The organism is Streptomyces sp. NPDC044106, assembly GCF_056433985.1.
Genome location: NZ_JBWKFZ010000005.1, coordinates 57,672 through 115,342, shown reverse-complemented (window position 1 = coordinate 115,342; position 57,671 = coordinate 57,672). Strand labels below are relative to the sequence as shown.

Annotated in this window: 36 protein-coding genes (1 of these 36 only partly in view); 10 read left to right on the top strand and 26 right to left on the bottom strand. The window is 70.7% G+C overall.

The window, feature by feature from the left end; genetic code table 11:
• The first annotated feature begins 88 nt into the window (after positions 1 to 88).
• Positions 89 to 2,272, top strand: a complete 2,184-nt coding sequence (gene helR / locus AC07DI_RS10185; RefSeq protein WP_478903561.1) for an RNA polymerase recycling motor ATPase HelR — start codon at positions 89 to 91, stop codon at positions 2,270 to 2,272.
• Positions 2,273 to 2,333: 61 nt separating this feature from the next.
• Here helR and AC07DI_RS10180 read toward each other — a convergent pair whose 3' ends face one another.
• Positions 2,334 to 2,546 (bottom strand): MbtH family protein, encoded by a 213-nt coding sequence (locus AC07DI_RS10180; protein WP_384257309.1) that lies wholly within the window; start codon positions 2,544 to 2,546, stop codon positions 2,334 to 2,336.
• Positions 2,547 to 2,706: 160 nt separating this feature from the next.
• Here AC07DI_RS10180 and AC07DI_RS10175 point away from each other — a divergent pair, with 160 nt between their 5' ends.
• Positions 2,707 to 3,960 carry an alpha/beta hydrolase-fold protein gene (locus tag AC07DI_RS10175; RefSeq protein ID WP_478903559.1) on the top strand — a complete coding sequence of 418 codons (1,254 nt, stop codon included), beginning with the start codon at positions 2,707 to 2,709 and terminating at the stop codon, positions 3,958 to 3,960.
• A gap of 15 nt (positions 3,961 to 3,975) precedes the next feature.
• Here the strand turns inward: AC07DI_RS10175 and AC07DI_RS10170 are convergent, their stop codons facing one another.
• From AC07DI_RS10170 to AC07DI_RS10135, 8 genes are all read right to left on the bottom strand, one after another.
• A complete protein-coding gene (locus tag AC07DI_RS10170; RefSeq protein WP_478903970.1) occupies positions 3,976 to 5,601 on the bottom strand; it encodes an ABC transporter ATP-binding protein in 1,626 nt (541 codons plus the stop codon).
• A 160-nt stretch (positions 5,602 to 5,761) separates the two neighbouring features.
• A complete protein-coding gene (locus AC07DI_RS10165; RefSeq protein WP_478903557.1) occupies positions 5,762 to 16,714 on the bottom strand; it encodes a non-ribosomal peptide synthetase in 10,953 nt (3,650 codons plus the stop codon).
• Between the two features lie 56 nt (positions 16,715 to 16,770).
• Positions 16,771 to 18,573 (bottom strand): ABC transporter ATP-binding protein, encoded by a 1,803-nt coding sequence (locus tag AC07DI_RS10160; RefSeq protein ID WP_478903555.1) that lies wholly within the window; start codon positions 18,571 to 18,573, stop codon positions 16,771 to 16,773.
• 76 nt (positions 18,574 to 18,649) lie between these two features.
• Positions 18,650 to 19,699, bottom strand: a complete 1,050-nt coding sequence (locus AC07DI_RS10155) for an iron-siderophore ABC transporter substrate-binding protein (RefSeq protein WP_478903553.1) — start codon at positions 19,697 to 19,699, stop codon at positions 18,650 to 18,652.
• Between the two features lie 159 nt (positions 19,700 to 19,858).
• Positions 19,859 to 20,698, bottom strand: coding sequence for an ABC transporter ATP-binding protein (locus AC07DI_RS10150; RefSeq protein ID WP_478903551.1), 840 nt, complete (start codon positions 20,696 to 20,698; stop codon positions 19,859 to 19,861).
• Between the two features lie 76 nt (positions 20,699 to 20,774).
• Entirely contained in the window at positions 20,775 to 21,845 is a 1,071-nt protein-coding gene (locus AC07DI_RS10145; protein WP_384257323.1) for a FecCD family ABC transporter permease, read from the bottom strand.
• Positions 21,842 to 22,900 (bottom strand): FecCD family ABC transporter permease, encoded by a 1,059-nt coding sequence (locus AC07DI_RS10140; RefSeq protein ID WP_478903549.1) that lies wholly within the window; start codon positions 22,898 to 22,900, stop codon positions 21,842 to 21,844. Before AC07DI_RS10140 ends, AC07DI_RS10145 begins: the two co-directional genes overlap by 4 nt.
• A 72-nt stretch (positions 22,901 to 22,972) precedes the next feature.
• Positions 22,973 to 24,328 carry a lysine N(6)-hydroxylase/L-ornithine N(5)-oxygenase family protein gene (locus AC07DI_RS10135; protein WP_384257328.1) on the bottom strand — a complete coding sequence of 452 codons (1,356 nt, stop codon included), beginning with the start codon at positions 24,326 to 24,328 and terminating at the stop codon, positions 22,973 to 22,975.
• A gap of 292 nt (positions 24,329 to 24,620) precedes the next feature.
• Between AC07DI_RS10135 and AC07DI_RS10130 the strand changes: the two genes are divergently transcribed.
• Positions 24,621 to 25,568: a methionyl-tRNA formyltransferase gene (locus tag AC07DI_RS10130; RefSeq protein WP_384257330.1), complete on the top strand. Its 948-nt coding sequence runs from the start codon at positions 24,621 to 24,623 to the stop codon at positions 25,566 to 25,568.
• A 57-nt stretch (positions 25,569 to 25,625) separates the two neighbouring features.
• Here AC07DI_RS10130 and AC07DI_RS10125 read toward each other — a convergent pair whose 3' ends face one another.
• Positions 25,626 to 27,785, bottom strand: coding sequence for a RecQ family ATP-dependent DNA helicase (locus tag AC07DI_RS10125; RefSeq protein ID WP_384257333.1), 2,160 nt, complete (start codon positions 27,783 to 27,785; stop codon positions 25,626 to 25,628).
• 281 nt (positions 27,786 to 28,066) lie between these two features.
• On the opposite strand from AC07DI_RS10125, the gene AC07DI_RS10120 reads away from it, so the two are divergent.
• The gene (locus AC07DI_RS10120; protein WP_384257335.1) at positions 28,067 to 28,705 is read left to right on the top strand and encodes a hypothetical protein; all 639 of its coding nucleotides are present in this window, start codon (positions 28,067 to 28,069) and stop codon (positions 28,703 to 28,705) included.
• Positions 28,706 to 29,075: 370 nt separating this feature from the next.
• Here AC07DI_RS10120 and AC07DI_RS10115 read toward each other — a convergent pair whose 3' ends face one another.
• From AC07DI_RS10115 to AC07DI_RS10105, 3 genes are all read right to left on the bottom strand, one after another.
• A complete protein-coding gene (locus tag AC07DI_RS10115; RefSeq protein WP_478903547.1) occupies positions 29,076 to 29,828 on the bottom strand; it encodes a hypothetical protein in 753 nt (250 codons plus the stop codon).
• A gap of 79 nt (positions 29,829 to 29,907) precedes the next feature.
• Positions 29,908 to 30,609, bottom strand: a complete 702-nt coding sequence (locus AC07DI_RS10110) for a ribonuclease HII (RefSeq protein WP_384257339.1) — start codon at positions 30,607 to 30,609, stop codon at positions 29,908 to 29,910.
• Positions 30,610 to 30,802: 193 nt separating this feature from the next.
• Positions 30,803 to 31,417, bottom strand: coding sequence for a TetR/AcrR family transcriptional regulator (locus AC07DI_RS10105; RefSeq protein ID WP_478903545.1), 615 nt, complete (start codon positions 31,415 to 31,417; stop codon positions 30,803 to 30,805).
• A gap of 143 nt (positions 31,418 to 31,560) precedes the next feature.
• On the opposite strand from AC07DI_RS10105, the gene AC07DI_RS10100 reads away from it, so the two are divergent.
• Positions 31,561 to 33,120: an MFS transporter gene (locus AC07DI_RS10100; protein ID WP_478903543.1), complete on the top strand. Its 1,560-nt coding sequence runs from the start codon at positions 31,561 to 31,563 to the stop codon at positions 33,118 to 33,120.
• Positions 33,121 to 33,675: 555 nt separating this feature from the next.
• Here AC07DI_RS10100 and AC07DI_RS10095 read toward each other — a convergent pair.
• From AC07DI_RS10095 to AC07DI_RS10085, 3 genes are all read right to left on the bottom strand, one after another.
• Positions 33,676 to 34,665: an ADP-ribosylglycohydrolase family protein gene (locus AC07DI_RS10095; RefSeq protein WP_478903541.1), complete on the bottom strand. Its 990-nt coding sequence runs from the start codon at positions 34,663 to 34,665 to the stop codon at positions 33,676 to 33,678.
• 125 nt (positions 34,666 to 34,790) lie between these two features.
• Entirely contained in the window at positions 34,791 to 35,450 is a 660-nt protein-coding gene (locus tag AC07DI_RS10090) for a histidine phosphatase family protein (RefSeq protein ID WP_478903539.1), read from the bottom strand.
• Between the two features lie 34 nt (positions 35,451 to 35,484).
• Positions 35,485 to 37,044: an ABC-F family ATP-binding cassette domain-containing protein gene (locus AC07DI_RS10085; RefSeq protein ID WP_478903969.1), complete on the bottom strand. Its 1,560-nt coding sequence runs from the start codon at positions 37,042 to 37,044 to the stop codon at positions 35,485 to 35,487.
• 186 nt (positions 37,045 to 37,230) lie between these two features.
• On the opposite strand from AC07DI_RS10085, the gene AC07DI_RS10080 reads away from it, so the two are divergent.
• Complete coding sequence (locus AC07DI_RS10080) at positions 37,231 to 37,992, top strand: TetR/AcrR family transcriptional regulator (RefSeq protein WP_478903537.1); 762 nt, start codon at positions 37,231 to 37,233, stop codon at positions 37,990 to 37,992.
• A gap of 105 nt (positions 37,993 to 38,097) precedes the next feature.
• On the opposite strand, the gene AC07DI_RS10075 is transcribed toward AC07DI_RS10080, so the two are convergent.
• Positions 38,098 to 38,703, bottom strand: a complete 606-nt coding sequence (locus AC07DI_RS10075; RefSeq protein ID WP_384257355.1) for a YdbC family protein — start codon at positions 38,701 to 38,703, stop codon at positions 38,098 to 38,100.
• A gap of 33 nt (positions 38,704 to 38,736) precedes the next feature.
• On the bottom strand, positions 38,737 to 39,558 hold the full coding sequence (locus AC07DI_RS10070; RefSeq protein WP_478903536.1) for an arylamine N-acetyltransferase family protein: 822 nt from the start codon (positions 39,556 to 39,558) through the stop codon (positions 38,737 to 38,739).
• Positions 39,559 to 39,678: 120 nt separating this feature from the next.
• Between AC07DI_RS10070 and AC07DI_RS10065 the strand changes: the two genes are divergently transcribed.
• The gene (locus tag AC07DI_RS10065) at positions 39,679 to 40,254 is read left to right on the top strand and encodes a TerD family protein (RefSeq protein ID WP_478903535.1); all 576 of its coding nucleotides are present in this window, start codon (positions 39,679 to 39,681) and stop codon (positions 40,252 to 40,254) included.
• A 150-nt stretch (positions 40,255 to 40,404) separates the two neighbouring features.
• Here AC07DI_RS10065 and AC07DI_RS10060 read toward each other — a convergent pair whose 3' ends face one another.
• Complete coding sequence (locus tag AC07DI_RS10060) at positions 40,405 to 43,302, bottom strand: vitamin B12-dependent ribonucleotide reductase (protein WP_384257363.1); 2,898 nt, start codon at positions 43,300 to 43,302, stop codon at positions 40,405 to 40,407.
• Between the two features lie 134 nt (positions 43,303 to 43,436).
• Entirely contained in the window at positions 43,437 to 43,982 is a 546-nt protein-coding gene (nrdR, locus tag AC07DI_RS10055; RefSeq protein ID WP_219689514.1) for a transcriptional regulator NrdR, read from the bottom strand.
• Positions 43,983 to 44,465: 483 nt separating this feature from the next.
• Here nrdR and lexA point away from each other — a divergent pair, with 483 nt between their 5' ends.
• Entirely contained in the window at positions 44,466 to 45,251 is a 786-nt protein-coding gene (lexA, locus tag AC07DI_RS10050) for a transcriptional repressor LexA (protein WP_355804345.1), read from the top strand.
• A gap of 234 nt (positions 45,252 to 45,485) precedes the next feature.
• Here lexA and AC07DI_RS10045 read toward each other — a convergent pair whose 3' ends face one another.
• From AC07DI_RS10045 to AC07DI_RS10025, 5 genes are all read right to left on the bottom strand, one after another.
• Positions 45,486 to 47,456 (bottom strand): ATP-dependent DNA helicase, encoded by a 1,971-nt coding sequence (locus AC07DI_RS10045; protein WP_478903532.1) that lies wholly within the window; start codon positions 47,454 to 47,456, stop codon positions 45,486 to 45,488.
• Positions 47,457 to 47,496: 40 nt separating this feature from the next.
• Positions 47,497 to 49,365, bottom strand: a complete 1,869-nt coding sequence (locus AC07DI_RS10040) for an IucA/IucC family protein (RefSeq protein ID WP_478903531.1) — start codon at positions 49,363 to 49,365, stop codon at positions 47,497 to 47,499.
• Positions 49,366 to 49,423: 58 nt separating this feature from the next.
• Complete coding sequence (locus AC07DI_RS10035) at positions 49,424 to 50,137, bottom strand: GNAT family N-acetyltransferase (RefSeq protein ID WP_478903529.1); 714 nt, start codon at positions 50,135 to 50,137, stop codon at positions 49,424 to 49,426.
• Between the two features lie 36 nt (positions 50,138 to 50,173).
• Complete coding sequence (locus AC07DI_RS10030; RefSeq protein WP_478903527.1) at positions 50,174 to 52,261, bottom strand: IucA/IucC family protein; 2,088 nt, start codon at positions 52,259 to 52,261, stop codon at positions 50,174 to 50,176.
• Positions 52,262 to 52,361: 100 nt separating this feature from the next.
• The gene (locus AC07DI_RS10025) at positions 52,362 to 53,861 is read right to left on the bottom strand and encodes a diaminobutyrate--2-oxoglutarate transaminase family protein (protein WP_478903526.1); all 1,500 of its coding nucleotides are present in this window, start codon (positions 53,859 to 53,861) and stop codon (positions 52,362 to 52,364) included.
• Between the two features lie 561 nt (positions 53,862 to 54,422).
• Between AC07DI_RS10025 and AC07DI_RS10020 the strand changes: the two genes are divergently transcribed.
• Both AC07DI_RS10020 and AC07DI_RS10015 read left to right on the top strand, forming a co-directional pair.
• The gene (locus AC07DI_RS10020; RefSeq protein WP_478903524.1) at positions 54,423 to 55,655 is read left to right on the top strand and encodes a trypsin-like serine peptidase; all 1,233 of its coding nucleotides are present in this window, start codon (positions 54,423 to 54,425) and stop codon (positions 55,653 to 55,655) included.
• 193 nt (positions 55,656 to 55,848) lie between these two features.
• Positions 55,849 to 57,060, top strand: coding sequence for a trypsin-like serine peptidase (locus tag AC07DI_RS10015; RefSeq protein ID WP_478903522.1), 1,212 nt, complete (start codon positions 55,849 to 55,851; stop codon positions 57,058 to 57,060).
• Positions 57,061 to 57,155: 95 nt separating this feature from the next.
• Here the strand turns inward: AC07DI_RS10015 and hflX are convergent, their stop codons facing one another.
• Positions 57,156 to 57,671, bottom strand: partial view of a GTPase HflX gene (gene hflX, locus AC07DI_RS10010; RefSeq protein WP_384260845.1) — the 3' end only. The gene runs 975 nt beyond the window's last position; 516 of the gene's 1,491 nt are visible here — the last part of the coding sequence; its start codon lies off the right edge, out of view; it ends in the stop codon at positions 57,156 to 57,158.

Sequence of the window (57,671 nt, the reverse complement as noted above, 5' to 3'; positions counted from 1 at the left end):
CCACTCTCAACTTATAGCGCACCGGGGGGCTTGCGGCAAGGCCCCGGTCCTGGCGCACAATCGCTGGCCTCGGATCGGAGATGATGACGTGAACCCCTTGGCCACCAGCGCTTTCCACCTTGCCGACAACCTCTCGCACAAGGCCGACCCGGCGCTGATCGCCGCGGACGACCGGCACTTCGCGGCCATCGCGGAGAGCCTCGACCAGACCATCGCCGAACTCTCCGGCCGTCTCGACGACTTGCGCAAGGCGCCGGGTGGCATCGGCCGGGAGGCGATGGACCGGGACTCGGAGATCCACCGGCTGAGCGGCCGCCTGCGCGCACTGCGCCGCTTCGGCCTCGACCTGTGTCTGGGGCGCGTGGTCGCCGCGGACGACACCGAGCCCTTGTACATCGGACGGCTCGGCCTCACCGACAGCGAGGGCCGCCGGCTCCTCGTCGACTGGCGCTCACCCGCCGCCGAACCGTTCTTCGCGGCGACCCACGCCAACCCGATGGGACTTGTGAGCCGCCGCAGATACCGCTGGGGCGGCGGTCGGATCAGCGACTACTGGGACGAGGTGTTCACCGCCGAGGGCCTCGAACACCACGCCGCGCTGGACGACCAGTCCGCCTTCATCGCCAGCCTCGGCGGCAACCGGTCGGCCCGGATGCGCGACGTGCTCGGCACCATCCAGGCCGACCAGGACGCCATCATCCGCGCGGGCTCGCGCGGCGCGCTCGTCGTCGACGGCGGCCCGGGCACGGGCAAGACCGTCGTCGCCCTGCACCGTTCCGCCTACCTCCTCTACTCCGACCCGCGCCTCGGCCACCGTCGCGGCGGCGTGCTCTTCGTCGGGCCGCACGAGCCCTACCTCGGTTACGTCGCCGACGTCCTGCCCAGCCTCGGCGAGGAGGGTGTGCAGACCTGCACGCTGCGGGACCTCGTCACCGAGGGCGCAGAGGCGGCCACCGAGGCCGACCCGGACGTGGCCCGGCTGAAGTCGTCGGCGCGGATGGTGGGGGCGATCGAGAAGGCCGTCAGGTTCTACGAGGAGCCGCCCACCGACGCCCTGTCGGTCACGACGGCCTGGTCCGAGGTCCGGGTGAGCGCCGACGACTGGGCCGAGGCCTTCCGGGCGCCGGGTCCTGGCACCCCGCACAACGAGGCGCGCGAGCAGATCTGGGAGGAGCTGGCGACGATCCTGATGGACAAGCAGGGCATGGACGAGGAGGAGGACGGCGTCTCGGCGGACGCCTACCTGCGGTCGCTGCGCCAGGACCGGGAACTGGTCACCACCCTCAACCGGGCCTGGCCGCTCATCGAGGCCGCCGACCTGGTCTCGGACCTGTGGACGGTCCCCGCGTATCTGCGGATGTGCGCACCCTGGCTGGACCGCGACGACGTGGCGAAGTTGCAGCGCAAGGAGGCACCGCAGGCCTGGACCGTGTCCGACCTGCCGCTCCTCGACGCGGCGCGGCAGCGGCTCGGCGACCCGGAGGCGGCGCGGCTGGAGCGCCGCCGGGCCGCCGCGGTCACCGCCGAGCGCGAGCGCATGGCTCTCGTGATCGACGACATCATCTCGGCCGCCGACTTCAACTCGGCGGGTGACGACAGCGAGGGCGCGGTGCGGATGCTGCGCGGGAAGGACCTCCAGGACAGCCTGATCGACGAGAGCGCCCTGCCCACCGCCGATCCGGACCGGCTCGCGGGGCCGTTCGCGCACATCGTCGTGGACGAGGCGCAGGAACTGACCGACGCGGAGTGGCAGATGCTGCTGCTGCGCTGCCCGTCGCGGAGCTTCACCATCGTCGGGGACCGCGCCCAGGCGCGGCACGGGTTCGCCGAATCGTGGGAGGAACGCCTGCGGCGGGCCGGGCTGGACCGGGTCGAGCTGGCATCCCTGAGCATCAACTACCGTACGCCGGAAGAGGTGATGGCGGAGGCGGAGCCGGTGATCCGGGCCGCGCTGCCGGACGCCAACGTGCCGACGTCGATCCGCAGCAGCGGCATCCCCGTCGTCCACGGGACGGTGGCGGAGCTGGACTCGGTCGTCGGGGGCTGGCTCGACGAGCACGCCGAGGGGGTGGCCTGCGTCATCGGCGATCCGATGTTCCGGGCTACGTCCCGGGTCCGGTCGCTGACGCCGGAGCTGGCCAAGGGGATGGAATTCGACCTGGTCGTCCTCGTCGACCCGGAGGCGTTCGGCGAGGGCATCGAGGGAGCGGTCGACCGCTATGTCGCGATGACCCGGGCGACTCAGCGGCTCGTCATTCTCACGAGCCGCTGATGATTGCGTACGGGGTGGTGAGCGGTCCCGGGTACGCGGACGGTCCCGGGTACGCGGACGGTCAGCTGTCCATGGACTCCGCGAGGGACCGGGGGCGCAGGTCGGTCCAGTTGGTCTCGACGTACTCCAGGCAGGCGTCCCGGGTGTTCTCGGCGAAGGCGATCGTCCACCCTCCGGGGACCTCGGCGAAGGACGGCCAGAGCGAGTGCTGCCCCTCGTCGTTCACCAGGACCACGAAACGGCCTTCGGGGTCGTCGAAGGGGTTGGTGCTCATGGGTCAGTGCCTCCTGCGGCGCGACGAGCGCTGAACGCGGGCCGGAACAGGGCCTGTTCAGACGGCGGTACGGGATGGAAGGGGAAGCCTTGATTAGGTTAGGCTCCCCTAATTATTGGGAGCTTAGCCTGTCCCCCTTCCCTCTCACAAGGAGACGTTCATGCACACGGAGAACGCCTCGGGCGCCTTCGCCGGGTACGGCCTGTCCGGCGAGCCCGGCACCGAAGCGTTCTGGGCGGGGGTGGTCCGGGGGCCGGTGTCGGTGCCGGTGTCGGTACGTGCTGATGGCGGCGGTGACGGCTGGGTCACCCTTTTCCTGTGGCGCCGACGCGGCGAGGCGGCGGGTGACGGGTCGTCGGTGAGCGTCGGCTTCGAGAGCTGGTCCCCGCCGGTGCCGTTGCGCCGGTGGGGCGACACGGACTGCTGGTACGCCGAGGTGCGCATGCCCGCGCGGTTGCGGGTGACCTACCAGTTCCTCGTGGACGACGCGGCGTACGCCGATCCGCTCAACCCCGTGGGCGCGGGCGGCGACCGGTCCATCGCCGCCACGCCGGACGCGCCGGCCCAGCCGCACTGGCCGCTCGTCGGCGCGGATGACATCCTGCCTCTTCCGCGTACGCGGATCCGCTGGGCCAGTGAGCGGCTCGGCGGGCGGCGCACGGTGCGGGTGCATCCGGTGGGCGGGGGCGGGCCGGTGGTGCTGCTGCTCGACGGGGACGACTGGCTGTATCTGCACCCGGCCATGGACGCGTTCGACGCGGCGTTCGCCGCCGGTGAGATGCCTGCGGTCACGCTCGTCTTCCTCCCGGCCAAGGACCGGGAGGCCGAGTTCACGTGCGAGCGTGCGCTGTGGGAGGCGGTCCGCGATGAGTTGCTGCCGTTGGTCGCGGAGTGCGGTGTGCCTGCCGATCTCGACCGGCTGGTGGTCGCGGGGCAGAGCCTCGGTGGGCTGAGCGCGGTGTACGCGGCGCTGGAGTTCCCGGAGCTGGTGTCCCGCGTCGCCTGCCAGTCGCCGTCGTTCTGGTGGTCGCGGGATGCGGTGGGCTCGACGGACCCGATGGGCGGGGCGGTCGGGGGGGCGGTGGCGGCGCGTCTTCGGGAGCGGTGGTCTGCCGACCTGCCCGGCACGTCCGACATGTCCGACCTGTCCGGCACGACCGGCACGACCGGCACGACCGGCACGTCCGGCACGTCCGGCACGTCCGGTCTAGCCGGGGCGCCCGACCTGTCCGGGCTGCGGATCGCGTTCGATGTCGGGGAGCACGAGGGGGCGATGCTGCCGCATTGCGAGGCGGTCGAGGGGTTGATTGAGGGGGCGGGAGCGGTCGTGCGGGTTTCTCGTGCGGCGGCTGGGCATGATCGGGCTGGGTGGCGGGAGGGGCTGCTGAGGGATGTGGCGTGGGTTCTGCGTTAGCGCGTTGGCCTCACCTCAGCGCGCCACCGCCAAGCAATAGGCCTCGTCATGGGCGAGGAGATTCCGGTGGGTGTCTTCTGTGGTGATCCTGCCGTCGTTCAGGACCAGGACTCGGTCCGCGGCGTCCAGGAGGGCGGGGCTGGTGGTGAGTACTACCGTGGTGCGGCCCCGGCGGAGTTTGGCCACGTTGCGGGCGATGAGTTGTTCGGTGACCGCGTCGACGGCCGTCGTCGGGTTGTGCAGGACGAGGATGTCCGTGTCGGCGGCCAGCGCGCGGGCCAGGGAGAGGCGTTGGCGCTGGCCTCCGGAGAGGTTGGCGCCCCGGTCACGGACGGGGTAGTCGAGTCCTTCGCGGTGCAGGGCCACGACATCGGTCAGCATGGACGCCTCGACCGCCTCGGGGAGCGAGCGGCTGGTGCCCGACGGGTCGATGTTGGTGCGCAGGGTGCCTGCGAAGATCTCCCCGTCGTAGGGGTTCACCAGCATGTGCTCGCGGACCGCCTCGACCGACAGGTCGGCCAGATCCTGGCCGCTGAGCCGCACCACTCCCTCGTACGCCTCGGGCGGCACCTGCGCGGCCAGGACCGACGCGAGATCGGCCACCGGGCGCGGCTGGTAACCGGCGATCGCCACGAACTCGCCGGCCTCCACCGTGAAGGTGAGGTCCTGCAGAGAGCCGTACCGGACGCCGTCGACCACCAGGTCGCCGCCCGCTGCGGGGCGGCCCGGGCCCGGATTCGTGACCGGCGGCGCCGAGAGGACCAGCGCCATCCGCTCGGCCGATGCCCGCGCGATCATCACGTACTTGGGCATCTCGGAGAACATCTTGAGCGGCTCCATGATGAACTGCGCGAGGCCCACGGCCATGACGAGCTCACCGATGGTGATCCGGCCCTCGAAGGCCAGCCAGCCCGCCGTCAGGGTCACCGCGGCCGCGAGGACCGCGTTGAGGGCCTGGGCCGTGCCCGCGTAGACGCCGTTCACCTTGGCGACGGTGACCGACTGGTGCTTCGCCTCCGCACTGACCGTCCGGTAGGAGCGGAACGCCGCGTGGTTGCCGCCGAATCCGTGCAGCGGGCGCAGGCCGGTGATCAGGTCGGCGACCTTCGCGCCGGCCCGCGCCACCCGGGCCTGCTGTTCGCGGGTGCTTGAGCCGATCCGCTTGGACATGACGCTGAGGACCGACAGGATCGCGACCGTTCCGACGATCACGAGGAGGCCGAGCCGGAGGTCGGCCATGCCGAGGGCGACCGCCGCGACCACCACCGCGACCAGTGAGCTGATGAGGAGCGGCACCACCTCGATGATGTCCGCGGTCTGGTCGGCGTCCTCCGTGGCGATGGTCAGCACCTCGCCGGATTTCAGGTCGACCTTCCTGGCCACCGGCTGGAGCCCGCAGGCCGCGACCCGCACCCGCCAGCGGTGCGCCTCCGTCGTGTTGGCCTTCTGCAGGACGCGCATGCCGAACCGCCACGACAGCGAGACGGTCGTGATGATCACGGCGAGCGCGCCGATCGACAGGCCGAGCGCGCCGAGGGTCCGGTCGTCCTTCATCGTGTGCTCGACGATCAGGCCGAGCGCGATGGGGAAGGCCGTCTCGCCCGCCTGGTACAGGCCCATGAGCAGGGTGCCCAGGGCCATGGCGCCGACATTGCGGCGCAGCGCGGCCTTGAGGATGTCGGCCCCTCGGCGGGGCTCCTGCGGGTCAGGAGCCCCGTGCGGCGGGGTGGCGGAAGTCCCCTCGGGAGTCGCCTCGGGAGTCGCCTCGGGAGTTGTCTCGGGAGTTGTCTCGGGTGTCGTGTCAGGAGTTGTCATCGAGGTGGCGGGCAATCGCTTCCGGGGTTCGGAGGGTGAACAGGTCACGGATGGTGACCACGGGGCCGTACTCCCGGCGGAGCAGCCCGATGAGGCGCACCGCCAGCATGGAGTGTCCGCCGAGGGACACGAAATCGCTCACCGCGCTCACCTCGTCGTCGTCGAGGTCCAGGGCTTCCGCGAAGAACTCGCAGACCACGCTCTCCGTCTCGGTCTCAGGGCCGCGCTCCCCCGCCGTGGTCAGCGCGCCGAGCGGCTTGGCCTCCGGCAGGGCCTTGGTGTCGGCCTTGCCGTTCACGGTCAGCGGGATGCTGTCGACCTCGGCGTAGTGCGTCGGACGCAGGAAGTCCGGAAGCCCGGCGCCCACTTCTGCGGCGACGGCGGCCAGGTCGGCGCCGTCGAGCACCAGGTAGGCGGCGAGGCGGTAGGCGCCGTCGACCTGCGGGTCGGGCTGGGCGACCGCCGCGGTGAACCGCACCGCCGGGTGCGCCGCGAACGCGGCCTCGACCTCACCCAATTCGACCCGGTGGCCGCGGATCTTGACCTGCTGGTCGGTGCGGCCCAGGTACGTCAGGTTCCCGTCGGGCCTGCGCACGACGAGGTCACCGGTGCGGTACATGCGCTCGCCGGGCGCGCCGAACGGGCAGGCGACGAATCGGTGCGCGCTCTGTCCCGGCTGCCCGAGGTAGCCGCGGGCGATGCCGATGCCCGCCACGTACAGCTCGCCCGGAACACCGTCCGGCAGGGGCCGCAGCCAGGGGTCGAGGACGTAGACCTCGGTGTTGTCGATGGCGACGCCCACCACCGGATCCTGGCATTCGAAGGTGCCGACGCCGAGGGTGTTGATGGTGTATTCGGTGGGTCCGTAGAGGTTGTAGCCGACCGTGCCCTCGGTCTCGGCGAGCCGCTGCCAGAGCGCCGGGGTGACGGCCTCGCCGCCGAGCAGGACGAGCGCGGGCCGCCGTTCCGGCTGGTCGAGCAGGCCCTCGGCCACCAGCTGCTGGGCGTACGTCGGGGTCACGTTGATGACGTCGATGGCGTGTTCGGCGCAGTACGCGACCAGGCCGGGCGCGTCGCGGCGCAGCTCCTCGTCGCAGATGTGCACCTCATGGCCGTCGGCGAGCCACAGCAGCTCCTCCCACGACATGTCGAACGCGAACGACACGGTGTGGGCGATGCGAAAGGTGCGGTGGCCGTGGTCCGCGAGGACGGGCTCGAAGATCCGGCGCTGATGGTTGATCAGCATGTTGGTGAGCCCGGCGTACTCGGTCACCACGCCCTTGGGCCGCCCCGTCGAACCCGAGGTGTAGATCGTGTACGCGGGGTGGCGCAGGCGGTCCGGGTCGTCCGGCGCGAACGTCGTGTACGGCTCGGCCGCGGGCAGCGGGCGGTCCAGTTCGATCAGCTCGCCGGAGTCGGCCGGGCCGCCGGTGAGCCGGGGCGAGACCGTGCTCACGGTGAGGATCACGGCGGGGCGGGCGTCCGCGACGATCGCCGCGATCCGCTCGTCGGGGTGGTCCAGTTCCAGCGGTACGTAGGCGGCGCCGACGCGCAGTACGGCGAAGAGCGCCACGATGGAGTCGAGCGAGCGCGGAATCGCGAGGCCCACGGTGGTCTCGGGGCCGATGCCGCGCGCGGCGAGCACGCCCGCCACCGCGCGGCTGCGGTCCCGCAGGCCGGCGAAGGTCATGGTCGCGCCGTGCGCGACGAGGGCGATCCGGTCCGGGTCGCGGTCGGCCGCCCGGTCGAACCGGTCGACGACGGTGTCCGTGCCGACGTCGGTGCGTTCGGCGGGCGCGGGCTCCCGGCCGAGGCCCGGCAGCGTGCCGAGGGGGCCGGTCGCGCGGGCCAGGTCGTCGAGGACCCGTACGTAGTCGTCGAGGAGACGGCGGGCCTCGCCGGTGTCGCCGTGGCGGTGCTCCAGCTTGACCGTGAGCCGGTCGCCGGGCGTGACGACCCAGGTGTACGGGTAGTGCGTGGAGTCGTCGGCCTTCACCGAGGTGATGCCGTGGCGGGCGTTCATCTCGGCGAACGCGTCCATGTCCAGGAAGTTCTGGAGGACGAAGAGGTTGTCGAAGAGGGTGTCGTGGCCGCTGGCCCGCTGGATCTCGCCGAGCCCGAGGTGCTCGTGCTCCATCGCCTCGACCCGGGACGCCTGCACGGCCGACAGGTAGCCGCCGACCGTGTCGTCGGGCCTGGCCCGCGTCCACATGGGCACGGTGTTGAGCAGCACGCCGACGATGTCGGACAGGCCCTCGCCGTCACGCCCGGAGACGGTCACGCCGAACACCGCGTCACTGCGCCCGGTGTGCGCGCCGAGCAGCAGCCCGAACGCGCCGGTGAGCACGGAGTTGAGCGTGACGCCGTGCGCCTTGGCCGCGTCGCGCAGCGCCTCCGACTGGTCGGCGGTGAGGGTGTGCACGAGGGCGGGCGGCAGCTCCTGGGAGAGGACCGGCGCCGGCCCGGCGAGCAGGGTCGGGCCCGGCAGCCCGGCCAGGTGCTCCGCCCAGAACCGTTCGGATACGGCAGGGTCCTTGGCGGCGAGCGTCCGGGCGTACTCCTCGAAGCCCGGCGTGGCCGGGGCCGCGTCGAGGGGCTCGCCCGCGAGGACGGCCTCGTAGGCGTCGAACAGGTCCCGCAGCACGATCTCGCGTGACCAGCCGTCCCACAGCAGCAGGTGGTAGCTGAGCAGCAGGCCGTCGCGGCCGTCGGGCAGGCGGACCACGGTCAGCCGGATCAGCGGCGGTTCGGCCGGGTCGAAGCCGGTGTCGCGGTCGCGGGTGCGCAGCGCCTCGACCTCGGCTTCATCGGTCAGTTCGACGGTACGGACGTCGACGCGGCGGCCCGCCTTGAGGACCTGGACCGGGTTGCCGTCGTCGTCGGTGGTGAAGCCCGCGCCGACGGCCGGGTGGCGCGCGATGACGTGCGCCATCGCCTCGGCCAGCGCGTCGGTGTCAAGACGCCGGTCGAAGGCGAACCAGCTCTGGGCGACGTAGTGCCCGGCCGAACCGGCCAGCTGGGCCTGGAAGTACAGGCCGCGCTGGAGCGGGGTGACGGGCGCCGTGCGCTCGGCGGTCGCGGACGCGTCCGCGACACGCTCCAGTGCGCGCGTCCAGTGCTCGGTGATGTCGTCGGGGACGCCCTCGGCGAGGGTGAAGGCGGCGTGCAGGCTGCCGGTGGCGTCGTCGGTCCACGCGTTGACCTCGACGGCGTACGGGCTGGGCTGCTCGCCGCCGGTGATCTGCGGCGCCTGCGATTCGCGGCCCCGGCCGAGGTAGTTGAACAGGACCTGCGGGCGGGCGGTCAGCAGGGGCGCGGTCTGCGGGTTGAGGTAGCGGAGCCTGCCGTACGCGGTGTGCCCGTCCTCGTCCGGCTGGCGTGCGGCGACCTCGCGCGCGGCGGCGACGGGGTCGGTGTGCGCGGTGAGGCGCACGGGCGCGATGGAGGTGAACCAGCCCACCGTGCGCGTGTAGTCGTGGTGTTCGAGCGCCGGGACCCGGCCGTGCCGCTCCAGCTCGACCGCGAGGTCGGTGGGCGACGGCTGGACGCGGGTCAGCGCGGTGCGCAGCGCGCCGCAGAGCAGCTCGGTGAGGCCGACGCCGAGCGCGGCGGGCGCGGTGCGGGTCACGCGGTCGCTCACGTCGGGCGGCAGTACGACGGTGCTCTCGCGCAGAGCCCCCACGGACGAGAGGAGTCCAGGCGCCCCGAGCGTGTCGATCCAGTGCCCGAGGGAGTCGCTCGCCTCGGTGGACCGGAGCGTCAGTGCCTCGGCGTACTCCGCGTAGGACGTCGTCGGCGGCGCGAGCCCGGCGCCGCCGAGCGCGGTGGTGAGGTCGTCGAGGATGACCAGCCAGGACACCGCGTCGACGGCGAGGTGGTGCACGGTGACGACCAGGGTGCGGCTCGCGTCGAGCCAGGAGAACGCGATGACGTCCCCGGATTCGGGGTCGAGCCGTCCGGCGGCCTCGTTCGCCGCCGCGGTGGCGTCCGCCGCGTCCGTGCGGACGACGGCGACCTCGCGGGCGGGTTCGGTGCCGAGTGCCCACACGCCGTGCTCGACGCGCAGCCGCAGCCGCAGCGCCGGGTGCGCGGCCACGACGGCGTTCGCGGCGCGCCCGATGTCGGCGAAGCCGACTCCCTCGGGGACCGGCACCGTCCTGGCCTGGGCGAACCGGTCCAGTGAGCCGCCGAGTTCGCGCTGGCGCAGCATGATCGGCGTCGGCGGCAGCGGGCCGTCCGCGCTGCGGGCCGGTGCGGGCGCGGCGGCCTGCGGCGTACTCGCTGCCAGGTGCTCGGCGAGCGCGCGCGGCGTACGGAGCAGGAACACGTCCCGGGGCGCGATCGGCAGGCCGAGCGCCCTGGCCCGGTTGATGACGGTGATGGCGACGATGCTGTCGCCACCGGCGGTGAAGAAGTCGGTGTCGGCGTCCACGGCGGCGCCGGGCAGCGTCTCCGTGAAGATGCCGATCAGCTGGGTGAGCGCAAACCCGGCTTCGCCTGCGGGCGCTTCGTGGCTGGTCGCGCAGGCCTCCGGCGTGGCCGCCCGCTCCGCGAGCGCCTTGCGGTCCAGCTTGCCGTTGACGGTGAGCGGCAGGGCGTCGACCGGCAGGACCCGGCTCGGCACCATGTGTGCCGGGAGCTTCGTCGACAGCAGTGCCGCGAGGTCGCCGGGGACCCGGCCCACGACGTGCGCGATCAGATGGTCGCCGGTGTCCGCGACGGTGACGGCCGCGTCGACCACCCCGTCGAGTCCACGGACCGCCGACTCCACCTCGCCGAGCTCGATGCGGAACCCCTTGAGCTGCACCTGGTCGTCGGCGCGGCCCGCGAACTCCAGCTCGCCGTCGAGCGTGCGGCGGGCCAGGTCGCCCGTGTGGTACATCCGGGAGCCGTCGTCCGCGAACGGGTTCGCCACGAACCGGCCCGCGGTCAGGCCCGGCCTGCCGAGGTAGCCGAGCGCCACCTGGTCACCCGCGACGTAGATGGCGCCCACCCGGCCCGGCGGCACCGGCCGGAGCCGGTCGTCGAGCAGGTAGGTGACCAGGCCGGGCAGCGGGCCGCCGATCGGGCTGACGTCGTCGCCGGGGCCGAAATCCGCGTCGCTGAGCACCCGGTGCGTGACGTGCACGGTGGTCTCGGTGATGCCGTACATGTTGACCAGCTCGGGCGACGCCGTGCCGTGCCGCTCGACCCAGCCGCGCAAGCGCCCGAGGTCCAGCGCCTCACCACCGAAGATGATCTTCCGCAGCGCGCGGGCCGGTTCACCGGCATGCCGGTCGGCCTCGATGAACTGGTAGAACGCCGACGGCGTCTGGTTGAGCACGGTCACCCCGCGCTCGCGGACGAGCCGGTGGAAGTCGACCGGCGAGCGGGTCAGACCGTACTCCGGCACCAGCAGCTCACCGCCGTGCGCCAGCGCGCCCCACAGCTCCCAGACCGCGAAGTCGAAGGAGAAGGAGTGGAACTGGACCCACACGTCGTCGGGCCCGAAGCCCATGTCCGCCCGGGTGTTGGCGAGCAGCGTCACCACGCTGGAGTGCGGCACGACGACGCCCTTGGGGCGGCCGGTCGAGCCGGACGTGTAGATCACGTACGCGGGGTCGTGCCAGTCGGCGCCTGCGGCCGGGTTCCCGTCGGTGTCCGCCGGCGGCTCCTCCCCCTGGACCAGGACACGAGCCGGCAGTCCTGCCCGGTCGATGAGGCCGGTGAAGCGGTCCCGCTGCTCGCGGTCGACGAGGACGACCTCCGGAGCGGCGTCGGCGATGACGTACTCCAGGCGCTCGTCCGGGTACGCCAGGTCCAGCGGTACGTAGGCGCCGCCCGCCGTGACGATCGCGACCAGGGCGACGACCTGCTCGACGGAGCGCGGGACGGCGACGGCGACCCGCTTGCCGGGGCCTACCCCGGCCGCGCGCAGCGTGCGGGCCAACTCGTCCTTCGCGGCGGCCAGTTCGCCGTACGTGAGGGACCTGGTGCCGCCGTCAAGGGCGCACTGGGTGACGGCTGTGGCCGTCGGATTCCGGTGCGCGGCGGCGTCGAACAGGCCGGCCAGGGTCGTCTTCTCGACGCGGGCGGGCAGCCGGCCACCGGCGGGTGCCAGGCCTTCGACCAGGGCGTCGACCGGTGCGTCGGGCCGGGTGAGCAGGCCGGTGAGGGCGTGGCCGAAGGTCCGCAGGACGGTCTGGGCGCTCTCCTCGCGGAGCAGTTCACCGTCGTAGATGAGGTTGAAGCGCGGGCGGCCGTCGGGCGTCCGCTCCACCACGAGGGTCAGCGGGTAGTGCGGGGCGCCCTCATTCACGATGTCGGTGATGACGAGTTCGGCGTCGGGGGTCCGCAGGCTGTCGACGTCGGTCGCGACGTCGAACACCACGAGGGTGTCGAACAGCGGTCCCGCGCCCGCCTGGCGGCCGATCCGCGCCAGCGAGACGTGCTGGTGCGGCAGGACGGCGCTCTGGTGCTCCCGCACCGAGGCGAGCAGGTCGCGCGCCGTGGTCGTACCCGTCCAACGGGCGCGCACGGGAATGGTGTTGATGAAGAGGCCGACCATGTCCCCGATGCCGGGCACATCGGCGTCGCGCCCGGAGACGGTGGAGCCGAAGACGACGTCGCTGCCGTGCAGGAGAGTGCCCAGCGTCACCGCCCAGGCGCTGTGCACGGCCGCGCTCAGCGGCACACCGGCCGTGCGGACGGCCGCGTCGATGTCGTCGCCGGGCGCCACGGCGGTGTCCGCGAACCGGTCGGAAGGCGTGTGCCCCTCGGCGACGAGCGAGGGACCGGGCAGCCCGGCGAGCTCCTCGCGCCACACCCGGTCGCTCTCGTCGTCGTCGCGTCCGGCGAGCCAGCCCACGTAGTCGGTGAAGCCGCCGAGCGGGTACACGGTGCCCGGCGCGTGGTACTCGGTGAGCAGCGCGCGCAGCATCGGCGGCACCGACCAGCCGTCGGCGATGATGTGGTGCACGGTCTGCACCAGGACATCGCGGCCGCCGCCCGCGCGGATGAGCGTGTACCGCATCAGCGGCCCGGTCGCCAGGTCGAACCCGGCGCGGCGGTCCCGCTCGGCGAGTTCGCGTATCTCGGCGTCGGTGATGCCGGGGCGGTCCAGCGTGGTGAACGGCGCCTCGACGCCGCTCTGCAGGACGGAGACCACCCGGCCGTCGGCGAGGGCCGTGAAGCGCGCGGCCAGGTTCGGGTAGAGCGTGAGGAGGCGGGTGGCCGCGGCCGCGAGGCGGTCGGCGTCCACCTCGCCGTCCGGCGCCTGAAGGGTGAGGAGCTGCTGCTCGACGTACGCGCCCGCCGAGTCGTCGTCGAAGACGGAGTGGAAGTAGAGGCCTTCCTGCAGCGGGGTCAGCGGCAGGATGTCGCGCAGCGCGGGGCCTTCGAGGTCGTCGACGTCCCTCTGCGCGAGCTGGACCAGCGGGAAGTCGCTGGGCGAGTGGCCGCCCCCGTCGAGCGCGGCGAGGCCGGCGAGGGCCGTACGGAAGTAGCCGCCGAGGGTGTCGACGTCCTGGTCGGTGAAGACTCCGTCGGGCCAGGAGATGGTGGTGACCAGCTCGTACTCGTGGCCGTTCGCGGCGGGTTCGGCGATCGCGTTGAACTCCAGGGCGCGCGGCAGGCGCATGTCCGGGTCGCGCTTCTCACCCAACTGGCCGGTGGCGCCCGCGAGTTGCCAGTCGCCGGAGGCTCCCGCGTCGAAGCGGCCCAGGTAGTTGAAGAGCACCTGCGGTGCGGGGGCGTCGAACGCGGTGTCGGTCAGGTAGCGCAGGGCGCCGTAGGAGACGCCGTTGCTCGGCACCCGGGCGAGGTCTTCCTTGACCGCCTTGAGCGCGGCGGCGAGGTAGTCGGGGGCCGTGAGGTCGGGCGCGGTGCCGGGGTCGACGGTCACCGGGAACAGCGTGGTGAACCAGCCGACGGTGCGCGACAGTTCGGGTTCGAAGCCCGCGGTGCCCGCCACGAACCGTCCTTCGCGTCCGTGGCCCTCCAGCTCGATGTGGGCGAACGTCTGGTCCTGGCCGAGGTCGCGGCGCCACCGGGCGAGGGAGACGGCGAGCGCGGTCAGCAGGACGTCGTTGACCCCGGCGTGGAACTTCGCGGGTATCTCGCCGAGCAGCGCGGCGGTGACCTCGGGGCCTACCGACACGGTCCGCAGCCGCTCCCGCGCGACGGTGTCGGCCGCGGACAGCGCGCGCCGGCCCACCGGACGGTCCGTCGCGGGCAGGGGGCGCCGGAAGTAGTCGCGGTCGGCCGTGAAGTCCGCCTGCCCGAGGAGCTGGGTCCAGCGGCGGAACGACGTGCCGACCGGGGGGAGTTCGACCGGTGCGCCCGAGGCGACCTGGCGCCAGGCCGTGGCCAGATCCTCCATCAGGACCCGCCAGGAGACCCCGTCGACCACCACATGGTGGGCGACGACGACCAGTTGGCGTGCCTCGCGCCGCCAGACGGCCCGCAGCATGACGCCGGCGTCCGGATCGAGGCCGGCGGTGGCGAGGGCGACGCACGCGTCGAGCGGCAGGTCGCTCTCCTGCCACACCGGGGCGTCCTGTGCCGCCTCCGGGATGTCGAAGCTCCAGCGGTCGCCGCGCACCAGCCTGGCGCGCAGCATGTCGTGGTGCCCGAGCACGGCGGCGAGGACCTCGTCCAGCGCGTCGGGGGTCAGCTCCGCGGGGGTGTTGAGGACCACGGACTGTACGAAGCCGTCGATCGCGTCCGTGGTCTCACCGAGCCACTGCACGATGGGCGACCCGGCGACGGGTCCGGTCGCGGTGTCGGCGTGGTCCACGGCGGAGACGTCCTCGCGGCTCGCCACCGCGGCCAGCGCTCCCACGACGGTGTGGGTGAAGATCTGGCGCGCCGTGACGTAGAGGCCCGCGTCGCGCAACGCGCTCAGCAGCGAGATCGTCAGGATGCTGTCGCCGCCGAGCTGGAAGAAGTCCTGGTCGACGCCGACTTCGTCGAGCTGAAGCACCGCGGCGACGGCCGCGCAGACCACCCGCTCGTTCTCGGTGGTGGGCGGGGCGACGGCGCCGGTGCCCGTGGTGGGCTCGGGCAGGGCCTTGCGGTCGAGCTTGCCGTTGGCGGTGAGCGGGAACTCCGTCATCACGACGATGTGGGTGGGCACCATGTACTCGACCATGTGCTCGGCCGCCCACGCCTTGACGTCGTCGGCCCGCAGGTCCGCGTGGCCGGCGGCCGGGATGACGTATCCCACCAGGTAGGTGCCGCCCGCCGTGTTCTTCTTCGCGACGACGCAGGTGTACCGGACCCCGGGGTGCTCGGCGAGGCCGACCTCGACGTCCTCGATCTCCAGGCGCATGCCGCGGATCTTGATCTGGTTGTCGGCGCGGCCGAGGAAGTCCAGGGAGCCGTCCGGGGCGAACCGGGCGAGGTCACCGGTCCGGTAGAGCCGGGAGCCGTCCGAGGCGAAGGGGTTGGCCACGAAGCGGGAGGCCGTCAGGCCGGGCGCGTTGACGTAGCCGCGGCCCAGCAGGAAGCCGCCCGCGTACAGTTCGCCGCCGACCCCGACCGGGACCGGGCGCAGCTCGTCGTCGAGGACGTACAGCTGGGTGTTGGGGTTGGCCTTGCCGATCGATGTCGACAGGCGTTCGGCGGCGCCCCGGTAGATGACGTGCGAGACGCCGATCGTCGTCTCGGCGGGTCCGTAGCCGTGGTACAGCGGGATGCCGAGCCGGGTGCGGAACCGCTCGTAGAGCTCGGGAGTCAGCACCTCGCCGCCGCACCAGACGTGCCGCAGGCTGTCCAGGCGCCCGGAGTCGCCCGCCATCTCCAGGAGGACGTCCAGCATGGACGAGACGAGATACGTGAAGGTGACGCGCTGTTCGGCGATCACGCCGAGCAGGTGGTGCGGGTCGCGTTCGCCGCCGGGCCGCAGGACCACGAGGCGGCCGCCGCGGACCAGTGGCAGGAAGATCTCGTTGATGGAGATGTCGAAGGACAGCGGCGCCTTGAAGAGGGAGGCGTCGTCGTGGCCGAAGCCCAGGATCTCGCAGGACTGCCAGAGCAGGCGCTCGCTGATCGCCTCGTGCCGGATCATCGCGCCCTTGGGCCGCCCGGTCGAGCCGGACGTGAAGATCACGTACGCGAGGGCGTCACCGGGGACGGCCAGCTCGGGGGCCTCGGTGGGGCAGGCGCCGAACCGCCAGTCGCCGAGGTCGACGGCGACGGCTTCCGGTTCGTCGGGGGCGTGTTCGCCGGTGGCGTTGAGCTGCACGACGGCGCGGGCGTCCTCGATGACGACGGCGCGGCGCGCGGCGGGCCACTGGGGGTCGAGCGGCACGAAGGCGCAGCCCGCCTGGAGGACGCCGAGCAGGCCGATCACCATGTCGGCGGAGCGGCCGAGCGAGATGCCGACGACCTGTTCGGCGGTGAGCCCGCGTCCGATGAGGTGGTGGGCCAGCTGGGCGGAGCGCTCGGCCGCCTCACGGTAGGTCAGGGACCGGTGCTCGTCGACGATCGCGACGGCGTCCGGCCTCGTCCGCGCCTGTTCGCGGAACATCTCGACGATGGTGGGTCGGACCCGGTCGGCGTCGGTGGCGTTCCACTCGGCCAGGGTCTTGAGCCGTTCCGCGGCGCCGGTAGGGCTGATGGTGCCGAGCGGCCGGTCAGGGAAGTCGGCCAGGTCGTCGAGGGCCAGCTGGGCGTCGGCCCGCGCGACGCCCTCGGGGACGGCGATGCTCCAGCCGTCCGCTCCCGCATCCCGACTGCCGGGGCCGGTCCCGCCGTTGTCCACCCAGCCGAGGACGTCGGCGAAGAGGGTGGCGGGGGTGAGCTCGATGCCTTCGGGGCTTCGGCCCGTCGCCCAGTACTCCAGAGCGATGGCGCACGCGTCGGCGACGGTCCGGTCGCAGTGGTCGCCGGTCCTTCGGCGTACCCCGGCCAGGCGGGTGGGTGAAAGCAGTACGAGGCGAGCGCTCGGTTCCATCATCGAAGACAGCGTCCCTTCCAGGTCAACGCAGTTAGGCTAGCCTAAATAAGGCTTGCCTAACTACCCTCTCGCCAGGCCTGCCACAGACGCGCGTACCTGCCGCCCAGAGCCACCAGCTCGTCGTGGGTGCCCTGCTCCACCACCCGCCCCGCGTCCAGCACGGCGATCCGGTCCGCCGCCATCGCCTGCGTGAGGCGGTGCGCCACGAAGAGCGTGGTCCGGCCCGCGCACGCGGCGAGCACCGCGCGCTCCAGCTCGGCCGCGCCCTCGCTGCCCGCCTCCGCCGTCGACTCGTCGAGCACCACCACCGGTGCCCGGCCCAACACGAGCCGGGCCAGGGCGATATGGGCGATCTTGGTGACGTCGAGGCGTTCGCCGCCCTCGCCGACCATGGTGTTCAGCCCCTCGGGCAGCGCCTCGACCCAGGCGTGGGCGCCGACCGTGCGCAGCGCGTCCATCAGTTCGGCGTCGCTCGCCCGCGGCGCGGCGAGCCGCAGGTCATCGGCGAGCGACCCGGAGAACACATGCGTCTCCTGCGTCAGGATGCTCACCACGGCGCGCGCGCCCGCCTCGTCCAGCTCACCGAGGTCCTGCGCCCCGACGCGCACCGTCCCGGCCTGCGGGGTCCCGATGCCCGCGATCAGCGCGGCCAGCGTGGACTTGCCCGCGCCCGTCGCACCCACCAGGGCGAGCGAACCACCGGCCGGAATCGTCAGATCGACGTCCCTGAGCACCGGTTCATCGGCACCCGGATAGGTGAACGTCAGCCCTTCCACCGTCACCGGGTGCGGCCCGGCGCCCGCCGCCTCCACCGAGGCGTCGCCCACGAGACGTTCCTGCGCGGACTCCCCGAGCACCCCGACGAGACGGGTCAGGCTCGCGCCCGACTTCTGCGCCTCGTCGAAGGTGAACATGATGGCGCCGAGCGGGGTGAACAGCCGGTGGAACATCAGCGGGGCCGCCGACACCTCGCCCAGACTGGCCGCGTCGGCCTCCAACAGCGCATATCCCACGACGAGGATCAGGACGAGCCCGATGAACTCGGCGCGGTTCTCCCGGCCCACGAAGCGGCCGAAGAACCGGAACACCTCGACACCGAGGTCTCGCACCCGCCACGACTCCTGGGTGACCTTCTCGCGGACACCGTCCTCCAGGCGGTACGCCCGGACCGTGTCGATCCCGTCGAGGCCGCTGATCAGCGCCTGCGCGCGGTCGGCCTGGGCCACCCGCTGCTTGCGGTAGAGCGGCGCGGACCTCGGGAGGTACCAGCGCAGGGCCAGCGCGTACGCGGGCAGCGCGCCGGCGCCCGCAAGGCCCAGCCGCCAGTCGAGGCCGAACATGCCGACCGTGGCGATGAAGACCAGCACACCCGCCGAGAACACCGTGGGGATGGCTGTCCGGATGCCCTTGGACAGCACGGCCACGTCGTCGCCGACCCGGGAGAGCACGTCCCCCCGGCCGACCTGTTCGATCCGCGCGCTCGGCATCCCGAGCACCGCCCGTACGGCGCCTTCCCGCAGCCGCGCGAGCAGATCCGCGCCGAGGCGGCCGATCAGATAGGTCGACAGCGCGGTGGCCGCCGCGCCGAGCAGCGCGGCGACCCCCATGAGCACCCCGATCGTGGTGAGCACCGAGCGCGAGTCGCCCTCGACCACCCCGTCGACCACCCGGCCGAGCAGGAGCACGGGCAGCACCTGGAGCGCCGCCCCCGCCACCGTGGTGAGCACGGTGGCACTCGTCAGCCAGGGCACTTCGCGGCAGTGCGACGAGACCCACCGGGTGGCCTCACGTCCCGTCGCCGTGCGCAGAGTCGCCGGGGCGGCGGGGGTTTCGGTGGTGCGGGTCTCGGTGGTGCTCACACGTAGGCCAAGTCGAAGCGGGGACGGGACGGGTCGAGCGGCATCCCTGGGTGACGGGACGGGTTGAGCGGCATCTCTATTCGACCGACTTGACGAGCTCGTCGATCGCGTACGGAAGGGAGAGCGCGGTGCCCTGGGACATCGCCGCGCCGACCGCCGGGCCCTCGCTGTCGAGCAGGTAGGAGACGTGGCCCTTCTTCACGGCCTTCAGATTCTTGAACAGCTCGAACTTCTTCAACGACTCCGTGTCGGCCTTGTCGTTGATGACGACGATGCGGTCCACGTCGACCAGGTCCGTGCGCTCGGGGCTGAGTTCCGTGGAGAACTTGCCGCCCGCGATCTTGTCGATCTTCGTCTGGTACTTGTAGCCGATGCCCGTGAGGAGCCGTCCGCGCACGTCCTTGGAGGTGAACGGGTTGATGGAGTCCTTGTACCAGGAGAGCGCGACGGAGGTCTGGTCCGCGAACTTCGGGTGCGCCTTCTTGGCCGCGGCGAGCTTGCCCTCAATGCCCTTGACGAGCTTCTTACCCTCGTCCTCCTTGCCCAGCGCCTTGGCGATGTGCACCGTGTTGTCCTGCCACGGGGCGCTGAACAGCTCCTTCTCGCCCTTGGTGCGACCCACCGTCGGGGCGATCTGGGAGAGCTTGTCGTAGCCCGCCTTGTCGATCTCCGAGTAGACCGCGATGATCAGATCCGGGCGCAGGGCGGCGATCTTCTCGTAGTTGGGGCCGGAGTCGCCGTTCTTCATGACGACCTCGGGCTTGGTGTCGCCCCACTTGTCCTTCACCCAGGGCCACTGGGTGTTGATGTCGGGGGACTTGCCCGAGGGATTGGGGTACTGGTCGACCATGCCGACCGGCTTGGTGCCGAGCGCCAGGACGGCCTGGTCGTCGGTGTAGCCGACGGTGACGACCCGCTTGGGGGCCTTCTCGACCTTGGTGGATCCGAACGCGTGCTCCACGGTGACCGGGAACGTGCCGCCGGCGGCCGCCTGCGTGTCGTCGCCCGCCTTGTCCTCCGAGCCGGAACCACATCCCGTGAGGAGGCCGACGCCGAGGGCCGCGGCGGTCGCTGCCGTCGCGAGGCGCCGCCAGGGCTTCGTGAGCGTCGTTCGATGGAGGAGCATCCGGATTCCCTTGCCTTCGCGCTGTTCTGCGCTTTCGCGCTGTCCGCTGCGCCCCTGATTCAGGGCAGCCAAACCTTAACCTGTAGAGGTGAGGTTAGCCTAGCCTTACTGATGCATCGCTCCGGGGTGCCCACTCCGGCGGGTCAGCCGCGTTGCCGGTCAACCGAGTTGTACGTGCGTACGGCCGATCGGCACGATCAACGGACGGTCGCCCACCGGATCGTCGACCACCTTGGCCCGCAGCCCGAACGCCTCGTACAGCAGATCCGCCGTGATCACGTCCCGCGGATGACCCTGCGCGAGGATCGAACCCGCCTTCATCACGATGAGGTTGTCGCTGTAGCGCGTGGCCAGATTGAGGTCGTGCAACACCATGACGACGGTGTTCCCCGACTCGTGCAGATCGTCCACCAGGTCGAGCACGTCGATCGCGTGCGCCAGGTCGAGGTAGGTGGTCGGCTCGTCGAGGAGCAGCAGGTCGGTGCCCTGGGCCAGGGTCATGGAGATCCAGACCCGCTGGCGCTGCCCGCCGGACAGCGAGTCGACGGCGCGGTCGGCCAGGTCGGAGACCCCGGTCATGGCCAGCGCGCGCTCCACCACACCGGCGTCGTCCGAAGACCACTGCCGCAGCCAACTCTGGTGCGGGTGGCGCCCCCTGGCGACCAGGTCGGCCACCGTGAGCCCCTCCGGCGCGACCGGCGCCTGCGGCAGCAGCCCGAGCTTCTTCGCGACGTCCCGGGTCTTGAGCTTGTCGATGTCCTCGCCGTCCAGCACGACCGAACCCTTGGCCGGCTTGAGCAGCCGCGTCAGGGTGCGCAACAGGGTCGATTTGCCGCAGCCGTTGGGACCGATGATCGTCGTGATCACCCCGGGCGGAATGGCCACGTCGAGGTCGTCGATGACCGTACGGCCGCCGTAGCCGACGGAGACGCCCCTGGCGGCGAGCCGTACGGCGTCCTCGACCCCGGACTCGATCTCGGTGATGAACTGAGTGACCACAAGCCCCCCTAATATTAGGTTTGCCTCACCTTTGTACCAGCTATTCGCACTGGACCGGTCATCCGGGCCGCGCCGGCTACTTGAGGTTCGCCCGCACCAACAGGTAGACGAGGAAGGGCCCGCCGATCGCGGCGGTGACCACGCCGACCGGGAGGCTGGTCGGCAGCGCCGCGCGCGCGACGAGGTCCGAGCCGATGAGGAGCAGCGCCCCGAACAGCCCGGAGGCCGCGATCGGCGGCGTCGGATGCCTGGTCAGACGCATCGCCACCTGCGGCGCCACCAGGGCGACGAACGGGACGGGACCCGACGCGCTCACCGCCACCGCGGCCAGCAGCACCGCGCAGAGGAGCAGGACCGCCCGCACGCGCGAGTACCGGACGCCGAGGCCCGCGGCGACGTCGTCACCGAGGTGCAGCGGCTTGAACTGGAAGGAGACGGCGGCCACGACGACGAGCAGGGCGAGCGAGCCCCAGAGCGCCGGCCAGACCTCGTTCCACGACCGGTTCTCCAGCGAACCGACCAGCCACGCCTGGGCCCTGGCCACGTCCCTGATGTCGGCCGAGACCAGCAGCCAGGTCGTGATCGCCTCCATCACGGCGCTCACGGAGATGCCGATGAGAATGAGGCGGAAGCCGTCGACGCCGCGTCGCCAGGCCAGGAAGTACACGAGGAGGCCCGTTCCGAGTCCGCCCGCGAGCGCCGCGGCGGAGAGCCCCACGGAGTCGGCGATCGCCGCCGCGGTGCCGCCCGTCACCGTCACCAGGAACACGGCGACCGCGCTCGCTCCCCCGGTGATGCCCAGGATGTCCGGGCTGGCCAGCGGGTTCCGCGCGATCGACTGCGTGATCGCCCCCGACACCCCCAGCGCGATCCCCACGACGAGCCCGGCCAGGGCCCGCGGCATCCGCAGGTCCATGATGATGAACTCGTCGACCCGCTCGCCGTGGCCGACGAGCGTGGCCATCACCCGGGACATGCCGATGGGGAAGTCGCCGATGCTGATGGAGAGGCAGAAGACCAGGAAGGTCGCCGCCGCGAGGAGCAGCGTGACGAGGACGAGCCAGGGCCGCCACACGAACGACACGGGGCCGAACCGCACGCCCGGCGTCACCGAGGCCTTCACGTCTGTCGCGTCCGTCGCGCTCATGCGTTCTTGAACTTTCCCCGCCACACCAGAACGGCGAAGAACGGGGCCCCGAGCAGCGCCACGACCACACCCGCCTCCAGCTCGCCGGGCCGCACCACCAGGCGCCCCACGATGTCGGCGACCAGCAGGACGACGCCGCCGAGCAGCCCCGCGTACGGCACGAGCCAGCGGTAGTCGGGGCCTGTCAGGTATCTCGCCACGTGGGCCACCATGAGTCCGAGGAAGGCGATGGGGCCGCACGCCGCCGTCGCCGCGCCCGCGAGGAGAGTGATCGCGAGGATGCCGATGGTCCGGTTCAGCGCGATGTTCACCCCGAGCCCGCGCGCCACGTCCTCGCCCAGGTTGAGCAGGTTGAGGGCGGGCAGCCGGGTCAGCGCGAGGAGCAGCCCGGCCCCGATGAAGAGGGTCACCGGCCAGATGACGCCGAAGCCGACACCGGCCACGGAGCCCGCGTTCCAGAACCGGAGCGCGTTCAGCGACTTCTGGTCGGAGAGCGAGACCGCCGTGGTCATCGCGGCGAGGAAGACGGTGATCCCCTGCCCGGCGAGCGCGAGCGTCAGCGGATTGCCCGCCCCGCGCCCGATGCTCGCGAGGCCGAACACCACGACACCGGCGACCGCCGCGCCGAGGAAGGCGAACCAGACGTACTGGAACGGGTCGGAGAGCCCGAACACGGCGATGACCGAGACCACGGCGAACGACGCGCCCGCGTTCACCCCCAACAGGCCGGTGTCCGCGACCGGGTTGCGCGTGTACCCCTGGATCAGCGCCCCGCCGACGCCCAGGGCGATGCCCGCGACCACCGCGAGCACCGTCCTGGGCAGGCGGACCGTCTGCACGATGAGCCGGATCTCGGTCAGCCGCTGGTCGGACTCCGGCGCCGCGAACAGCCCGTGCCACACCTCGGCGGGGCTCAGCGAGCGCGCCCCGACGGCGAGGGAGACCGCGCCCGCGATCACCAGGGCCGCGGCAAGCACACCCAGACCGACAACCCTCCGTCGGCGGGCCTTTGTTGTGCCCCTCGACACGGGGCGCTCAACTGCAGTCGTGCTCATTCGACGTACGTTATCCCTTTGATCGGACCGGGACGCACGGCCGGTGGGGGGAGGCCGGTCCGCGTAGGTCGGCTAGCGGGCGGCGCTGCCGGTCTCGTCCGCCACCGGGCGGGCGCCGGCGGACGCGGACTCGGCGTTGCGGGCGCGCAGCGAGTCGAGGATCTCGCCGACGCGGATGGCGATGTTGGAGAGCAGCGACGACGTGATGCCGTGCGTGTGCTCCGTGCCGCCTTGCAGGTATATGCCGCAGCGCAGGTCGGGGTCGGTCGCGATGCGGTAGTCGCGCTCGACGCGGACACGGCCCTCGTCGTCGCGCAGGCAGCGGTCGGCGACCTCGCCGAGGATGCCGATGGGGTCGGCGGGGCTGTAGCCGGTGGCGAACACCACGACGTCGGCGTCCAGCGCCGTCTCCTCCTCCGTGACCAAGGACTTCACGGTGGCCCTGACGCCGTCGGCCGTCTCCTTGACGCCGGTGAGCCGGGAGATGTTGAGGAAGCGCAGCCGCTCGGTGCCGAGGACCTTCTCCCGGTACATCTCGCTGTACAGGTCGTCGATCAAGTCGATGTCGACGACGGAGTAGTTGGTGTTGCCGTGGTAGCCCATCAGTCGCTGCTTGACGCCCTCGGGAGCGTCGAAGTACTCGTCGACCGCCTCGGGGTCGAAGATCCGGTTGGCGAAGCTGCTGTCGTCGGCGGGGCTGTAGCCGTAGCGGGAGAAGACCGCGCAGATCTCGGCCTCGGGGAAGCGGCGGTGCAGGTAGGCGACGTTCTCGGCGGCGCTCTGCCCGGCGCCCACGACGACGAACCGGGAGGGCGACGTGCCCTCGAGGCCGTCGACCTTCGCCAGCAGGTCGGAGTTGTGCCACACCCGGTCGCCGCGCTCCACGCCCTCGGGCATGAGGGGGCGCAGACCGGTGCCGACGACGAGGTTGCGGGCCCGGTGGACCGCGAGGCCCTCCGGCGAACGGACCGTCACGTCCAGGTACTCCACGACGCCGTCGCGGACGTACGGCGTGACGCCGACGACCTCATGGCCGTAGGAGACCTGGTCGTCGACCTTGGCCGCGGCCCACTCCAGGTAGTCGTGGAACTCCACCCGCAGCGGGAAGAGGTTCTTGTGGTTGATGAAGTCGGTGAGGCGGCCCTTGCTCTTCAGATAGCAGAGGAAGCTGAACTCACTGGTGGGGTTCCGCTGCGTCACGAGGTCCTTGAGGAAGGACACCTGCATGGTCGCGTCGTCGATCAGCATGCCGCGGTGCCAGCCGAAGCGCGGCTGCTGCTCGAAGAAGTGAGCGGTGACCGTCTCCTCCCTGCCGACGCTTGCGTTGTGCTCGCTGAGCGCGATCGCCATGGCCACATTGGACGGGCCGAAGCCGATGCCAATGAGGTCGTGGACCAGTGGTGCGTCGCCAGGAAGAACCTGTGACATGTCACTCCCATCGTGCGGGGAAGCCGCCTGTCAGGCGTGGGGAAAGTACAGAAGTGGGCACGTCGACACAGCAACCCACCCGAACTTAGGTGAGCCTAAGCTAAACCGGTGCCGCTGTCGACCACACGAATCGGACAGCGGGACGTTCCCGGACGAAGATCACCCAGGAGATCCCCCTGGCCGCCGGGGACGGCGAGCCTTTCAACTGGGGCGTCAAGTGGCCGCATTGCCTAATAAGGTAAGGCTTGCTTTACTTGCCGTTCGGCCATTCCCTGCTCTGAGGAGGAACCCCATGCGGGTCGTCATGTTCGGTTACCAGACCTGGGGGCACCGCACCCTGCAAGCCCTCCTGGACTCCGAGCACGACGTGGTGATGGTCGTGACCCACCCCAAGAGCGAGCACGCGTACGAAAAGATCTGGAGCGACTCCGTCGCCGACCTCGCCGAGGAGCACGGCGTCCCGGTCCTGATCCGCAACCGCCCCGACGACGAGGAGCTGTTCGAGCGCCTCAAGGAGGCCGACGCGGACATCATCGTGGCCAACAACTGGCGTACGTGGATTCCGCCGCGCATCTTCGACCTGCCGCGCCACGGCACGCTGAACGTCCACGACTCACTGCTGCCGAAGTACGCCGGCTTCTCCCCGATCATCTGGGCGATGATCAACGGCGAGTCCGAAGTGGGCGTCACCGCGCACATGATGGACGGCGAGCTCGACGCTGGTGACATCGTCCGGCAGGAGGCGGTCGCCGTCGGTCCGACGGACACCGCCACCGACCTCTTCCACAAGACCGTCGACCTCATCGCCCCGGTCACCATCGGAGCGCTCGACCTCATCGCCGGCGGGCAGACGGAGTTCACGAAGCAGGACCGCTCGCAGGCGAGCTTCTTCCACAAGCGCTCCGTGGAAGACATCCGCATCGACTGGACCTGGCCGGCCCAGGACCTCGAACGCCTGGTCCGCGCCCAGTCCGCGCCGTACCCCAGCGCCTTCTGCTTCCACAAGGGCAAGCGCCTCGAGGTCGTCACCGCGGTCGTGTCCGAGGGCCGTTACGGCGGTACGCCCGGCCGCATCTTCTACCGCGAGGGCGACGGCGTGGTGATCGTCGCCGGCGCCGACGCCCGCACCGGCCGCAACCACGGCCTGGCCATCACCCGCGTACGCACCGAGGACGGCCGGGAGTTGCCCGCGACGGAGTACTTCACCTCCATGGGCGGCTACCTGACCAGCCGCCCCTGACCAGCCGCCCCTGTCACACCGGCACCCGGCTTGCGACGCCCCCTCGCCGCGGTCGGCTCAGCCCGCCGCGGCGAGGACCAGGGGCAGCACCTCCTCGGCGCCCGCCCTGCGCAGCAGACGCGCGGCGACCGCGAGGGTCCAGCCGGAGTCGGTGCAGTCGTCCACAAGGAGGACGGGCCCCGGGGAGGCTGCGAGGGCGCTCGCCAGCGCCTCGGGGACGGTGAAGGTGTCGGACAACGCCCGCAGCCGCTGGGCCGAGTTGCTGCGGCGCGCCGCGTACGCACCGTCCGCTCCGGTGTACGCGAGGGTGCCGAGGAAGGGCAGCCTGCCGACGGTCGCGATCCCCTCGGCGAGGGAGCCCACGAGTTGCGGACGCGTACGGGAGGGCACGGCGACAACGCCCACGGGACGCGCCGAGGCGTCCGGGACGCTCGGCGCCCAGCCCCCGGGCGAGCGCGCCCAGTCGGCGAGGACCGCGACCGCGGCGCGCAGGACGTCGTCGGGCACCGGGCCGTCGGGCGCGTTCTCTGCCAGCAGCGGGCGGAGCCGGTTGCCCCAGCCGATGTCCGAAAGGCGGCCGAGGGCACGGCCGGTCGAGCACTGCTCATTGGCCGGAATCCGGCCCTTGAGGTCCACGCCGAGCGCGGGCATGCCGGTCGGCCACATGCGGCGCGGCTCGACCTCCACGCCGGGCCTGTCCAGTTCCTTCGCGGCGCCCGTGAGCGCCTCCGTCGAGACGGAGGAGTCGGTCCAGGCGCCCGCGCAGTTGTCGCAACGCCCGCACGCGACCGCCCCCTCGTCGTCCAGCTGCCGGCGCAGGAACTCCATCCGGCACTGCGCCGTACTCACGTAGTCGCGCATGGCCTGCTGTTCGGCCTGCCGCTGCCTGGCCACCCAGGCGTACCGCTCGGCGTCGTACACCCAGGGCTGACCGGTCGAGATCCAGCCACCCTTGACCCGCTTGACCGCCCCGTCCACATCGAGCACCTTGAGCATGGTCTCCAGTCGGGTGCGGCGGAGCTCGACCAGCGCCTCGAGAGCCGGTACGGACAGCGGCCGTTCCGCGTCGGCGAGCGCCGAGAGGGTCTGGCGGACCTGCGCCTCGGGCGGGAAGGCGGTGTCGGCGAAGTAGCGCCAGATCGCCTCGTCCTCCTTGCCGGGCAGCAGCAGCACATCGGCGTGCTCGACGCCACGGCCCGCCCGGCCCACCTGCTGGTAGTACGCGATCGGCGAGGACGGCGAGCCGAGGTGGACCACGAAGCCGAGGTCGGGCTTGTCGAAGCCCATGCCGAGCGCCGACGTGGCGACCAGCGCCTTGACGCGGTTCTCCTGGAGGTCGGTCTCGGCCTGCAGCCGGTCGGCGTTCTCGGTGCGCCCGGTGTAGGACGCCACCGTGAAGCCGCGCTGGCGCAGGAAGGCGGTGGCCTCCTCGGCCGCGGCGACGGTCAGGGCGTAGATGATGCCGGAGCCCTGCAGCTCGCCCAGGTGCTCGGCGAGCCAGGCCAGCCGGTGGGCGGCGTCCGGCAGCCGGACGACGCCGAGCCGCAGGCTCTCCCTGTCCAGCGGGCCGCGCAGCACCAGGGCCTCACCGGCGCCGGTGCCCAGCTGCTCGGCGACGTCCGCCGTCACGCGCGCGTTCGCGGTCGCGGTGGTGGCGAGGACGGGGACGCCGGCCGGGAGCTCGGTCAGCATCGACCTGAGCCGACGGTAGTCCGGCCTGAAATCGTGCCCCCAGTCGGAGATGCAGTGCGCCTCGTCCACCACGAGGAGGCCGGTGGTGGCGGCCAGCTTGGGCAGCACCTGGTCGCGGAAGTCCACCGAGTTCAGCCGCTCGGGGCTGACGAGGAGGACGTCGGTCTCGCCCCGCTCGACCTCGCCGTAGATGGCGTCCCATTCCTCCGGGTTGGCCGAGTTGATGGTGCGCGCCTGGATGCCGGCGCGGGCCGCCGACTCGACCTGGTTGCGCATCAGCGCGAGGAGCGGCGAGATGATCACCGTGGGCCCCGCGCCGCGCCGCCGCAGCAGGGCGGTGGCCACGAAGTAGACCGCCGACTTGCCCCAGCCGGTGCGCTGCACGACCAGAGCGCGCCGCCGCTCCTGAACCAGGGCGGCCACCGCCTGCCACTGATCCTCGCGCAGCCGCGCGGAACCGCCCGGGTCGCCGACGAGCTCGGCGAGGATGGCATCGGCTTCGGTGCGCAGCTCCAGGTTGTCCATGCCCCCATGCAACCCGATGCCACTGACAATCGCCCAATCCGCCGCGGCCGGAAGCACCGGAAGCAAGCGTCGAAGGTCAACGATCTGGGCAGAAGTATGGACAGTGCATCGTTCGATCCTGGCCCGCGGTGCGCGCCGCCCCCAGCTCATTGCCGCGAACGACGGCGACGGGAAGAATTGGATCCGCTCCCGTGTGCTCCCCGCGATCCGGCAAAGGCGCTGCCGCGGTGCGCTCCCCCAGTCCGACCCGCCCCCCGGGGCGCGTAGCCGAAGGGAGGACCGTGACCATCGGATTCGCTTCGTCCGCCGCGACGCCGGTGCCGGAGCCTCCGGCGTCGGTCGAGATGTCCGCCGACTCCGCCCACCGACTGGCCCGGATGCTGGAACCCGCCGAGTGGTCGGCGGCCGGAATTCCCTTGCTGCGCAACCCTCGTGAGATCGTCAGCGGTCTGCACACACGCCATCGTCCGGCCCGCGCGACGGCGGTCGTGGCCGTCCTCGACCCGGACGAACGGCTGTGCGCGAGCGCCTCGTTCAGCAGACAGTCGACCCCGACCGACGGCTGGGTCTTCCGCAACGCGCTGCTCGCGCAGCTGCGCCGGATCATCCCGCACGACCTGCGGCGCCGCACTCCGGTGCGCACCGCCGTACTGCTCTACTGCCGTGCGGGGGACGCCCGTTGGACCCAGGAGGACGGGGCCTGGATGTGGGGCCTGCGGGACGCCTGCACCTTGCACGGGCTGCGCTGCGGGGCGTACATCACGCTGACGGACGACGGCTGGCAGGTGCTCGGCGAGGGACGCGGCGGCCGTCGGCCGAGCGCCGGTTCACCGCCCGAGGCCTTCGCCGGGACCGATCCGCCGGGACCGCGCACCGGAGGCGCCGCCTCCGATGTGCTGCTCCGCGCGGCGGCACGGTGAGCGGGCGGACTGCACGGGCGGACTTCACGGGCGTACGTACGGGACGCGCCGCACGCGCGCCGCACCCGGGGATGCGCCGACGCACACTGAGGTGCGCCGGTACGCACCGATGGCGCGACCCAGACCGATGCGGTCGCGCCGGGCACGGCGGGGCATGACACGGCATGACGCACGTCAACCACCGCTCTGTGTTGCCTGCTTCCGCGCGGCCGACGGGCCGACGGGCCGACGCCTTACGGGACGGCCCCACCGCGCGGACCGGGCTTCGCGGCACGAACGGCGCCGGACGCCGACTGTCGTACGTCGGTGTCAGACGCACGTCAGACGCACGTCGGGCGCGCGAGGGCCGTACAGCGGACGTACGGCGGTGTCAGACGCCCGCGCCCAGCATCGAGTTGATCCGCTGCGGGTCACCGCAGACGATCAGCAGGGTGCTCGCGCGGGTGAGCGCCGTCGGCAGTGCCGCGACCGCGGTCTCTTCGCTGCCGCCGTTGAGGGCGACGACGACCACGGGCCGGGGCGCGGCACGGGTGAGTGCGGCGGCGTCGGCGTAGAAGACGTCGTCGCCCGCGTCGTGCTGGGCCCAGTAGGCGCTCTCACCGAAGGTCAGCTCGTGGGTGGCCCACGGGTGGGGGTCGCCGGTGGTGATCACCAGGACGTCCCCGGGGGCGCGCCCGGAGTCGAGAAGGAGGTCGACGGCTTCCTCGGCCGCGTCCAGCGCACCCTCGGCCGAAGCCGGGATCAGCTGGATCTGCGGAACCGGGGCCGCCGTGGTGGCGGTACCACCGGCGGTCACTTCGGAAGCGGCCACTCCGGAAGCGGTCGCTCCGGCAGCCGTCGCCCCCGAAGGAGCGGAACCGGCGGCACCGGAAGCGGAGGTACCGGTACCGGAAGGACCGGAGGCAGCCGGGGCGGACGGCCCGGGCTTGACTGCCGCATCGCGCGGCGTTCGCTGCGCGGGCGGCATCGGCCGGGCAGGACCCGGACGGCCGGGGCGCGGCGGAGCCGCGGGACGCGGGCCGGGTACGGGGCGGGGGGTCGGCGCGGTGCGGCCACTGGCCTGCGTGGCGCGGGGACCCTGGGCACTCTCGTGAATCTGAGGCTCCTCGGGAATGAGAGGCATGAAGTGTTGTCTATCAAACGCCGACGCGATGCGCGTCGGCGGGTGGCACATGAGTGCGATCGGAAGTGCCGGAAAAGCGTCAGAACTCAAAGCCGAGCTGACCCTCGATTTCCGGAACATTTCCGTCCGCCCAGCTGCGGGCCCTCTTGAGGTGCCGCCACTGGGGCAACGCATCAAGATACGCCCACGTGAGCCGGTGGTACGGGGTGGGCCCCCGCTCCTCCAGCGCGGCCTTGTGCACCGGCGACGGATAGCCGGCGTTGGCCGCAAAACCGAAGTCTGCATGTTCGATGCCCAGTTCGGCCATCATTTTGTCGCGCCGGACTTTCGCGATCACGGAAGCCGCGGCGACGGCCACACAGGACCGGTCCCCCTTGATCACCGTACGAACCTGCCAGGGAGCGCCGAGGTAATCATGCTTCCCGTCGAGGATGACCGCGTCCGGACGGACCGGCAGCCCCTCCAGGGCGCGCACGGCGGCGAGCCGCAGAGCGGCCGTCATCCCCATGTCATCGATCTCCTCGTGCGAGGCGTGACCGAGGGCGTGCGCCGTGACCCAGCTCTCCAGCTCCTGCGCGAGCGCGGTGCGCCGCTTGGGAGCGATCAGCTTGGAGTCGGTGAGTCCCTCGGGCGGGCGACGCAGTCCCGTGATCGCCGCGCATACGGTGACCGGGCCCGCCCACGCGCCGCGCCCGACCTCGTCGACACCGGCGACGATCTTCGCTCCGGTGGTGGCGCGCAGGGAGCGCTCGACGGTGTGGGTGGGTGCTTCGTACGGCATGGCGTCATCAGCCTACGCCGCCGGAGACCGCCCGCGACACCCACCCTGCCCAGTCGCCCCACGCACCCGCCCAGGCCGCCTTGCCACCCACCGGGAGCGGCCCCTCGTGGGCGCGGCAGTGGAACCCTCAGGGGTGCGGCAGTGGCCCCTCAAGGGCGCGGCGGTGGCCCCTCAGGGGCGCAGCAGTGGACCCTCAGGGGCGCAGCAGCGGCACCATCACCTCGTCGATGAGCGCTTCGAATTCCTCGTCCCGCCATTCACTCCCGCACACCTTCGAGCGGTACATGAACATCGCCGGAATCACATCGCACACATAACCGTCCAGCCCACCGGAACGGACCTCTCCGCGCTCGATTCCACGGCGCAGAACCTCTTTGATCAACTTCACGCTGGGCTCGATGACGCCTTCGAAGATCACGTCATGGAAGCGTTCGGCCGTTGCCGCGTCGCACTCGTGAAGCACCGCGCGCAGGGCGAACCCGGGGCGCGAGAACATCGTCACCCGCATCTGCTTGCACAGCTGCAACAGATCCTCCCGGACGCTGCCGAGATCCGGGACGCTGTCCAGCCGCGGCAGCCCGGCCCGCAGCGCATGCACGACGAGGTCCTCCTTGGACGGCCAGCGGCGGTAGACGGCGGCCTTGCCGGTCTGCGCGCCCGCGGCCACGCCCTCCATCGTCAGCCCGCCCCAGCCGACCGTGCCGAGCTGCTCCAGGGCGGCATCGAGGATCGCCCGTTCCAGCACGGGCCCCCGGCGACGCGGGGAAACCGCCCGGGCGGGAACGGCCGCCCATCGCGAAGTAGCCATCTTTTTCTCTCCGTTGAGCGAGCAGGCACATCAGAAAACCGTCAGAACAAAGGTGAGTGAACGCTTGCGTTCACTCAAGTGGAGTCACTACCGTCGTAGTGAACAGTGAACGCATCCGTTCACTAAGGAACTTGCGGGGGATCATGGCAACGACCTCTCAGCTGACACCCAACCAAAAACCCGGGGCCGCCCGCCGGGAGGGGCACCCCGGCCTGGCTCTCACCGTCATCGCGGCCTGCCAACTCATGGTGGTCCTGGACGCGACGATTGTGAATATCGCGCTCCCCCACATCCAGGGAGCCCTCAACTTCTCGACGACCGACCTCACTTGGGTCGTCAGTGCGTACACCCTCACCTTCGGCGGACTGCTGCTGCTCGGCGGTCGCGCCGGAGACATCCTGGGACGCCGTCGCGTCTTCATGACCGGCATCCTCCTCTTCACCCTCGCCTCGCTCCTCGGCGGTTTCGCCCAGGAACCCTGGCAGTTGCTGGCCGCGCGCGCCCTGCAGGGCGTCGGAGGCGCGATAGCCTCGCCCACCTCGCTGGCGCTCATCACGACGACCTTCCCCGAGGGCCCCGAGCGGAACCGCGCCTTCGGTGTCTTCGCCGCCGTCTCCGCCGGTGGCGGCGCGATCGGCCTGCTGGCAGGCGGCATGCTCACCGAGTGGCTCGACTGGCGCTGGGTCCTCTTCGTGAACGTGCCCATCGGCATCCTGATCGCCGTCCTGACCCCGCTCTACATCAACGAGTCCGAACGCCACCCCGGCCGCTTCGACCTCCTGGGCGCGCTCACGTCCACACTCGGCATGGCCTCCCTGGTCTACGGCTTCATCCGCTCCGCCGAGGAGGGCTGGCGCGACAGCGTCACGCTGGGTTCGTTCGGCGCGGCCGTGGTTTTGCTCGTGGCCTTCGTGTTCGTCGAGCGGCGGGCGAAGGAACCGATCACGCCCCTGCGGATGTTCGCCGACCGCAACCGCTCGGGCACGTACGTGATCATGCTCAGCCTGGCCGCCGCGATGTTCGGCATCTTCTTCTTCATCGTTCTCTTCGTGCAGAACATCCTGGGCTACACCCCGATCGAGGCAGGCCTGGCGTTCCTGCCGGTCACGCTCGTCATCGCGATCGGAGCGGGCCTTTCGCAGAAGTTCCTTCCCGTGCTCGGCCCCAAGCCGTTCATGGTCTCGGGATCGGTCATCGTCGCCCTGGGCCTCGGCTGGCTGACACTGCTCGGCCCGGACAGCTCGTACCTCGGCGGGGTGCTCGGCCCGATGCTCCTGTTCGGCTTCGGCATGGGCCTGAACTTCGTGACCCTGACCCTGACAGCGGTCTCCGGAGTGGCCCTCCACGAAGCGGGCGCGGCATCCGGCCTGCTCAACACCACCCAGCAGGTGGGCGGCTCGCTCGGCCTCTCCATCCTCACCACGGTCTTCGGCACGGCCAGCCGCGACGAGGGCAAGGAGCAGATGACGGACTTCATGACCCACGCCACACCGGAGCAGAAGGCCGCGTTCGCCAAGACCCACGAGCTCCCCGCGCCCTGGGGCCACGAGGTGCTCTCCCAGGGCATCTCGACCGCCTTCATACCGGCCGTCGCCATGGCCGTGCTCGCCCTGGCCACCGCCGCGCTGGTGATCCGGGTACGCAAGAGCGACCTGGACGCCCTCGCCGGCACGGCAAGCGCCGCGGGCCCCGCGGGCGCCTGACCGGCCCGACGGATCCGACCGCTCGCGACGGCGAGCGGGTCCGTCGCCGAGCCACGGATGTCGGGCCGACCATGACGACGAGGTCGGCCCGACATCCGTTGCCGCGTACCGCGTCATCTGTACGAGGGGTACGTGCTGCCCGACCTGCCGCCGCAGGTGCACGGATGAAGGCAGATCTGATCCGCCGTGCCCGGCTGACGTGCCGCACCCGCTTGATGTGCCGTGCCTGCCCGATGTGCCGTGACTACCTGATGTGCGGTGCCTGCCTGATGTGCCGTGACTACCTGATGTGCGGTGCCTGCCTGATGTGCCGGACACGGACCCCTCCCCCCGGCCGGTTTCCGCGCGCAGCACGCGGCACACGCAGGTGACCACCGAGCTGCCGGAACCGGCACCGCGTTCAACGCACGCACGTCAAGATCAACTGCGGCCGAAGCAGCGTAACCGGACGCCGCACCCTCAGCCCTCCGCCCGCATCCCGCCTGTGTCATGACCGTGACAGGAGGCCATGGTCGTGACAGAAGACGCCGACGCTACGAGACCAACGAGACCCTCCTACGGACGTCGACCCGCGTTGTCGCCGTCACTGTCACTGTCACCGGCCCCATCACTGCCAGAGCCGCTGCCATTGCCCTTGCCACCGCTAGCCAAAGGGGCCCAACGGGGCAGCGCCTCCGTCCGCTCCAGCCACTCCGCGGGCGGGGCCCCACCTTCGCCGGAGGCCACCACACCTCCGACGATGGCGCAGGTCGTGTCCATGTCCCCGCCCACCTGCGCGGTGTCCCATATGGCCCGCTCGTACGCCCCGAGACCACGCGCGGCGGACCACAGCGCGAACGGCACCGTGTCGTGCGCGCTCGTCCGACGGCCACATCCCAGGACCGCTGCCACCGTCCCCGCATCGCCGTAGTCGAGCATGTCCCGCGCCCTGCGCAGCCCTGCTCCCACGGCGCTGCGCGGCACCAGCGCGATGACGCCGTCGAGGAGCTCCTGCGGTGTGGGCAGTCCGGTCGGGGCGGCCGTCAGAGCCGCGGCCGCCGCCACCGCCATGGCTCCGACCACCGCCTCACGGTGCTGATGCGTGGGATACGCCGAGATCTCCGCCTGGTGCGTCGCCTGCTCCGGGTCGTCCGCGTACCAGGCGCCGAGAGGTGCGATCCGCATGGCCGCGCCGTTTCCCCAGGACCCCTGCCCCTTGAAGAGCGCGGAGGCCCGCTCCCGCCAGTCGTCACCTTCGCGGACCTGCCTGAGCAGCCGGTTCACGGCGGGGCCGTAGCCACGGTCGAAGTCATGGTGCTCGGCGAACGACTGGACGAGGGCGTCCTGATCGATCCGCCTATGTCTGACGAGGATGGCCAGCACGGAGCAGGCCATCTCCGTGTCGTCGGTCCACTGCCATGGGGCTTCGGGCAGCTGTCGGCGCTTGAGCAGTGGGTAGTGCGCGGGCACGAAGAACTGTGAACCCAGCGCATCCCCCACCGCCAGCCCGCGCAAGCTGGCCAGAGCGCGCTCGAGGCGCCGGTCGGGAGAGGAATCAGCGATCATCGCCCTGCCACTCTAATTCGTTGCTCACGGGTACAGCACCACCAACTGGTCGACCATCCGTCCCACCCCGAGCCTTCGCCCGGGTCACCGTCGCCACCTCGACGACCACGGCAACCGTGCGGCGCCTAACCGGTGATCCCGTACGGCTCCGGCTCACGCCACCGTTCGAACGGCCGGTCCAGCGTGTACTTGCCGTCCTCGCCGAGCACCAGCATCCTCATCTCGCCGTTGCCCGGATTGGACAGCGACTCGAACTCGGCCACCGACCAGTGGAACCACCGCATACAGAACAGCCGCATGGTCAGTCCGTGGGTGACCAGCAGGACGTTCGGCGGATGGTCCGGGGCCTCGAAGCTCCGGTAGAGGCTCTCCAGGAAGGCCCCCACCCGGTCGTAGACATCGGCCCCCGACTCTCCCTGCGCGAAACGGTAGAAGAAGTGCCCGTACGCGTCCCGGTACGCCTTCTGCAGGCGCACGTCGTCCCTGTCCTGCCAGTTGCCCCAGTCCTGCTCCCGCAGCCTCGGCTCCTCGCGCACGCGGACCAGTTCGGGATCGAGCCGGAGCGCCTGGAAGGTCTCATGGGTCCGGCGGTACGGCGAGACATACACGCTCACCCGCTCACGGCCGAGCAGTTCCCGCACGTGTTTGCCCATGTCAGCCGCTTGGGCCCACCCCGTTTCGGTGAGTGCGAGCGCGTGGTCGGGTTCGCGCTCGTACACGGTGTCGTCGGCGTTTCCAGCCGACTCGCCGTGCCGGACCAGGAAGATGCGCCGCGGGCGTGCCATAAGGAAACCCTAGATCGGGTCCCTGGCGGGCCGCTCAGTCGGGTAGCCGTCCGGCCTCCATCCGGCGTATTCGGCCGGTGAAGCGCCGGCGCAGCAACCGGTCGTGCGAGACGACCACCAAGGCTCCCGTCCACTGGTCCAGGGCCGCCTCCAACTCCTCGACCAGGCCGAGCGCCAAGTGGTTGGCCGGCTCGTCGAGCAACAGCAGGTCTGCGGGTCTGGCGAGCAGCCGCGCGAGAGCCAGCCTCCGGCGCTGCCCGGCGGACAGGGCCCCGACCGGAACGTGCAGGTCGCGGGGCCGGAACAGGCCGTACGAAAGGAGCAGTTCCCGCTGTTCCTCCTCGGTGAGCCCAAGGCCCCTGCCGAATACCTGAAGGACCCGCTCGGTGGGGCGTCGCGCCGGTATCTCCTGGGCGAGATAGCCGATGCGGCCTCTGCGGTCGACGGTGCCCGTGTCGGGTTCGAGCATGCCCGCCATGGTGCGCAGCAGCGTGGATTTTCCCGCGCCATTGCCTCCATGGATCAGCAGTCGTTCACCGGCCGAGACGGTGAGCGACTCCACGGCGAGCCGCTCACCCACCCGGACGTCCCGCAGGGTCACCAGCGGTCCTTCGGCCGCACCGGCCACGGGGCGTGCCATGAAGCGGAGCGGCTCCGGAGGCTTGGGCACCGGCTGTTCGCGCAGTCGGCGCAGTCGTTCCTGCGCGTTCCGCACGCGTCCCGAAATCGAGGCCTGGACCCGGCCGCCGGCCCGGTCGTAGGCCATCTTGTTGTTGTCCTTCATGCCCCGCCCACCGGCGACGGAGTGGGCGGTGGTCCCCATGAACTCCTGGAGGCGGCTCGTCTCCTCGCACCACTGCGCGTACTCCTGCTCCCAGCGCTGCCGGGCGGCCGCCCGTTCCGCCACAAGCCCCTGGTATCCGCCGCCGTGCCGCACCACCGAACGACGGTCGGCGTCCACTTCGAGGATCGCGGTGGTCACGCGTTCCAGGAACGTGCGGTCATGTGAGACCGCGACCACCGTTCCGCGATGCGCCGAAAGGGCACTCTCCAGCCAGTCCAGCGCGCCCTCGTCCAAGTGGTTGGTCGGCTCATCCAACAGCATCACCTCGGGTGCTGCCGCGATGAGGCAGGCAAGCCCGAGCCGTGCCTGCTCACCACCGGACAGGCTGCCCAGAGTCCTGTCCCGGTCGATGTGCCCGAGGCCCAGGCCGTGCATCGCCTTGTCCACGCGCGCGTCGGCCTCGTAACCACCACGCAGTTCGAAGGCCGTCAGCAGGTCGCCGTACACACTCAACTCGCGCTCGGTCGCGGAACCGAGCCCCGCCTCAAGGCTGCGCAACCGTCCTTCCATTGAGCGCAGTTCGGCCAGCGCCTCGTCGATCGTGTCAGCGACGCGACTGTTCGCCGGAAGCTGCGGAGTCTGAGCGAGCAGCCCGGCTCCCCGCTCGGCGACGGTCACCACCTCACCCTCGTCGGGCATCTCGTCGCCGGACATCAGGTGCAGCAGCGTGGACTTTCCCGCGCCGTTCTCCCCCACGACACCTATGCGCTCACCCGGCCGGATCGCGAGGGACACCCCGTCGAACAGCATCCGGTCACCACGAGTCTTGATCACGCCATGCAGAGAGATCTGAGTAGGCAAAGGAACCCCCGTTTTCGCATCCACCCAACTAAACACAACGGATGTCGCATTACGATGAGTGTGACAGACCGCCCGAGCTAATGCAACACGAGTTGCACTTATTTTTGTCCCGGGCGCCGAGGAGGGAACGCGAAGATGGCGGACAAGCACGTCGCGGCTGGTCGTAGCGGTGCGGGACTGAGCGACGGAGAGCCCGGGTCCAGCGTGACCGAAGAGCGGAATGGGACCGGAACCGGCAGATCGGACGCCGGTGGACGGGAGGCCGACCGATCGGACCTCGCCGGGCCGGAGGCGGCTCCCGCCCCCGGCACCCGCCGCCCCGGCGGCCGCACCGCCCGCACCCGATCAGCCGTCCGGGACGCGGTGCTGAGCGGCCTGGCCGACCACGGCTACCCCGGCCTCACCGTCGAATACGTGGCCGACCACTCGGGTGTGCACAAGACGACGTTGTACCGCCGCTGGGGCGGCCTCGAAGGAATGGTCGCCGACGCGCTGGAGATGGCGGGCGAGGACGCGTGGACTCCGCCGGACACCGGCAGCCTGGAAGGCGACCTGATGGAACTCGCCCGCGAGGTGGTCGAATCCTTCTCCGACGACGCCGCGTCCGCCGCCCCTACCGCTTTCGTCGCGGCGTCCTTCCAGTCACAGCGGGCCGCAGATGCCCTGCACGCCTTCTACGCCGAGCGGTTCACCCGCTGCGAGACGGTCGTGGAGCGCGCCGTGGCGCGTGGCGAGGCATCGCCGGACACCGACGCGGCTGCGCTCGTCCGTGCCGTTTCCGCCCCGCTGCTGCTCCGCGTGTTCATCACCCGCGAACCGATCGACGTGGCGCTCGCCGACCAGTCGGCGGCGGCAGCCGTTGCGGCCACTCGCGAGGGCGCGTTCGCCCGGCGCTGACCGCCCCCTCGACAGAAATGCCGTCCGCGGCGCGGAAGGAGAAGGAACCACCAAGAGAAGGAAGAGGCCAGACCGTCACGGCCCAAGATCAGAACCGGCCACGGGTCAGACCGTCCACGACGGCTCCAACTGCACGATGTCCCCCGCGAGCGCGGAGACGTCGGCGTCCGTCTGCGCCCGCAGCGACAGGCGCTCGACCCGTTCGGCCCGGTACTTGCCGTGCTCGGCCGCCGACTGCCACATCGAGAGCACCAGGAATTCGTGTCCGGGCGCCTCGCCGAAGAGACCGCGCACCATTCCCGGTGAACCGGCCATAGCGGGGTTCCACACCTTCTCCTGCATCAGCGCGAAGTGCTCGACCCGCGCCTCCCGGACCCGGCAGTGCGCGACACGCACCACGTCCGCGTCCGTGAAGCGCGGCTCGAACCCCGTCTTCACGTCGAAGCGGTGGTCGAAGAGTTTGGCTTGCCGCTTCTTGAAGGTGCCGGACTGCGCGGTCGCGAGCCGGTCGTGCGAGCGGGCCATGAAGGAGTCGTAGAAGGCACGGCTCTCCCAGAAGGCGAAGACGTGAGCGACACCCTGCCGTCCCCGGCTCCACCCCCCGCCCTGTCCCCGGAACCCCGGCTCCCCCAAAAGCCCCGCCCACTTTCGCTGCCCGCGTTCGAACCCCCGACGGTCCACCACGGTGCAGCGAGTCCACTTGACCAGCACCGCGCCATCGTACGGCGCGGAGCGCGGCCCGGGTCACGCTCCGGCGTAGTGCACCCGGATCAGCTCGGCCGAGTCGTCGGCATCGAGTTCGATACCGAACTCCCGGTCGAGAACAGCTCTCAATTCGCCCACAGGAACGCTTCGTTGCTCCACCACTCCGTCCGGACGCACCACCGTCAACTGATCGGCCACGAGTCGGCGGCGTACCTCCGGATCGGCCTTCTGCACCGCCGGGCGTCGGATGAACGACGACCTGGGGTGGGTCGACGTGTAGTGGTTCATTACTACGTAGTCGACGGGAAGCCGCCGCTCCAGGGTGTACGCGTAGAGGTCGAACCACCCGTCGGAGCCCCATGTCTGCAGCGCCAGGACACCGTCGTCCTCCTGCCGGAGCCGGAAACGCCACTCCCCTTGTTGCCGCTCCGCGCCGGCGCGCAGCGGCATGGGTTCGAGCAGCCCGTCGGCACCGAAGCCGACGTCGCAGTGGAAGACCTCGCCGTCCACCTCGACCTTGAGGAGCATGTGGGTCACCGCGCGCGTGGAGGAAGCCCCGGACCTGACGCGGGCCCCGAGACCGGTGACGGTGAAGCCGAGGTGTTCCAGGGCGGCGGCGAAGAGCAGGTTCTGCTCGTAGCAGTAACCGCCCCGCCGCTTGTGCAGCAGCTTGGCCTGCAGTGCCGAGAGGTCCAGCGGGACCGAACGGCCGAGCATCATCTCGAGGTTCTCGAAGGGGATCGCCGCCACGTGCGCGCTGTGGAGCGCGTACAGGGTGTCGAGATCCGGCTTGGTCCCGCCGGTGTGCCCGAGCCTCGCCAGGTAGGCCTCGATGTCGAGCTCTTCGCCGTTCCATGTCATAGGTCCATGATCCCTCGACCGCCCCGCGCACCGACCCGCGACGCCCACGCCCGGCCCCCACCGCCGTGAGCAGGGATGCCACGGCGTTGTCAGGGGTACGCCGTAGCGTGTGTGTGGGACATGCCGGGTGAATTCTCAGCGGCCAGGTCACGAGGAGGGGGAAGACCGATGAGCAGTGTCAGCAAGGGAATCAAGAAGGTGGAAGTCGGCCTCAAGTGGGATCCGAGCCCGGCCGGCCAGCCGCCCAACGACCTCGACATCATCGCCGCGACGTACGCGGCGGACGCTCCGTACGGCACCCCCGTCTACCTCGTGCACTTCGACAGCCGCTCCCCCGACGGCACGATCACGCTCAACCGGGACAGCAGGACGGGCCAGGGGTTCGGCTTCGACGAGGTCATGACCCTGGAATTGGACCGGCTCGCCTCCACGGTCGTACGGGTGGTGGTGGGGGTGGCCATACAGCAGCACACGGAGCCGAAGGTCCTGGGCGACATCGCGAACGCCGCGGTCCGCATTCGCGAGGGATACACGGACCTGGCGCAGAACGATCTGGGCAGTGTCTCCGGCTCCACCGCCGCGACCGTCGCCGAGTTCACCCGGGACGAGTCAGGGGCCTGGTCGTTCCGCGAATCCGTCCGGGGCTTCGACGCCGACCCGACCTCGTTCGCCTCGCTCATGGGCGGCGCGCACTGAGCCCTCTGCGAGGCCGTCTCCGATCCCGTCACGGGTACGCGAAAGGGGACCGGCCTGAGGCCGGTCCCCTTCGTGACCTTCGTGAGCTGCTGGTCAGCTATCGGTGCGAGCTACGTAGGACGGGTGTGTCCCACGCGGATTCGCCCGGTATCAGCTGCAGCCGCTCGTCGATCCGCAGCCCTCGCAGATGTAGCAGGAGCCCGCGCGCTGCATCTTCGTGCCGCAGGAGAAGCACAGCGGCGCGTCGGCCTGGATGCCCAGCTGCATCTCCACGAGCTCGGCGCTGGTGTGCGCCTGCTGCGGGACCTCCTTGACCGCATCGGACTCGGCCTTCGGCGTGGCGACCGCCTTCAGGGCCTCGGTCTGCCGCGGGGCGGACTGAGCCAGCCCCTCGACGTCGACCTCGTCCTCGGCGGCCTCGTACGAGCCGGTCTCCAGGTGACGCTGACGCTCCTCGGCGGAGTGGATGCCGAGCGCGGAGCGCGTCTCGAAGGGCAGGAAGTCCAGCGCCAGGCGGCGGAAGATGTAGTCGACGATCGACTGCGCCATCCGCACGTCCGGGTCGTCCGTCATGCCGGCCGGCTCGAAGCGCATGTTCGTGAACTTGGAGACGTACGTCTCCAGGGGCACGCCGTACTGCAGGCCGACCGAGACGGCGATGGAGAAGGCGTCCATCATGCCCGCGAGGGTCGAACCCTGCTTGGACATCTTCAGGAAGACCTCGCCGAGACCGTCGTCCGGGTAGGAGTTGGCGGTCATGTAGCCCTCGGCGCCGCCCACCGTGAAGGAGGTGGTGATGCCGGGACGGCCCTTCGGGAGACGCTTGCGGACCGGGCGGTACTCGACCACCTTCTCGACCGCGGAACGGATCGTGTCCTCGGTCTTCTCGGTGATCTCGGCCTTCTCCTGCTCCTTCTTCTTGGCGGAGAGCGGCTGACCGACCTTGCAGTTGTCGCGGTAGATGGCGAGCGCCTTGACGCCCATCTTCCACGCCTCGAAGTAGACCTCTTCGACGTCCTCGACGGTGGCGGTCTCCGGGAGGTTGACCGTCTTGGAGAGGGCACCCGAGATCCACGGCTGGATCGCGGCCATCATGCGGACGTGGCCCATCGCGGAGATGGAGCGCTCGCCCATGGCGCAGTCGAAGACCTCGTAGTGCTCGGTCTTCAGGCCCGGGGCGTCGATCACATTGCCGTTCTCGGCGATGTGGGCGACGATCGCCTCGATCTGCTCCTCCTGGTAGCCCAGGCGGCGCAGGGCCTGCGGCACGGTGCCGTTGACGATCTGCATCGAGCCGCCGCCGACGAGCTTCTTGAACTTCACCAGGGCGAGGTCGGGCTCCAGGCCCGTGGTGTCGCAGGACATCGCGAGACCGATGGTGCCGGTCGGAGCGATGACGGACGCCTGCGAGTTGCGGAAGCCGTTCTTCTCGCCGAGGCGGATCACGTCCTGCCAGGCCTCCGTGGCGGCGGCCCAGATCGGCGAGTCCAGGTCGTCCATGCGGACGGCCGTGGCGTTGGCGTCGGCGTGCTGCTTCATGACGCGCTTGTGCGGCGTGGCGTTCTTGGCGTAGCCGTCGTAAGGGCCGACGACCGCGGCCAGCTCGGCGGAACGCTTGTACGACGTACCGGTCATCAGCGAGGTGATGGCGCCGGCGAGGGCGCGGCCGCCGTCGGAGTCGTAGGCGTGACCGGTGGCCATCAGGAGGGCGCCGAGGTTGGCGTAGCCGATGCCCAGCTGGCGGAAGGCGCGGGTGTTCTCACCGATCTTCTGCGTCGGGAAGTCCGCGAAGCAGATGGAGATGTCCATCGCGGTGATGACCAGCTCGACGACCTTGGAGAAGCGCTCGGAGTCGAAGGACTGGTTGCCCTTGCCGTCGTCCTTGAGGAACTTCATCAGGTTCAGCGAGGCGAGGTTGCAGGACGTGTTGTCCAGGTGCATGTACTCGCTGCACGGGTTCGAGCCGTTGATGCGGCCGGACTCCGGGCAGGTGTGCCAGGCGTTGATGGTGTCGTCGTACTGGATGCCGGGGTCGGCGCAGGCCCAGGCGGCCTCGGCCATCTTGCGGAAGAGCGACTTGGCGTCGACCTCCTCGATGACGTCGCCCGTCATGCGGGAGGTGAGGCCGAACTTGCCGCCCTCCTCGACTGCCTTCATGAACGTGTCGTTCACGCGGACCGAGTTGTTGGCGTTCTGGTACTGGACGGACGTGATGTCGTCGCCGCCCAGGTCCATGTCGAAGCCCGCGTCACGCAGGGCGCGGATCTTCTCCTCTTCCTTCACCTTGGTCTCGATGAAGCCCTCGATGTCGGGGTGGTCGACGTCGAGGATGACCATCTTGGCCGCGCGACGCGTGGCGCCACCGGACTTGATCGTTCCTGCGGAGGCGTCGGCACCGCGCATGAAGGAGACGGGACCCGAGGCGTTGCCTCCGGAGGAGAGCAGTTCCTTGGAGGAACGGATGCGGGAGAGGTTCAGGCCGGCACCGGAGCCGCCCTTGAAGATCATGCCCTCTTCCTTGTACCAGTCGAGGATCGACTCCATGGAGTCGTCGACGGCGAGGATGAAGCAGGCGGAGACCTGCTGCGGCTGGGGCGTGCCGACGTTGAACCAGACCGGCGAGTTGAAGCTGAAGACCTGGTGCAGGAGGGCGTAGGCCAGCTCGTGCTCGAAGATCTCGGCGTCGGCGGGCGAGGCGAAGTAGCTGTACTCCTCACCGGCCTTGCGGTAGGTCTTCACGATGCGGTCGATCAGCTGCTTGAGGCCGGTCTCGCGCTGCGGGGTACCAACAGCCCCGCGGAAGTACTTACTGGTGACGATGTTGACCGCGTTCACCGACCAGAAGTCGGGGAACTCGACGCCACGCTGCTCGAAATTGACCGAGCCGTCGCGCCAGTTGGTCATGACGACGTCTCGGCGCTCCCAGACCACCTCGTCGTACGGATGCACGCCGGGGGTCGTGTGGATGCGCTCGATACGCAGACCCTTGTTGGCCTTGGACCCCTTGGCGCGGGAACCTCGTGCCGGGCCGCTCGTCGTCTCGGTCATGCCGCCTCCCTGTATCAGGCTAAAACGCCCTGAAGTGCCACGTTCTTCCCTGTGGCACGGATGTGTGTCTGGTGTCGAGGGCATCACAGAGGACGCGCTCAACAGGTCTGGTCAGCCGCCGGCCGGTCAGCCGGTCAGTCGGCGGCAGTGGCGGGCACCGGGACTTCGACAGTCCCTCCGGGCCCGCGGTCATTCACGACGCGCTCTCCGCCCGCGTCGCGCGGCTCCGCGTCCAGCCGCTGTTCCCTCAGCTCCCCGATGGCAGCCTCGAAGTCCTCGAGCGAGTCGAAGGCCCGGTACACGGACGCGAAGCGCAGGTAGGCGACGAGGTCGAGCTCCTGCAGCGGACCCAGTATGGCAAGGCCCACGTCGTGCGTGGTCAGCTCGGCGCTACCGGTGGCGCGCACCGCCTCTTCGACCCGCTGGCCGAGCAGTGCGAGCGCGTCCTCGGTCACCGGACGTCCCTGGCACGCCTTACGGACGCCATTGATGACCTTCGTGCGACTGAAGGGCTCCGTCACACCGCTGCGCTTGATCACCATCAGTGAACACGTCTCCACCGTCGTGAAACGACGGGAGCAGTCGGGGCACTGACGGCGACGGCGAATCGACGTGCCGTCGTCGGTGGTCCGGCTGTCTACTACGCGGCTGTCGGGGTGCCTGCAGAAGGGGCAGTGCATGGAACTCCCAACCCTCCTTCACGGCACGACTCGTAAGCCTCAACGGGCCCGTGGGGCCCTCGAAGCAGCCCCAAGCATAGGCGATGACCGAGGCCCCGGAAGACCAGGGACCACAACTTCTGGGCCACTGATGCAATCCAACCACTAGATCTGGGGTCTGGCCGCCTTTTCGCACCTCGCGTGTCGCCCGGAGGGTGCTCGCACCCGCCGCGCGCACGCCGCTCGGAGCGGGGGCCGGTGCCGGGTTCGCGAGACAACGAGTGGCAGTATGAGAGGCCCGCGAAGGGACTCAGGACTTCAGCGGTGAAGCGTACCGTAATGAACCGAATTGCCCTTCCGCCCTGGCGGCAGCCATACACCCGCACACATGATCACGGCAGGTAATCGTCGATTTTTCACTCGAACGTGTGTTTGGCGCAACCTTTCGAAAGCAACTACCGTTGGCTAGCTAGGGAGAGAACATCTCGAGAGGGGCCGACCGACGTGACCACCACCGCAGACAGCGCCACCATCACTGCCCAGGACCGTTCTCAGAGCCGACTCGAGCCGGTGCATGCCATGAATGACGCAGCCACGAACCAGGAGGGGCCCGCGCCCACCCGCTCCCTGCCGGGCCGACCTCCAGGCATCCGTGCCGACAGCTCGGGGCTGACCGATCGGCAACGCAGGGTGATCGAGGTCATCAGGGACTCCGTGCAGCGGCGCGGCTACCCGCCGTCGATGCGGGAGATCGGTCAGGCCGTCGGCCTCTCCAGCACCTCCTCCGTCGCACATCAGCTGATGGCCCTGGAGCGCAAGGGTTTCCTGCGCCGGGACCCGCACCGGCCGCGCGCCTACGAGGTCCGGGGCTCCGACCAGCCGAGCAGCCAGCCCACAGACACCACCGGCAAGCCTGCCGCCTCGTACGTCCCGCTCGTCGGCCGTATCGCGGCCGGTGGCCCGATCCTCGCCGAGGAGTCGGTGGAGGACGTCTTCCCGCTCCCCCGGCAGCTCGTCGGCGACGGTGAGCTCTTCGTCCTGAAGGTCGTCGGCGACTCGATGATCGAGGCCGCGATCTGCGACGGCGACTGGGTCACGGTCCGCCGCCAGCCCGTCGCGGAGAACGGCGACATCGTGGCCGCCATGCTGGACGGCGAAGCGACGGTCAAGCGCTTCAAGCGCGAGGACGGCCACGTCTGGCTGCTCCCGCACAACTCGGCGTACCAGCCGATCCCCGGCGACGAGGCGACGATCCTCGGCAAGGTCGTGGCGGTGCTGCGGCGGGTGTGAGACCGCCCCTGACCGGGCCCCGGAACCAACTGCGCCGGTTCCGGGGCCCTGCTATGTCCGGCGCACCCGGCGGCTACTGCTGGTCCAGGGTGCGGAGGGTCATGCAACCGTGCTCAGCCGCCCAGGGACGGGCTTACGCGGGGTCTGTGTGGCCCCGCGCTCTCCACCTGCCGCCCCCGCTGCCACCTCCTTGGCCAGCGCCCTGAGGCAGCGCCTGAGAGGCCTAGCCCTGACCTAACCCTCTTCGGCCTTCGCGGCGGCGTCGATCGCGGCCAGGGAACGGCGCGCCTGATTGCGGTCCGTCGTGTACCAGAAATCAGGCAGCGAGGCCCGCAGGTAGCTGCCGTAGCGCGCGGTCGCGAGGCGGGGGTCCAGGACGGCGACCACGCCACGGTCCCCGGACGCGCGGACGAGACGTCCCGCACCCTGCGCCATCAGGAGGGCCGCGTGCGTCGCAGCGACCGCCATGAAGCCATTGCCCCCGGCCTCGTCCACCGCCTTCTGGCGGGCGCTCATCAGCGGATCGTCGGGGCGCGGGAACGGGATCTTGTCCATGATCACCAGCTGGCAGCTGGCGCCCGGCACATCCACGCCTTGCCAGAGCGAGAGCGTCCCGAAGAGACACGTCTTCGGGTCCGCCGCGAAGCCCTTGATCAGCTCGCCCAGGGTCTCCTCGCCCTGCAGCAGGATGGGCACGTCCAGGCGCTCCCGCAGCTCCTCCGCCGCCCCCTGGGCAGCACGCATGGAGGAGAACAGGCCGAGCGTACGGCCACCGGCCGCCTCAATCAGCTCGGCCAGCTCATCGAGCATGTCACTGCGGGTGCCCTCGCGCCCCGGCCGCGCCAGATGCTTGGCGACGTACAGAATGCCCTGTTTGCCGTAGTCGAAAGGCGAGCCGACGTCGAGGCCCTTCCAGACGGGCGCGTCCTCGGACACGGTGCCCTCCGGGGCCAGGCCGAGCGATGCGCCCACCCCGTTGAAGTCGCCGCCGAGCTTCAGCGTCGCGGAGGTGAGGACCACCGAACGGTCGGCGAAGAGCTTCTCCCTGAGGAGCCCCGACACGGACATGGGGGCCACGCGCAGGGAGGCTCCGAAGCGCTCGTGGCGCTCGTACCAGACGACGTCGTACTCGGAACCGTTCGTGATGCGCTCCGCCACGTCGTGGATCGACTCCACGGATGCGAGTGCCTGCTTGCGGACCGCGTCCTCGTCCTGCACCGACTTGTCACGGGTCGAGCCGAGCGCCGTGATGACCGTGCGGGCGGCGTCACGCAGGGCCATCAGCGCGTATCCGAGATCCTCGGGGATCTCCTCGAGGCGGCCAGGCAGAGCCAGCTCCATCAGCCGCTCGAACCCCTCCGACGCGGTCTGGAGCTGATCCGCGGCCTTTTCGTTGACGAGCTTGGCCACACGGCGCACCGCACGGTTCACCTGCCCCGGGGTGAGTTCACCCGTGGCCACGCCGGTGACACGGGAGACCAGCTCATGCGCCTCGTCCACGATCAGCACCTCGTGCTGGGGCAGGACGGGTGCGCCCTCGATGGCGTCGATGGCGAGCAGCGCGTGATTGGTGACGACGACGTCGGAGAGCTTGGCGCGCTCGCGGGCCGCCTCGGCGAAGCACTCCGCGCCGTAGGCACACTTCGAAGCGCCCAGGCACTCCCTGGAGGAGACGGACACCTGGGACCAGGCACGATCCGAGACACCCGGGGTGAGGTCGTCACGGTCGCCCGTCTCGGTCTCGTCCGCCCAGTCCCGCATCCGCAGGAGGTCCTGGCCCAGCTTGCTGGTGGGGGCCGCCGCCTCGAACTGGTCGAAGAGTCCCTCCTCCTCGTCCTGCGGCATGCCTTCGTGGAGCCGGTGCAGACACAGGTAGTTCGAGCGGCCCTTGAGCATGGCGAACTGGGGGCGGCGGCGCAGCAGCGGATGCAGAGCGTCCACCGTGCGCGGCAGGTCCCGCTCCACGAGCTGGCGCTGCAGGGCGAGGGTGGCCGTCGCGATCACCACACGCTCTCCGTGGGCGAGGGCCGGCACGAGATAGCCGAGGGATTTGCCCGTGCCGGTGCCGGCCTGGACCAGCAAGTGGGAGCCGTCGTCGATCGCCTCGGCGACGGTCTCGGCCATGGACACCTGGCCAGGGCGTTCCGTGCCGCCGACAGCGGTGACGGCGGCGTGCAGGAGCTCGGGGAGGGAGGGCTTCGTCATAGCGCGACCACCCTACGGTGCCCCACTGACATTCCGGAGATCACGGCTGGTGGAGGGGATTCGCCACGGTCCCGTGCACGGCGGCGTGCGGCCGCTCGGAGCGGTCGCGGTAACCGTCGAGGTGGAGGCGGTTCCGGTTGAGACAGAGCCGCTCGATACGGGGTGTGAGCAGGTCGAACATCTCGTACCGCTCCTTCAGCTCCGGAGCGTGTGCCTGGTACCGCAGAATCTCGGCACGTGCCAGCGCCCAGAAATCGTCCTCCGCGACATCCAGTTGCTCCTCGCACAACGGCGCGAGGTAGCGGAAGACGCCCACGAAGAGACCCGAGTGGATGAACTGCGTGAGGAAGCCGGAGGGCTCGGTGAGGAGTACGTCGCGTACGGCGTCCGGCATCGAGTCCTGCTCGGGCAGCGGCACGGCGCTCACATTGACGTCGTCCACGAAGTCCTTCACCGCGAGCCGGACAGGCACGTCCTTGTTGTCGAAGACCACGATCGTGTTCTCCCCGTGAGGGGAGAACACTGTGCCGTAGCGGTACAGGAAGTGCAGCAGGGGCGGCAGCAGGGCGCCGAAGAGCCGGCGCAGCCATACCGTGGGGGCCAGCCCCGAGCGTTCCACGAGTTCCGCGACGAAGGCCCGGCCGACGGGATCGGTGTGCGTGAGCGAGGCGAGGGTGCGGGCGCGTTCATCGGGCGCCAGATACCTGCTGACCGGCTCGCGCCAGATCGCGCCGAGCAACTCCCTGTACTGGTAGGGGACTTCCGGTAGCTGATCGTAGACGGGGTGCTCGACGGTCACCGAGGCGACTTCGCCGAGCAGGATCACTCCGCATTCGTCCCGTAGGAAGGGGTCTGCGTCGCGCAGCGCGTGCATCCATGCCGTGACGGCGGGAGCGGCGACCGTGCGTTCGGTCGGCAGTCCGCGCCACACAAGGGTGTTGAGGACCGACAAGGGGAGCTTGACGGTGTGCCGGTCCGGGCGGGAGACGTTGAGGAACGTACGGATGGACTGCTGAGGGAGGCGAAGGTCGCCGTCGCTGCAGAGCGGAACGATGGCATCCGTGGCAACGGACGGAGCGAAGAGCGGCAGCACGATCTCGTCCCACTGCCAGGGGTGCACGGGGAGGTAGAGATAGTCACGCGGATCAAGGCCGCGCGCGCGGAGTAAGTTCGCGAAGGATTCGCGGGTGGCGGCGGCGAGTTCGCGGGTGTAGAGCTGCTGGGCGGTGTCCAGTCCCGCGACGCCTCGGTATACGGCGAGGCTGGTGCGGACGGCAATCCAGGGCAGTGCCGTGGGGTGGCGGGCTTCGGGGGCCCACCGGGCGGTGTCGCCCGCGGAGAAGCCGATGCGTCCCTTGTTGAGGACGATCCAGGGGTGACCGGTCTGGTGCCCTTCGAGTTCCGCGTAGCCGAGGTCGGCGAGCTGGGCGGCGCTCAGCGCCGTGTGGTCGATCCGGGTGTCGGCGCTGAGCGTGACGGTGAGCTCGCGGATGAGGTGGCCGAGTGTGGCGCCGTCGAGACCGAGGGTCCGCCGGGCCAGGACGAGGAACCGCACGGGGTCGTCGAAGGGGGCGGTGGATCCGTCGCCCTCGGCGAGGGTCAGGCCGGCCGGGTCCACGTACCAGCTGCCGTACGAGCCTCGGCGGGCGCGGAAGGTGAGGCAGACGCCGTCTCCTGCGATCGGGGCGGCGGTCCCGTCCCGCTCGGCCGGTTCGAGTCGGAGCCGGTAGGTGCCCTCTGCCTCCTCCGCTGCCGGTATGGGCTGGATGATCTCCTCATACGCGAACTCTCCGATCATCTTGGCCAGCAGGCGGCGCCCGGCCTCCCGCCATCTCTCCCGGTTCAGCTCGGGTGGGCCGTGGAGCTCGGCGGCGGGGTGGGGCATCTGGCCTGCGGGCGGATTCGGCACGGGGACTCCTCAGTGAGGGAACCGGATCGGGTCGAGCGGTGTACTAGGAGTGATGGGGTCACAGCACGGCACGCAGGGCCCGGTCACGGACCATGAGAGCCGCTCGCTTGCCGGGCAGATCCACTTCGGCGGAGAAGCGGAAGCCAGCGCTCAGGAATGCGGAGACGGAGGGGGTGTTGCGCAGGTCGGGTTCTGCTACGACGCGTGCGCATGCGGGACGGTGGTCGAGTACCAAGTCGGCGACGGCTCGCAGCAACGCGGTGCCCAGGCCGCGGCCGCGGCCGGTGACACTGCCGACCAAGAGGTGAATCCCGGTGTCGTGGGGGCGCGAGGGGTAGTGGCGGGCCAGGGGGTCCAGATCCGCGCGGTAGATCTCCCAGTAGCTCATCGGCATGCCCTCCAGCACGCCCAGGCAAGGAACGCTGCGTCCGTCTCCGTCGAGCTGGGAGCGCAGATGGGCCCCTGTGACGCCTTCGGGTCCCGCCAGTTCCCAGAAGGCAGCTACGGCCGGGTCATTCATCCAGCGGGTAATGAGCGGGAGGTCGCGTTCGAGACGCACAGGTACGAGTTGGAAGACGCCGACGGTAGTGGTGACGGGCCCCCAGCCTCCGACGCCGTCCAGTAGATCGTCCGCCGCAGCAGCTCGCCCGTCGCTGTCGGCCAGCAGGGCGACGAGCTCGTCGGTCAGGCGCAGGTCGAGGGTGTCTGCGCAGTCGGCGCCGGCAGCGGCGGGCTCGGTCCCGGCGTCGGTGCTCGCATCGGTGGGAGTCACGGCGTCACTCCTGTCAGAAGAGGCGGGTCATGTTCCTCAGGAATGGAGGGGGTTGGAGATGGTGACGTAGACGGATTGGGTGTCGACCGGTCCGACGAGCTCGTCGAGGCCGTGCAACCGGGTCAGCAGATTGGCCTTGCACCGCAGCAGCGGCGAGTCGAGCAGCACCGCGGGCAACGGGGTGCGGAGCCGGTCGGGTCCCGAAGCGACATCGCCGAGGAAGCGGCGGAAGGCGGCCAGCAGCAGCCGTTCGTCCGCGAGCCGTTCGGCGCCGAGGGCACCGATGAGTCCGAGGACGTTGTTGATGCCGAGGTAGTAGGCGAACCGCTCGTCCGTCACCTCGTCGGAGACGAAGGTGTCGCTGTCGTGGCCGATGCCGGGAAGCCGTCGTTCGAGTTCGGTGCGCCGGGATTCCCGGAAGTAGTAGCCCTGGTTGTCGCGGTATCGGCCGCCCACGGGCCAGCCCTCGGAGTCGAGCACGAGCAGAGTGTTCTGCTGGTGCGCTTCCAGGGCGACGCCCGCCTCGCTGTCCAGCCAGAGCACGGGTCGTACTACGGCTTCGAGGTAGCGCAGGAACCACTCGGCGGCGACAGCACCTCGGGGGCGCCCTGTTCGTCCGGCGAGTCGGGTGACCGTCTCGCCGAGCCGGGAATGCATGGCGCGGCGTTCCCGGCAGGCGGGCAGCGCTGAAGGCCGGGGTGAGACGAGGCCGGCGATGCAGGTGACGTCGTCGCCGGGCCCGAAGGGGTTGTGCCGGATCATGACGTCGAGCCCGGGGACGGGCGCGCCGTCGGACCCGGTGACGGCGAGCCAGGCGGGGTCGCGGACCACGTCGAAGCAGGGGTGGGCCGACTGCCACTCCTCGGCGAGGCCGCTGCGCAGCAGCCGGTGGACCTCGACGCCGCGGTGCAGTTCCTTACGGAGGTTTTCACGACGGGAGTTGGTGATGCGCAGGCCGAGCGAGAGCTTCAGCATGGCGGCCGCGCCGGAGCGGTAGACGGTCCGTACGGAGGAGGTGGGGTGCCAGGGGATGCCGTGAGGGCCGAGGTCCTGGAGGAGCCCGGCGTCCAGCAAGTCGGCAGCGGCGGGGCGGTGCCGGAGCTCGCGGATCTGCCATGGGTGCACGGGCAGGGCGACACGACCGTCCGGAAGCGGCAGGTCCGGGCCCGCGAGGCGGGCGGTGAGCCGGTCGGCGGGGACGGTGCGGCCGCGCTCGGTCCAGGCCGAGTCGGAGGCGAGTACGGAGCGGTCGACGGCCAGCCAGTGCAGTGCGAACGCGCCGCGCAACTCCGGTGAGTACAGGCGTGATTCGGTGTCGGATAGGCCTTCGCGGCTTTTGGGGGTGGGGTGGAGGGGATGCCCGAGGAGCAGGGACTGCTCGGCGGCGAGGAAGAGGTCGGGCTCGTCGTCGGGTCGGTCGCGGCGGTCGGCGATGAACTCGGCCGTGCGCCGGACCGAGTCGGCGACGCGGCCTACCAGGTCCGCGCCGTCCGCTGATTCAGCCTGCTCACCCGACTCAGCCGCCTCAGTCGACTCAGTCACATCAGCCGCATCAGCGGGCTCGCTCTGATCAACCGGATCAACCGCTTCAACCGGATCAACCGCTTCAGCCGCGCCACCGGGGCTGCCGCCAAGGCCACCGGGGCCGCCGCCAAGGTCAGCGGGGTCGCTAGGCGACGGCCCCGTGGCTCGGCGGGCCGTCTCCCGGCTGAGCAGGGCGGCGACGGTGACGGCGTCCACGGGAGGGGCGCTCGCCGGGCCGTCCTCCAGGTAGGGGAGGCTGAAGCGGTGCCATCCGGTGGCCGACCAGTAGTGGACGGGGACGAGCAGGGCCGTTCCACTGGCCGGGAGAGGGATGCGCAGGACTCCGCGTTCCGGCGCGGGGAGGTTGTTCTCCCTGACCCAGCAGCGCAGGAGGTTCTCGACGGCCGCCACTTGGGCTGCGGTGTACGGGTCTGGGTGTTCGAGCAGGTCGGTGGAGGTGCCGCGCAGGCGCTCGGCTTCCTGGCCGCCACCCTTCTGCCGGGGGACCGTACCGGACTCCGCCACCAGTGAGGTGTGCGCGCCGCACGCGTCTGGGGCGTGGGGGTGGGGGCGGCCTTCGGATGCGGGGGTGGCATTCAAGAGGGGCTTCCTTGCGAGATTGTCCGGGGCTCCGTGTGCGACAGGTCCGGTGCGCGCTCGGCGATGCGTGTCCGCAGGGAGCGGCCGGGGTCCGTCTTGGTCATCCGTGGTGGGTACGCGCTGCGGTCGTCAGAGCGTCGGCCAGGCGGTCGAGGATCGCGGCGGCCTGTTCGTCGGTGATGGTCAGTGGAGGGAGGAGCCGTACGACGCTGGAGTGGCGGCCGCCGAGTTCGACGATCAGACCCCGGTGCAGGCATTCGCGCTGGACTGCCGCGGCGAGTCCGGGTGCCGGTGGGTGGGGTGGGGTGGTGGCATGGAGTTCGGCCGAGGACGTGCCGGGCCGGTCGGGCGCGGTTCCCGTGGAGGCGCCGGCAGGCAGGGCCTCCACGGACTCGCAAAGAGGGGAGGGCTGTGGTGGCGGGACCAGGCCCGACTTCGCCGAGGCCCGTTCCCCCCTCGCGATCTGCTCCACCCCCGAGACCTGCTCCGTCTCCGAACCCGGATCCACCAGTTCCACTCCGATCATCAGGCCTCGGCCGCGGACCTCGCCGATGCAGGGGTGATCGGCGGCCAGGGAGCGCAGTTGGGCGAGCATGCGGGCGCCGAGGGTGGCGGCGCGTTCGGCGAGGCCGTTCTCACGGACGTAGGCGAGGGTCGCCGCGCCCGCGGCCATGGCGAGTTGGTTGCCGCGGAAAGTGCCCGCGTGCGCGCCGGGCGGCCAGACGTCGAGGTCGTCGCGGTAGACCACGACGGCCAGGGGGAGGCTGCCGCCGATCGCTTTCGAGAGCACCATCACGTCCGGGACGACGCCGCTGTGCTCGACAGCCCAGAAGGCGCCGGTGCGGCCGACGCCCGTCTGGACCTCGTCCGCGATGAGCGGGATGCCGCGCGCGGCGGTGATCTCCCGCATCCTGCGGAGCCAGGCGTCGGGTGCCGGGAGGACCCCGCCCTCGCCCTGCACCGGTTCGAGGATCATGCCGGCCGGTGTCGGTACGCCCGACTTGGTGTCGTCGAGGAGGTTTTGGGCCCATCGGGCGGACAGTTCCGCGCCGCGCTCGCCGCCGACGCCGAAGGGGCAGCGGTAGTCCTGCGGGTAGGGCAGGCGCGCGACGCGTACGTCCCGTGCGCCGCCGGACACTTCGAGCGCCCCGGCCGTCATCCCGTGGTAGGCGCCGGTGAAGGCGAGCATGCCGTCGCGGCCGGTGGCCGTCCGGACCAGTTTCAGCGCTGCCTCCACCGCGTCCGTGCCCGCGGGGCCGCAGAACTGGATGCGTGCGCGGTCCGCCAGGCCGTGCGGCAAGGTCTGGAACAGCTCGGTGGTGAAGGCGTCCTTGACGGGCGTCGCCAGATCGAGGACGTGCAGCGGCGCCCCGGAGTCGAGGACCTTCCTGATCGCCTCAAGCACCACGGGGTGATTGTGGCCGAGGGCCAGGGTTCCCGCTCCCGAGAGGCAGTCGAGGTAGCGACTCCCGTCGGCGCCTTCGATCGTCAGGCCGCGGGCCCGGACCGGCACGATCGGCAGGGCTCGCGCATAGGTGCGTGCCGCGGATTCACGTGCCGATTGGCGGCGCAGGATCCCCTCATGGGCGGTGGAGCACACCGCGGGATCCGCCGGGTGGTGCGTCGCACGGTTGGTCGCGGCCTCCCGCTCCGTCCCCGGCGGGGTCGTCGGTCCGGGCTCCGGTGCCGATTGTCCACGGGGCTGCGGTGCGGGGTGAGGGGCGGGCTGCGTCACGGAACGTTCTGCGGACACTGCCGCGGGCGCAGGCTCGGTCACGGCCACGACTGTGGGTCCTCCCGCTGTGGACGAGCGCGTCCGTCCGGTGCGGCTCCGGAGAGCTCCATGTGGGCGGTAGCGCGGGCGAGTTGGGCAGGGGTATGAACGCAGGCGGCGACTCCCCCGTAGGTACCAACGACGAGGAACGCGCGGAATCACGGGTCAATGGAAGATCCTTGCCGTGACGGAACCGTTGCCCTTCCGTCGGCCGTCCCCAACGGCACCGGCATAGTGTGGGGGCCGTTCATCAGCGACAGGCGCACCGCTCCCCCGAGCAAATCGGAGCAAATCCAGCGAAGGGGTGCCGCACCAGTGGCAACGGGTGTTCCGCACCCGGATGTCCAGCACTTTGGAACGATTTCGAGGCCCAGGGGGATTCTCACCATGCGACCCATACGTCCGTCCTTCACCGTTCGCAGTAGGAGGAGCGCGCGCACCAGAACGTCCCCCGTGGCAGCCGTCGTCGCGCTCGGAGCCGTGCTGGCGCTGACCGCCACGGCCTGTGGGCCCAACGAGGACAACGCCGGCGGCGACTCGTCCTCGTCGCAGGCCGGCGACAGCAACGGCGACGACAACTTCAAGATCCCGGACGGCCTCAAGGACAAGCTCAAGGAGCACGGGTTCGACCTGGACAAGTGGAAGAACGGCGCCTGGAAGAACTGGAACAAGGACGACTGGCTGCGCGAGGCGGGCGACTTCGTCAACCCGATCATCGAGGACCTGTGGGACCCGGACCGGATGCGGGACGCGGACAAGAACCCCGACCGGAGCGTCGACGACAACGACATCTCCGGTGACCAGGGCATCACCGACCCGACCCCCGAGCCCGTCGAGGCCGCGGCCGTGAAGACGCCGTACCACGACCAGGCCCCGGCCTCCGGCAAGCTGTTCTTCGACAGCCCCAAGGGTTCGATGGTCTGCTCCGCGACCGTGGTGAAGGACCCGGCCCACCCCGGCAAGTCCAACATGGTGTGGACCGCCGGCCACTGCGTGCACGACGGCAAGAACGGCGGCTGGTACCGCAACATGGTCTTCGTCCCGTCGTACAACGACAGCGGTAAGTCGGCCGCGGAGCTGCGGAACGCCCCCAAGGAAGAGGTCGCTCCGTACGGCGTCTGGTGGGGCGACTGGGCACAGACCTCCGACCAGTGGATCGAGCAGGGCGGTCCGACGGGCGGCAAGGGCGCGCCGTACGACTTCGCGGTCATGCATGTGAAGCCCGAGAAGGGCAGCGAGGGCAAGTCGCTCGAGGAGACCGTCGGTTCGGCGCTTCCGGTGGACTTCAACGCCCCGGCCGTGCCGCAGCTCAAGAGCATGACGGCGACCGGCTACCCGGCCGCTCCGCCCTTCGACGGGCAGAAGCTGTTCCAGTGCGCGGACAAGCCGGGCCGGCTCTCGATGAGCAAGCCGGACCCGACGATGTACCGCATCGGCTGCACCATGACCGGCGGTTCGTCCGGTGGTGGCTGGGTCGCCCAGGGGCAGGACGGCAAGCCCGCCCTGGTCTCGAACACCTCCATCGGCCCCGTGACGGCCGGGTGGCTGGCCGGTCCGCGCTTCGGCAAGGAGGCCAAGGGCATCTACAACGCGGTCAGCAAGAAGTTCGCCGGGCAGTAAAGACGTCGGCTCGGTAGGCGCTACGGCGGCGGGGTGCGGGAAACCTTCACCACCCCGCCGCCGTTCGTCCCCGAGCGCACAGGCATAGTTGGGTGTCGCTTCGACGCGGGGGCCTGCACAGTTCTCCGCGTCGACGCATGACAAGTACATGGCAAATATGGCACTTACACGTTCCAACGGGGGTAGCAGCACCATGCGTTCCACTCGTGCGCCGTTCGCGCGCAGCCGCGGCCGGCGGGTCGCACTCGCCGCCACCGGGCTCGCGGCGACCTTGGCGCTCACCGCCACGGCCTGTGGCCCGAGCGACGACAAGGCGAGCGACAAGCCGGACGGCACCACGTCCCAGGGTTCCGACGGCGCCGGCTCCGGTTCCGACTCCAAGCTGCCCGGCGCCCTCGCCGACAAGCTCAAGGAGCGGGGCATCGACCTGGACGACTGGAAGGACGGCGCCTGGAAGCGCTGGAAGAAGGAGGATTGGCTGCGCGAGGCCAAGGACTTCGCCAACCCGGTCATCGAGGGGCTCTGGAAGCCCGAGCGGATGAAGAAGGCCAAGGACCCGAACAAGACGATCGCCGCGAAGGACGCCGCCGCCGACCAGGGCGCGACCGACCCGGAGCCGGCGCCGGTCCAGGCCAAGCCCGAGAAGACGCCGTACCACGAGAACGCCGCCCCCGTCGGCAAGATCTTCTTCGACGCCCCCAAGGGGTCGATGGTCTGCTCCGGGACCGTCGTGAAGGACCCGCGCAACCCGGGCAAGTCCAACCTCGTCTGGACCGCGGGCCACTGCGTGCACGCCGGCAAGGACGGCGGCTGGTACCGCAACATCGCGTTCGTGCCGTCCTACAACGACCTGGGCAAGTCCGAGGCCGCCCTGCGCAACGCGGCCCCGCAGGAGATCGCTCCCTACGGCCAGTACTGGGCGGACTGGGTCTCGACCTCCAACGAGTGGATCAACGGCGGCGGTCCGACGGGCGGCTCGGGGGCGACCTACGACTACGCCGTCCTGCACGTGAAGCCGGAGCAGGGCGGCAAGTCCCTGGAGGAGACCGTCGGCAACGCGCTCGACGTCGACTTCTCGGCCCCGTCCACGCGGAGCGTGAGCTCGATGGGCGCGTGGGGCTACCCCGCCGCCCCGCCGTACGACGGCCTGATCATGCACCGGTGCGTCGACAAGCCGGGTCGCCTCTCGCTGTCGCCGTCCCTGCCGACGATGTACCGCATCGGCTGCACCATGACCGGTGGCTCCTCCGGCGGTGGCTGGTTCCGCGTGGTGGGCGGCAAGACGAAGCTCGTGTCGAACACCTCGATCGGCCCGGCCGAGAACACCTGGCTGGCCGGACCCCAGCTGGGCCGGGGTGCCCAGCAGGTCTACGACATGATGAGCAAGAAGTACGGCTCGCAGTAGCCGCCGAGCCCCGGATGACACGGCGAAGGCCCGCCCCTGCAAGAGGGGCGGGCCTTCGCCGTGTGCTGAGTGAACTACGGGTGAGGCTTCCGGGCTCAGTGCCTGGCCGGCACGTACGGAGCGAGTTCCGCCGCGAGCTCCTCGTGCACCTGCGCCTTGAGCAGGGTGCCCTCGGCGGTGTGCTCCTCGGAGAGCACCTCGCCCTCGGCGTGTGCCCGCGAGACGAGCTGGCCGTGCGTGTACGGAACGAGGGCCTCGATCTCGACCTCGGGGCGCGGCAGTTCCGTGTCGATGAGCCTCAGCAGCTCGTCGATCCCGGCACCGCTTCGCGCGGAGACCGCGATCGCGTGCTTCTCGTTGCGCAGGAGGCGCTGGAGGACCAGCGGGTCCGCCGCGTCCGCCTTGTTGATCACCACGATCTCGGGCACATCGGTGGCGCCCACATCGCGGATCACCTCGCGCACGGCGGCGAGCTGCTCCTCCGGCACCGGGTGCGAGCCGTCCACCACATGCAGGATCAGGTCGGAGTCGCCGACCTCTTCCATCGTGGAGCGGAACGCCTCGACGAGGTGATGCGGCAGGTGCCGGACGAACCCGACGGTGTCGGCCAG

Excerpts from the sequence above, each read along its gene's own strand:
- AC07DI_RS10125 (WP_384257333.1), bottom strand. The coding sequence starts at position 27,785 with ATGGACAACCTGGAGCTGCGCACCGAAGCCGATGCCATCCTCGCCGAG.
- AC07DI_RS10115 (WP_478903547.1), bottom strand. The coding sequence starts at position 29,828 with ATGCCTCTCATTCCCGAGGAGCCTCAGATTCACGAGAGTGCCCAGGGT.
- AC07DI_RS10155 (WP_478903553.1), bottom strand. The coding sequence starts at position 19,699 with ATGCTCCTCCATCGAACGACGCTCACGAAGCCCTGGCGGCGCCTCGCG.
- AC07DI_RS10180 (WP_384257309.1), bottom strand. The coding sequence starts at position 2,546 with ATGAGCACCAACCCCTTCGACGACCCCGAAGGCCGTTTCGTGGTCCTG.
- AC07DI_RS10130 (WP_384257330.1), top strand. The coding sequence starts at position 24,621 with ATGCGGGTCGTCATGTTCGGTTACCAGACCTGGGGGCACCGCACCCTG.
- nrdR (WP_219689514.1), bottom strand. The coding sequence starts at position 43,982 with ATGCACTGCCCCTTCTGCAGGCACCCCGACAGCCGCGTAGTAGACAGC.
- AC07DI_RS10145 (WP_384257323.1), bottom strand. The coding sequence starts at position 21,845 with ATGAGCGCGACGGACGCGACAGACGTGAAGGCCTCGGTGACGCCGGGC.
- AC07DI_RS10065 (WP_478903535.1), top strand. The coding sequence starts at position 39,679 with ATGCCGGGTGAATTCTCAGCGGCCAGGTCACGAGGAGGGGGAAGACCG.
- AC07DI_RS10135 (WP_384257328.1), bottom strand. The coding sequence starts at position 24,328 with ATGTCACAGGTTCTTCCTGGCGACGCACCACTGGTCCACGACCTCATT.
- AC07DI_RS10175 (WP_478903559.1), top strand. The coding sequence starts at position 2,707 with ATGCACACGGAGAACGCCTCGGGCGCCTTCGCCGGGTACGGCCTGTCC.
- AC07DI_RS10140 (WP_478903549.1), bottom strand. The coding sequence starts at position 22,900 with ATGAGCACGACTGCAGTTGAGCGCCCCGTGTCGAGGGGCACAACAAAG.
- AC07DI_RS10015 (WP_478903522.1), top strand. The coding sequence starts at position 55,849 with ATGCGTTCCACTCGTGCGCCGTTCGCGCGCAGCCGCGGCCGGCGGGTC.
- AC07DI_RS10095 (WP_478903541.1), bottom strand. The coding sequence starts at position 34,665 with ATGATCGCTGATTCCTCTCCCGACCGGCGCCTCGAGCGCGCTCTGGCC.
- AC07DI_RS10165 (WP_478903557.1), bottom strand. The coding sequence starts at position 16,714 with ATGATGGAACCGAGCGCTCGCCTCGTACTGCTTTCACCCACCCGCCTG.
- AC07DI_RS10110 (WP_384257339.1), bottom strand. The coding sequence starts at position 30,609 with ATGCCGTACGAAGCACCCACCCACACCGTCGAGCGCTCCCTGCGCGCC.
- AC07DI_RS10085 (WP_478903969.1), bottom strand. The coding sequence starts at position 37,044 with ATGCTGTTCGACGGGGTGTCCCTCGCGATCCGGCCGGGTGAGCGCATA.
- AC07DI_RS10080 (WP_478903537.1), top strand. The coding sequence starts at position 37,231 with ATGGCGGACAAGCACGTCGCGGCTGGTCGTAGCGGTGCGGGACTGAGC.
- AC07DI_RS10070 (WP_478903536.1), bottom strand. The coding sequence starts at position 39,558 with ATGACATGGAACGGCGAAGAGCTCGACATCGAGGCCTACCTGGCGAGG.
- AC07DI_RS10170 (WP_478903970.1), bottom strand. The coding sequence starts at position 5,601 with ATGGCCCTGGGCACCCTGCTCATGGGCCTGTACCAGGCGGGCGAGACG.
- AC07DI_RS10045 (WP_478903532.1), bottom strand. The coding sequence starts at position 47,456 with ATGACGAAGCCCTCCCTCCCCGAGCTCCTGCACGCCGCCGTCACCGCT.
- AC07DI_RS10105 (WP_478903545.1), bottom strand. The coding sequence starts at position 31,417 with ATGGCTACTTCGCGATGGGCGGCCGTTCCCGCCCGGGCGGTTTCCCCG.
- AC07DI_RS10060 (WP_384257363.1), bottom strand. The coding sequence starts at position 43,302 with ATGACCGAGACGACGAGCGGCCCGGCACGAGGTTCCCGCGCCAAGGGG.
- AC07DI_RS10020 (WP_478903524.1), top strand. The coding sequence starts at position 54,423 with ATGCGACCCATACGTCCGTCCTTCACCGTTCGCAGTAGGAGGAGCGCG.
- AC07DI_RS10090 (WP_478903539.1), bottom strand. The coding sequence starts at position 35,450 with ATGGCACGCCCGCGGCGCATCTTCCTGGTCCGGCACGGCGAGTCGGCT.
- AC07DI_RS10100 (WP_478903543.1), top strand. The coding sequence starts at position 31,561 with ATGGCAACGACCTCTCAGCTGACACCCAACCAAAAACCCGGGGCCGCC.